Genomic DNA, 57,671 nt, shown 5'->3' on the forward strand with positions numbered 1-57,671 from the left:
TGCAGGAATAAAATACTTAGGTTTAACAAGCACATGCATTAGTTTTAATTCTTCTTGGCAAGCGTGTCCAGATACATGAACATCCGCAAGTGCATCATATATAATATTAGCTCCAAGCTCAGTTAATTTATTAATTATTTGAGACACAGTTTTTTCGTTTCCAGGTATAGGACTTGCTGAAATAATAATAGTATCCGTAGGCGTAAGTTTTACCATTCTATGTTCACCATAAGCCATTCTGGTTAACGCACTCATAGGTTCTCCTTGTGAACCCGTTGTTAATAATACAACTTTATCTCCATCATATTTATTAATATCTTTCAGTTCAATCAATGTATTATCTCTTACATCAAGATAATTTAATTCTTTAGCTACAGAGATAATATTTATCATGGATCTACCAGAAAGCGCAACTTTCTTGTTGTAGTATTCTGCTGCATATATAACTTGTTGTATTCTGTGTAGATTAGATGCAAAAGTTGCAACTATAATACGGGATTTTGCCTTACCGAACAAGTCGATAAAAGTCTGACCTACAGATCTTTCACTAAGAGTATAACCACTTCTCACAACATTTGTACTGTCTGCAACAAGTGCTAAAACCCCACTTCTTCCAATTTCGGCAATCCTTGTAAGATCCATTCTGTCTCCATCTATTGGAGTATAATCAATCTTAAAGTCACCTGTAAAGAAAACAACTCCTAATGGTGTACTTATAGAGAGGCAGACAGCATCAGGAATACTGTGACTTGCTTGAACAAATTCTATTTCAAAGCATCCTAATTTTATTGTTTGTCCCTTCTCAACTACATTAAGGTTATTTATACTAAGATTGTGTTCTATAATTTTATTTTTTATTAATCCTATGGTTAAATTTGTAGCATATATATTGACATCTAATTTTTTTAGAACAAAGGGTATTGCTCCAATATGATCTTCATGTCCATGTGTTACTACTATCCCTCTAACTTTATGGGCATTTCTCTCTAAATAATCAATATCTGGAATGACAATATCAATACCTGGCATACTCTCATCTGGAAAAGTTAACCCAGCATCTACAACTATAATATCATTTCCATACTCAACTACAGTCATATTTTTTCCTATTTCAGATATGCCCCCAAGGGGAATAATTTTTAGTTTCTCATCTTTTCCCCTTTTATTGTTTTTATTATTATATCTCTTATATGTTTTTTCTTTTTTGTTTGGCATCTAAATCTCCTTACGTCTATTTTTCTCCTGACATTGAGAGCAGATACCAAAGAATTTTAAAACATAATTTGTTACTTCAAATCCATAATTATTCTTTATACTTTCTTCTATATTACTTGTTAAGTCATAGCTTACTTCTTCAACTTTATTACATTGCGTACAAATTAAATGATGATGTTGATGTTCTTCATCTCTGGTCAATTCATATCTATATCTATTATCATCAAAATTTAACTTATATACTAAATTAAGCTCTTCAAATAATTGTAAAGCTCGATAAACCGTTGCTATACCAATATCTTTGTCTTTTTTATTTACAATTAAATGAAGTTCTTCTGGACTTAAATGTTCAGAAGCATTTTCAAGTAATGTTTCAAAAATAACTTCTCGTTGTTTAGTTATTTTATATCCATTTTTCTGAAGTATAGATTTGAATTTTTCTAAATCCATTACTATCTACCTCCTCTTTTGTCATTTTCACTTTTTAATTCTAAATATATATCCACTACTTCATCAAGTTTATTTTCATCTTTAATACCTTCAAACAAAACTTGATTATCTTCGTCTTTGTAAGTTTTAAATATATATAATAATTCATCTTCTTCATCTGTAGATTTCAAAACTACATAATCGTCATCTTCAATTCCAAAAGTATCTACAAGATAATATTTTTCTATTTCATTGCTTTCATTGTATATTTCAATTATATCCATAAGATCTCCTTATCGTATCATATCCAAATATGATTGAAGTATATATGTTGAAGCGACTTTATCAATCACTTTTTTTCTATTTTTTCTACTAACATTTCCTTCAATTAATATACGCTCTGCCGAAACTGTAGTTAATCTTTCATCTTGCAAAATTATTTCATTATCCAACTCTTTTTTCAAACGATTAACAAAATCTAAAACTTTTTCACCTTGTGGACCAATGGAATTATTCATGTTTTTAGGTAATCCGACTATTATTTTTGTAATTTCATTTTCTTCAATTATATCTTTCAATTTTTGAATATCTTTCTTTATACCAGTTCGTATTATAGTACTATGACCTTGAGCGGTTATAAAAAATGGATCACTAATTGCTACACCAATAGTCTTATCTCCTACATCTAAACCCATGAATCTTTCCATTATAACTCCTTATATTACTTTAATATAAAAATCTTCACATACTGTTGCGCAATATCCACAAAGAACACATTTATTAGGATTTACTTTTGCTTTGTGATTTTCCAGATATAATGCATTTTGGTCACATCTTTTAACACATTTCCCACATCCGACGCAATAGTCTTCAATTATAAGCTTTCTTTTTCGTGATGAAAGCTGTTCAAGCTTTTCATTGTACTTATTATTAATAATTAAATCTACATTACAATCTATTTCGTCTTTGGATTGACAACCTATGGCTATACTATCTGCTAAGTTCAAGTCCTTAACAAATTTAATTGATTGATAAACTTCAGGTATTAGATGACCTCCACCAAGGGGCTTCATGCTATATATACCTTTATTGTAGGACTTTGCTTTTTTTAGAACACTTATCATATCCTCTGCATTTCCATCTGGAATTCCAAGTCCATTTTTATTTAAGATGGGATGTATAAGTTCTATTTCATTAAACTTGTTAGCTCCTTCAACTCCAGAAATTCTATGAGTTGATAGCCCCACAGCTCTTATATACCCTTTTTCTTTGGCTCTAATAAGAAATTCGAGAGCTTCGAAATGTCCTTTAATTGTAAACTCAGATTCTTGCTCATGTAATAAAAAAATATCAATATAATCTGTATTAAGTCTTGTGAGTGCATCTTCTAAAGCTTCCTGAGCAAGTTTTTTATTCCATGCATATGTCTTTGTCGCTACTACATAATTGTTTCTTGAAATACCTTTATACCCTTTTGCTATATACTCATAATTATTATAAAGCTGTGCTGTATCAATGAAATTAACACCTTTTTCAAAGGCATATCTAATTAGATATGCCCCTTTATCTACAGGTAGATTACTTTGAAAAGGTGTAATAGTTAAACTGCCAAAACACATTGGAGAAACCATAATTCCTGTGTTTCCTAATTCTACTAATTCCATTTTACTTGTCTTCGTTTAAATAGTATTTAAGAATCTCTTCTAGTAAATCATCTCTGTCTACTTGTCTGATAATATTTCTTGCATTTCCATGAGAGGTAATATAGGTTGGATCATCAGATAGCAAATATCCTATGATTTGATTAATAGGATTATATCCCTTTTCCTTCAAGAGTTCATAAACTGTTGTTACAATATTTCTAATTGATTTTCCCGAATCTTTTTGTGGTTCAAACATCATAGTTTCATTCAAATGATCTTTATTCATAAAACCCTCCTTGTTTTACTGATACTATTTCTTTAAATTGTTTATTATTGATTCAACAGAGGAAAGAGCTTCATCAACCTTATCAATATGCCTGCCTCCTGCCATAGCAAAATCAGGTCTTCCTCCGCCATTTCCACCAGTTATTTTTGCAACTTCTTTTACTATATTTCCTGCAGATATAGTCTTTCCAGCTAAATCTTTTGATACTGTAGCCAAGAAGTTTATCTTATCCCCTGCTACATTCGCAAGTACAACAACTCCTGATTGTAATCTATCCTTTAGATTGTCTCCTAATGCTCTTAAATTATCTACAGACATATCACTAACTCTATGAGTAATGAATTTTATTCCTGAGACTTCCTTAACAGTTTTAAGAATATCATCACTGCCTTTTAAACTATCTTTTTCTTTCAACTTAGATAGTTCTTTTTCTAAAGTCTTAACTTCTATATGCATATATCTAATTTTAAATGCCAAATCTTTCTTTTCTGATTTTAAATTATCAGATAATTCATTTAAAACAGATTCGTCATCTTTTAGAACTTCATAAACTTTTCTACCAGTTATTGCTTCAATTCTTCTAACTCCTGCAGCAACCGATGATTCTGAAACTATTTTAAGCATTTGAATCTCGGATATATTATTTACGTGACATCCTCCACAAAGTTCTACAGAAAATTTATCTCCTACTGTTACAACTCTGACTATATCTTTATATTTATCTTCAAATAAACCTGTAGCTCCATATTCCTCAGATTCTTTTAAAGTCATACTTTGTTTAAATACTGGTAGTGCTCTTGAAATAGAATCATTCACTATGTCTTGTACCTTTAGTAAATCTTCTTTTGAGATAGTTTCAAAATGAGTAATATCAAAACGAAGTCTATCTGGTCCAACATAAGATCCTGCTTGGTGAACATGATCCCCCAATACCTCTCTTAATGCTCTGTGTAATAAGTGAGTTGCTGTGTGATTTTTAGTAATGTCATGGCGTCTATCTACATCAACATAAAGATTAACTTTATCTCCTAAATTAATTTTCCCCTCTTTAACAGTAACAAAATGATAAATTCCATTATTCTTATTCTTTTTCGTATCAAAAACTTCAAGAAAACCTGTTTCAGATTTAATTAAACCAGTATCTCCTACCTGTCCTCCACCTTCTCCATAAAAAGGTGTGGTCTCTGTAATAACAATACCTTCTTCGCCAGCTGAAAGGCTATTTACTAAATCACCTTCCTTTAATATCATTATAACTTCCGATTCAGCAGTCATGTTGTCATATCCAATAAAATTTGACTCTTGCAAATTAATTAGATATTCATTTTTTTCGTTTGCCCAACCGACATTGCCACTCTGTCTTGATGATCTCGATCTCTCTCTTTGTTCTTCAAGCAAGTTATTAAATTCATCAAGGTTTACATTTAAAGAATTTTCTTTTAAAATTTCAACCGTTAAATCTATTGGGAAACCATAAGTGTCATATAATTTAAAAGCATCTTCGCTATTAATATAGTCAAGGTTAGATTTTTTTGCATCCTCTATTAAATTTTCAAGTATTGAAAGACCTTGATCTATAGTTTCTTGGAACTTTCCTTCTTCAGAAGCAATTATTTTTGTTATTCTCTCTTTATCTCTTAACAATTCAGGATATTCCATATTGTAAATTTCCATAACCTTATTTACAACTTCTGTTAGAAATTTACCTTTTATACCTAATAACTTACCATGTCTTGAGGCTCTTCTGATTATTCTTCTAAGAACATATCCTCTACCTTCATTACTTGGAATTATCCCATCATATACTAAGAAAGTCATAGCTCTAACATGGTCTGCTATTATTCTTATAGAAATATCTTTTTTGTCATCTGTCTTGTATTTCACACCGGAAATATCTTCAATAGTATGAATTATATCTTTAACAAGATTGATTTCAAAAATATTATCTGCATTTTCCATAACCATAGTGATTCTTTCAAGACCCATTCCTGTATCAATGTTTGGATGCTTTAAAGGAGTATAGTTACCTTTTGAATCCTTGTTAAATTGTGTAAACACTAAGTTCCAAACCTCTAAGAATCTATCACAATCACATCCAGGTTTACAATCTGGATCTCCACAGCCATACTTTATTCCTCTATCTACATGAATTTCAGAGCATGGTCCACATGGTCCTTCTTCAATTTCCCAAAAATTATCTTCTTTTCCAAGTCTTACTATTCTTTCTTCTGGTACACCTATCTTGTCTTTCCAAATAGAAAATGCTTCGTCATCTTCTTCATATACAGAAATCCATAGAATCTCTTTAGGAATTTCCATTCTTTCAGTTAAAAATTCCCATGCCCATGAAATTGCCTCTTCTTTAAAATAGTTACCAAAAGAAAAATTTCCTAACATTTCAAAAAAAGTTCCATGTCTTTGAGTTATACCAACGGATTCGATATCTGCTGTTCTAATACATCTTTGTGAAGATGCAGCTCTATTTCCAGGCATTTTTAATTCACCTGTAAAATATTTTTTTAAAGGTGCCATACCTGCGTTAATCAACAATAAACTGTCATCATCCATAGGTATTAGCGGGAAACTCTTTATTATATTATGTTCTTTTTCACGAAAAAATTCTAAAAATTCTTTTCTTATCTCATTTAAACCTAAGTCTTTCATTAAATTCTCCTATATATTTCTATGATTGTTATCAAAGAAAAAGTTTTTTATATCATTTTTAAAGTGACCTGTGACTACTTTAAGTGTTGCCACAACTGGAACCGCAAATATCATTCCAGGAACTCCAAACATTCCAGCTCCTATAATTAAACTGACTAATATTAAAAGTGGATTTAATCCAATTGTAGTTCCAAGTATTTTTGGTGCAAGTATATTATTTTCAACCCATTGAATCAATACAAACGCAATCGCAACTATCACAGCTTTTATTGGGCTATCTACAAGTGCTAAAACTACTGCGGGTATAAATCCAAGGGCTGGTCCTATATATGGAATAATATCTGCTACACAAGTTATAATTCCTATTATAAGTGCATAATCTATTCTCATAATAAGTAAGAAAATTGTAGTCATTATTCCTACAGCTATAGCCATTATAAGTCTTCCTCTTACAAATTGAGAATTGACCCTATCTACCTCTCTAAAGAGAGATACAGTACCTTTATATTTATTTGCAGGAACTTGCTTTTTAATCCAAATAAAATACTTTTCTTTGAACATAATAAAATAAAATGTAAATACTGGTATTAAAACAATTCTCAAAATACCACTTGCGAGTCCTGAGACTTTTTCTCCAATATTACCCAATTCAAATATTAAATTATCCTGTACCTTATTTAAACTCTTTAATATACTTTTAGTTCCATCTAATATAAAATCATTTACTGCCGGATAATCTTTAAATTTACCACCTATTTTATCACTTAATCGATTAACATATCTCACTATCTGAGGTATTGATTGGACTAAATTTTTAAGTTGTTCTACGAGCATCGGCCATAAGAATACCACTATTATTGCAAAAAACAGTATTACAATCAAATATACAATTAATATAGCATAGGATCTTTTTAACCCTAAATTTTCAAGTTTAATAACCAAAGGGTTTATTAAATACGCTACAATAATAGAAATAATAGCTGTAGATAGTGTTCTACTTACAATTGGATACTTGTTGAATATAAAGAGAGTTATAAGTATCAATATTATAATAATTGCCGTTCTCTTTATAAATATCTGATCAAATTTTAATCTATTTCTTAAACTTACTTTCGTATTCCCAATGTTGATTAAATAGTAGATGCTAAATGATAATAAAAACACCACTAAAACCAATATGGTATTTAAAAGTAAATGTTGAACATCAAAAGGCATTTATACACACCCCTAAAAGTAAATTATCTCTTATATAGTATATCATAGATTTTTGAAATTGAATTTCAATTACGAAAGAAATTAAGAAAACAAGATAAAATTATCTTGTTTTCTTAACATTTCTATCTACCATATCCTGTAAAGTTATAGAATCAATTGTATTATTAATTTCTTCTGCAATAACTTGCCATACTTGTCTTGCAACACAGTAATCTTCTTTACAACAAACTCCGTCTGAATTTGAACACTCTGTAACTCCAAAGAAATCTTCAGCCGATCTTAACACATCACCAACTGTTATTTCATTAGGATCTCTGGTTAAGAAATATCCCCCTTTAGGGCCTCTTATACTATCGACTAAATTATCCTTTTTTAATTTTCTAACCAATTGTTCTAAGTAACCCATTGGCAAATCAGTAGCTTTTGAAATTTCACTTAGAGGAATTGGGTCTTCTCCATAGTGTCTTGCTAACTCAAACATTGTATGCAACCCATACCTGCCTTTAGTTGAAAGTCTCATTATTTATCCTCCAAAATATCAATTTTGACTTTTGACATCCATTATCTCAAATTAAATCAAAATTGAAAAACTCCTATTTTATTACTAAATTCACAATTTTTCCAGGAACATATATCTTTTTAACTATATTCTTATCTGCTAAAATAGATTGAAATTCATCAGAAGATGTTACTTTATCAAAAACAGTTTCTTTTTCATCATCAACATTAATTTTTATAGTTCCCTTAACTTTTCCATTAAATTGAACAGGAATTTCTATTATATCTTCAACTAATTTTTCATCATCATATTCAGGCCAGATTTGCTCATGTATTTTTCCATTCTTAATATTTAATTCCCATAACTCTTCAGTTATATGAGGAGCAACTGGATTTAATAGAATTAGAAATGTTTCAAAATCTTTTAATGTGATTTTTGTATTTGAATAAAATCCATTTAATAATGTCATGAGCTGAGCTATAGCAGTATTGAATTTTAAATTTTCATAATCTTCAGTAACTTTTTTAATTGTTCTGTGAATTTCCCCTTCTAATTCTTTAGAGTATTCTTTTCCTTCTATTAGTATTTCTTGAAGTTTCCAAACTCTCTCTAAAAATTTTCTACATCCCTTTACTCCATTATCTGACCATGGCGCTGATTTTTCAAAATCACCTATAAACATTTCGTAGGTTCTTAATGTATCTGCTCCGTAGTCTCTTATTATATCATCAGGATTTACTACATTTCCTCTTGACTTTGACATTTTTTCGCCATTATCTCCAAGAATCATTCCATGACTTGTTCTCTTTTTATAAGGTTCTTTTGTATTTACTACTCCTATATCATATAAAAACTTATGCCAAAATCTTGAATATAGTAAATGTAGAGTTGTGTGTTCCATTCCTCCATTATACCAATCTACAGGAAGATAATAGTTTATATTATCTTTTGAAGAGATTTCCTTATTATTCTTTGGATCTACATATCTTATATAATACCATGAGGAACCTGCCCATTGTGGCATTGTATCAGTTTCCCTTTTAGCATCTCCACCACAGCAAGGGCATTTAGTATTAACAAAGCTATCTATATTTGCAAGTGGTGACTCGCCATCTCCAGTAGGTTCATAATTATCTACATCAGGAAGTTTAATTGGTAGTTCTTCTTCAGGTACTGCTACCCAACCACATTTTTCACAATAAACAAGAGGTATAGGCTCTCCCCAGTATCTTTGTCTTGAAAATACCCAGTCTCTTAATTTATAATTAGTTTTTCTATTACCAATTTTTAGCTCTTCAGCTTTTGAAATTATTTTTTCCGAAGCTTTTTTTACGTTAAGACCATTTATAAAATCAGAATTTATTAATTTACCATTTGCTATTTCTGTTAATGGAAGCTTATCTCCTTCTCCTTGAGAAATTACTTGTATAATTTCAAGTCCAAATTTCTTCGCAAAGTCACAGTCTCTTTGATCATGAGCTGGAACTGCCATAATGGCTCCTGTTCCATAGGTTGTAAGTACATAATCTGAAACATAAACTGGAATTTCTTTACCAGTGAATGGATGAACAGCTGTAATTCCGTCAATTAAAACTCCAGTTTTATCTTTAACTAATTGTGTTCTTTCAAATTCCGACTTCTTCTCTGCCTCTTGTCTGTACTTTAATATTTCATCTGTATTTTTAATAGTATCCTTATACTTTTCTAATAGTGGATGGTCAACTGCTATAACCATATAAGTAACTCCAAAAATAGTATCGGGTCTTGTTGTATATACTTTTATATGGTCATCTAAATTAGATAATTTAAAATCTAATTCACAACCATGAGTTCTACCAATCCAATTAATCTGTTGCATTTTAACTCTTTCTGGATAATCAACTTCAGATAAATCGTCAATAAGTCTATCAGCATATTCAGTAATCTTTAACATCCACTGACTTTTAACTTTATGCTCAACTTCGCTTCCGCATCTTTCACAATGTCCACTTATTACTTCTTCATTTGCAAGTCCTGTTTTACATGATGGACACCAGTTGATTGGCATTTCTTTTTTATATGCGAGACCCTTTTCAAATAGTTTTAAAAATATCCATTGAGTCCATTTGTAATATTCAGGATCAGTTGTATTAATCTCTCTATCCCAGTCAAAAGAAAGCCCTATAGATTTCATTTGCTCTCTGAATCTATTAATATTAGTTTGAGTAATTAAAGCAGGATGAACTTTGTTCTTAATGGCATAATTTTCAGCTGGAAGACCAAAAGCATCCCATCCCATTGGATAAAGGACATTATACCCTTGAAGTCTTCTCTTTCTTGAAACAATATCCATTGCAGTGTACGGTCTTGGATGACCTACATGAAGTCCCTGTCCTGATGGATAAGGAAATTCTATGAGTGCATAAAATTTATCCTTATCATTATCAATTTCAGTTTTAAAAGTCTTATTTTCTTCCCAGTATTTTTGCCATTTTTTCTCAATGGCATTAGGATTATACAATTCCATATTCTCCCCCCAAATATAACTATAATAAGAAAAAACTTTCGTTCCAAAATGACACGAAAGTTAATTTTAATTAATGAGATTTTATTATACTAAAATATTTTCTTTTATTATCTTCTTGTCATTACAAGACTTAACTTATCACTATTATTGAAATCGAATTTTACAATCAAATTATAGCATTTTAGTCTAATTAAATCAATCTTCAAACTCTTCTTTAAGAAGTTCTAATAGAATTTTAAATTCATCTTCTGTAAAAGTGACTCCTTTGCTCATTCGAGTATGATCAGGATTCCACTCTCGAATATCATATTTAGCTGGTCTTTCAGACCAACTTACAAGATTCAATTCTTTTCTCCATCCCTTTGCGTTTTCAGATAATATACCCAAATTTTCAACAATTTCAAATTTAAATTCAGCCATGTTTTCCTCCTACATAATAAAATTATTTTTATTAGGGATAACTGATAACAACATCCCGTTTATTTGCTTTATTATATCATTTAAGCGATTAATATCATCACATAGATCTTCTTCGTACTTAAACACATGTTTTAATATAAGTTTATCCTCTTCATTAAAATTTTTAATTAACTCATTTAAGGCACTATCAAACTCTTCTCCATTCTCTATGGCATAAGATAATATATTGAGAGCTTTGTTTTCACAAATATTTATTTTGTCTAAATCTTCATGTCTAAATGCAATTAACGAATTCGAAAGTATTTCATCTATTTCATTTTTCATTTTATCTATGTTAAATCTTTCAATAAGCTTTTTAATATTATAATACTTTTTTTCCATGATTTTTGATTTTTCAACATTTTTATCATCTATATGTATGCTCTTCATGAATTCAACATCGACAATTGAGTCAATTGAATAAAGCATATCGTCAGTCATTTCAGAATTTAATTCCAAAGCTTTCAAAACTTCTACCTCTTGCAATTTATAAAAAAGTTCTTTCTGTTTCATATTTCTTAAACTTTGTAAATTATCAATCTTTTCAAGATTAAAGTCAAATTCTTTGATTTTGTCAATTCTGTCTGATATTAATTCAAGTAAATTATCCCCATTCAGTTACGATCCCCCCTTTTTATCTTAGTTTATCATTAATAAAAAAAGTTTCAAAATTGATTTTGAATTTACTGTTATGATATCATTAAATCATAGAAATTTAAAACTTTTAAGAAGGAGAATCTTATGAAAAAAAATAATTTTATTGTAAAATTAGTTGCCGGACTTCTTGTTTTAGCTATGATATTTCCTATTATTTTTTCATTTTTAGCAACATGGAAATAAAAGATATTACTTTCGATGATAAAAAAGAGCTTTTTGTAATTAAATTTGATAAGAGTACTTTAAATGCAAGTTATAACTTATATAACCAACTTAACCTTTCAAAGGGGAAAATCTTAAATGATGAAGAATTTTCTAAACTTAAAGATTTTAATGATTATAATGTAAATTTCTCTAAAGCTCTTAATTTTATAAGCTATAGAATACGATCAAAAAAAGAAGTCTATACTAAATTAAAAAAAGAAGATGTACCAGAAGAACATATTGATAAAATAATTTCAAAACTTGAAGAAGATGAATATATAAATGACTATAGATTTGCAAAAGCTTTCTTTGAATCAAAAACCAGAATTAATAAGTGGTCAAACAAGAGAATCGAATATGAACTTATTCAAAAAGGTATAAGTAAAGATATAATAAACGAATTTTCTTTAAATTTTAAAGAAATTGAATTTGAAAACGCTAAGGATTTAGCAGAAAAAAAGCTTCCACAATGGGAAAGAAAATTTGATGGATTCAAATTAAAGAATAAAATTTATACTTTTCTTTCTTCTAAAGGATTTGATTACAATACTATAGAAAGGGTTCTTGGTGAACTACTTTGAATTATGTATATATTTTAAAATGTAGCGATGAAACTCTATATACTGGATGGACTACAGACCTGAAAAAGAGAATCAAAACCCATAACTCTGGTAAGGGTGCAAAGTATACAAGAGGAAGAACTCCTGTGAAATTGATGTACTATGAAGAGTATGAAGATAAGCTTATAGCTCAAAGACGTGAAAGGGAAATAAAAAAATTAACAAGAGATGAAAAAATCCAATTAATTAAAGAAAAAAACCAAAATTAACTCTTTTTTAATTATGAAAATAAAAAATGTAATTAGAGGTAATCCCCTAATTACATTTTTATATTCATATATCCTTCTTCAATATTTTTCTTTAGTAGAGAGAACATCAAGGTTCCAGGCCCTGAATGAGAACTTATAACAGGTCCAATTTCGTCTATATATATGTTTGTAAATCCCATTTCACTTTCAAGTATTTCTTTAAAATCTAAAGCTGATTGTAAAGAATCTGAATGCCCTATAATGACGAGCTGATCTTTGCTGATGTCTTCATCTGTTTCTTTTTCGACCATTTCTACAAACTTTTTATAAACTTTTTTTAATCCCCTTGCCTTGTCAATTGGAACTAATCTTCCTTCTTTATCTACTATTAGAATGGGTTTTATATTAAGCATTCCTCCTACAACTTTTTCTGCTGCGGATACTCTCCCTCCCCTATAAAGGTATTTTAAATCATCAACTGTAAAGAATGTTATAGTAGAATCTATAAGTTCTTTTATTTTTAAAACAACATCTTTAAAACACATTCCACTATTTATATATTCTACCGTTCTCCTTGCTAATAATCCAAATCCATATGAAGCAAGTTTAGAGTCAATTATTTCTATAACCGCATTAGGCTTTTCTTCAAGTAACATATTTTTAGCTAATCTTGCAGAATTTATTGAACTTGTTATACCACTTGATAATACTATGGAAATAACTTCATTTCCCTTTTCCACTTCTTCTAAAAAAGCTTTATAATATCCATCAATTGATATCTGTGCTGTAGTAAAGACATCTCCTTTTCTCATTCTTTCATTTAATTCTTTGGAAGTTATGTCTATTCCATCTTTATACTCTACTTCATTACAAATTGCTGTAAAAGGTAATATACCTATATCATATTTTTTTGCCAACTCTTGAGATAAATCACACCCAGAGTCAACTAAAAGTTTTATACTCATTTTATCACCACACTTTAATTTATTATAACATGAACATTGACCTAAAATCTATCTTTAAGTATAATATCCATATTAATTGATATTTTGAAAATAGGAATGTGATGAAATGAATAATTTAATAATACCAGAAAATTATAAATCAAGTCTCGATTTAATAAAAACTCAAAAAGCTATAAAATTAATTAAAGATTACTTTCAAATAAATCTATCTGATAAATTGAATTTAATAAGAGTATCCGCCCCACTTTTTGTTGATAAACAATCAGGTTTCAATGATAATTTAAGTGGCTCTGAAATACCTGTATCCTTTAATGTTTTACAAGACGGAAAAAATGTAGAACTTGAAATTATACATTCTCTTGCAAAATGGAAAAGAAATGCTCTCGCTTCATACAATATAGAAATTGGAGAAGGCATTTATACCGATATGAATGCCATAAGATCATGTGAAATATGTGACAACACTCATTCTTATTATGTAGACCAATGGGACTGGGAAAAAGCAATTTCTCCTGATGAAAGAAGCGAAGAGTATTTAAAAAAAGTGGTTAAAGATATTTATGATGTTCTATTAGACACTGAAGAAATGCTATTTCAAAAATTTGATGACTATAAGAAAATTTTACCTAAAGATATAACTTTTGTTTCAACCTTTGAACTTGAAGAAATGTATCCGGATAGTTCATTTGAAGAAAGAGAAAAATTATTCGCAAAAGAAAAAGGTGCAATTTTCATTTCAAAAATTGGAAGAAATTTAAAATGTGGTAAACCTCATAGTCTTAGGGCACCAGACTATGATGATTGGGATTTAAACGGTGATATTATTGTATGGAATCCAATACTAAATGACGCCCTTGAGCTATCTTCAATGGGAATACGCGTTGATTCAAAAACTTTAAAAAGACAGTTAGAGGAATCTAAAACTACAAACAGACTTAATTATGAATTTCATCAGAATTTAATAAACGGAAAATACCCTGAATGTATTGGTGGAGGTATTGGACAATCAAGACTGTGCATGTTTTTTTTACAAAAAGCACATATAGGAGAAGTTCAATCAAGCACATGGCCTAAATCCATGATTGAAGAATGTAAAATTCATGGTATAAATCTTCTATAAATTTACACCCGAATTAAAGATTAAATTTTAGTTCGGGTGTTTTTATTGTATTTTATTTAGTAAAACGGTATCACACCCCTTAAATTAAATACTAAATTAATGTATAATAATATTAGAAAATGTTTTGAGGGAGAAATATGCTGAAATTTATTGTAATATCAGACTCCACTGGAGAAACTTGCGAGCAGATCGTAAGAGCTGCTTATGCACAATTCGATATAGAAGAAAAAGAAATTGAACGACATTCAAATGTTAGAAATATCGATATCATCAACAAAATATTTAGTAAAATTGATAATGCTGAAAACACAATCATATTTTATTCTCTTGTTGATGAACATATTATTGAACATTTGAAGAAAATTAGTGAGCTTAAAAACTTGTACTCTGTTGATATTTTAACTCCTGCTATCATAGCAATTGAAAGGGTTTCTAATTTAGAACCTATAACTAAGCCTGGAGCTCTTCGAAATCTTGATGATCAATATTTTAAAAGAGTTGATGCTATAGATTTTGCTGTACGCTATGATGATGGAAAAGATCCCAGAGGTGTGCTATCTGCAGATGTCACAATTTTAGGAGTGTCTCGAACTTCTAAAACACCTCTATCAATGTATTTAGCAAATAAAAACTTCAGAGTTGCAAATATCCCGTTAGTTCCCGAAACACCGGTACCTAAAGAGATTTTTGAGGTTCCAAGCAAAAAAATAATTGGTCTTACTAATTCACCAGTTAAACTTAATTCTATTCGAAAATCAAGACTTCAATCCCTTGGCCTACCATCAAACTCTTCATATACAAATCTTGATAGGATTTTGTTAGAGTTAGAGTATGCTAATTCTATTATGAAAAAAATCGGATGCCCTATAATAGATGTGTCCGATAGGGCTATTGAAGAAACAGCAGAAATAATTATTAGACATCTTAGAAAAATCAATAATAGGTTGTAGGAGGAATCAAATGACAAAAAAGTATGTTTATGATTTTTTAGAAGGTAATAAGGACATGAGGTCCCTTCTTGGAGGAAAAGGAGCTAATTTAGCTGAAATGACAAATTTAGGTCTTTCAGTACCTCCAGGATTTACTATTACTACTGAAGCATGTAATAGATATTATGATGAAAATGAAACTCTTTGGAAAGAGCTTTTGGAAGAAGTAAAAGAACATATAAAAACCACTGAAGAAAAGCTAAATAAAAAATTCTCTGATAAAGAAAATCCTTTACTTTTCTCAGTTAGAAGTGGTGCTGTTTTCTCAATGCCAGGCATGATGGATACAATTCTTAATCTTGGTCTAAATGATGAATCTGTTAAAGGCTTAGCTAATTCTACAGGGAACGAAAGATTTGCATATGATTCATACAGAAGATTTATTCAAATGTTCTCTGATGTTGCTATGGAAATCCCTAAGGTTCATTTTGATACAGCTTTAGAAAATATGAAAGAAAATAGAAAGGCAAAACTTGACACAGACCTTACAGCGGATGATCTAAAACAATTGGTTTCTGAGTACAAAGAAATATATAAAGAAGAAACTGGTGAAGACTTCCCTCAAGATCCTGTTGTTCAATTAGAACATTCAATAGAAGCAGTTTTTAAATCATGGAATAACCCAAGAGCAAAAGTATATAGGAAATTAAATGGTATTGATGATTCACTTGGTACAGCTGTAAATGTTCAATCTATGGTTTTTGGTAATATGGGCGAAAATTCAGGTACTGGTGTTGCCTTTTCAAGAAACCCTGCTACTGGTGAAAATAAATTATTTGGGGAATATTTAATAAATGCTCAAGGTGAAGACGTTGTTGCAGGAATTAGAACTCCTCAAGAAATTTTGACTTTGCATGAAGAAATGCCTTCAGTTTATGATGAATTTGTCGAAACTGCTGAAAAGCTTGAAAAACATTATAAAGATATGCAAGACCTTGAGTTTACAATAGAAAAAGGTAAACTTTATATCTTACAAACCAGAAATGGAAAAAGAACAACTCAAGCTGCATTAAATATCGCAGTGGATTTGGTTGAAGAAGGTCTAATTACAAAAGAAGAAGCAATTCTTAGAATTGAACCTCTAACATTAAATCAACTTTTACATCATACTTTCGATGAAAAACAACTTAAAAATGCAGAACTTATAACTAAAGGTCTCGCTGCCTCCCCAGGTGCTGCAAGTGGTAAAATATACTTCAATGCACACGAAGCTGTAGAAGCTGCTAAAAATGGCGAAAAAGTTGTACTTGTAAGACAAGAAACTTCTCCTGAAGATATAGAAGGAATGGTAACAGCTGAAGGTATACTTACAGCAAGAGGCGGAATGACTTCACACGCTGCTGTAGTTGCAAGAGGAATGGGTAAATGCTGTGTTGCAGGTGCTTCTGATGTCGTTGTAGATGAAATTTTAAAAGTTATGCGAACACCAAAATACGTTCTTCATGAAGGAGACTACATTTCTTTAAACGGCAGTGACGGTTCCATATATTTGGGTGAAATTGAAAAAGTTGAGCCTACCCTATCAGGAAATTTTGAAAAATTTATGTCATGGGCTGATGAGATCAGAGATATGGGAGTTAGAGCAAATGCAGACACTCCAAGGGATGCTAAACAAGCTTTATCTTTTGGAGCTGAAGGTATCGGTTTAACAAGAACTGAACACATGTTTTTTGATGAAAAAAGAATTCCAATTGTTAGAGAAATGATTTTATCAAAGAATTTAGAACAAAGACAAAAAGCTTTAGAAGAACTTAGACCTATGCAAGAAAATGACTTTTATGAAATATATAAAGTAATGGGAGAAAAATCTGTAACTACAAGACTTTTAGACCCACCACTACATGAATTCTTACCAACTAAAAAGGAAGATATTGAAGCTCTTGCACAAAAAATGAATCTTTCTTACAATGAAGTTAACGATACTGTAAATGACTTAAAAGAAGTAAACCCTATGCTTGGTCACAGAGGCTGTAGACTTGCAATAACATATCCTGAAATCTATCGTATGCAAGCAAGAGCTATCGTTACAGCTGCATTAAAATTAAAAAAAGAAGGAATTAGTGTAACTCCTGAAATAATGATTCCTCTAATTGGTGATCTTAAAGAATTAAAGTACGTTAAATCTGAAATAGTCGATGAAATAAATAATGTTTTTGAAGAATTTAATTCAAAAGTTGAATACAAAATCGGTACTATGATAGAAGTTCCAAGAGCTGCACTACTTGCTGATGAAATTGCAAAAGAAGCTGACTTCTTCAGTTTTGGTACAAATGACATGACTCAAATGACATTTGGCTTTTCAAGAGACGATGCTGGAAAATTCCTATCAGATTATGAAGATAAAAAGATTTATCCAAGAAGTCCTTTTGAAGAACTTGACAGAAAAGGCGTTGGTAAATTACTTGATATCGCCGCCAAAGGTGGACGTGAATCAAATCCAGATATCCATTTAGGAATTTGTGGTGAACATGGTGGAGATCCAAAATCAATTGAATTCTGCTATAGCATTGGACTTGATTATGTATCTTGTTCCCCTTATAGAGTACCAATAGCAAGACTTACCGCTGCTCAAGCAAAAGTAAAAAAAGAAAAAAATATAAAATAATGTAATACAATGTAGAGAGCTTTCACTTGATAGCTCTCTTTTGTAATTTAAAAAGAGTTGTCAAATGACAACTCTAATTTTATATTAAATTAAAACTTTTTTCTGCTACCAGGTTTTACAAGTTCTAACCCCTCTTTACAGAATGGACAATCTTCTTTGTCATAGATGTTTATTTCAAGACTTATTGCAGGATATAATTTTGTGCCTATATCTCTACCTGATGTTCTATCAGCTAAGCATGCAATTCCTAAACAATTTGCTCCGTGATCTTCTATAACTTTAATTGTTTCAAATGAACTCTTTCCAGTTGTTACAACATCTTCTACTACAAGTACATTTGCTCCTTTAGGAATTTCAAAACCTCTTCTTAGAGTCATTACATCATCTTGTCTTTCAGTGAAAATGGCAGGAACTCCCAATGCTCTTCCAAGTTCATATGCAATTATTATACCACCCATTGCAGGACCAACTACTAAGTCAACTTTTATTCCATCAGCATCAATTTTTTCTTTTATAATTTTACAAACTTCTTCTGCCTTTTCTGGATATTGTAATAGCTTTGCACATTGAATGTATTTGTCACTGTGTTTTCCTGAAGATAGTAAAAAGTGTCCAGTTAATAAGGCTTCGCTTTCTTTAAGTAATTCTAAAACTCTATTTTCCATTTTATCCCCCTAAATAATTCCTCTTATTTCATCCAAGCTCTTTATTCCTTGATCCAACATAAATTTTTCCATGCCTTCAACTATTTCAACCATTGCATTTGGATTAACAAAGTTTGCAGTACCAACTTGTATTGCTGTTGCTCCTACCATGATATACTCTAATGCGTCTTGCCAATTCATAATCCCACCAATTCCAATTACAGGAATATTTACAACAGAACATACATCATGAACCATTCTAAGTGCAATTGGTTTTATTGCAGGTCCTGAAAGTCCTGCTGTGATATTAGAAAATATAGGTTTTTTGTTATATATATCAACAGCTAATGCATTAAATGTATTCACTAATGAAAGTCCATCAGCTCCCGCTTCTTCGCATTTAACTGCCATGTCCTTAATATTTTCTGCATTCGGTGAAAGCTTTACAACCAAAGTTTTTTCAGTTGATTTTCTTACTTCTCTTACAACTTCCTCTGCAATATCACATTTGATTCCAAAAGCCATACCACCTTCTTTTACATTTGGGCAAGAAATGTTAAGTTCAATTAATTCGATATCAGTTTTGTTAAGTAACTCAATTGATTTAATATATTCATCTATTGTAGCTCCTCCAACATTAACTAATATCTTTGTGTCATAATTTCTTAAAAATTCTAAATCATTTTTTATAAATTCCTCAGTTGATGGATTTTGAAGACCTATGCTATTCATTATCCCAGATGGAGTTTCATGAATTCTAATACCTTTATTACCTGGTTTCGCTTTAAAAGTTACACCTGAAGTTGCGATTCCACCAATCTTATTAAAATCTACATAGGGTTCATATTCTCTTCCAAAACCAAATGTACCTGAAGCTGCAATAACTGGATTTTTTAAAACTGAGTTGCATAATTTTGTACTAAGCATCAAAAATCACCTCTTCTCCCTTAAATATAGGTCCTTCATGGCAAACTCTTTTTACTCCCTTCGTAGTTTCAATTGCACAGCCATAACAAGCCCCTATACCACATGCCATATGAGATTCTAAAGAGTAGAAGGATTTTCCTGAAAGCTCTCTTTTTTGAAGTGATTGCATCATAGGATTTGGACCACATGCAAATATATAGTCATATTTATCCTCTATTATATCTGTGACTAAACCTTTGTGACCTTCTTCTCCAGTTATAGTTGTTATATTTACATTATCTACATGCTTAGCAAATTCTTCCATTAGATAGCTTTTGTCATAAAATCCAGCATATATATCGATTTTTCCTTTTAAATTCTTTGCAAGGTACATAAACGGCGCTATACCTATTCCACCTGCAACAATTGCACAATTTTCCACACCTTCTGTTGGAAAACTGTTTCCAAGAGGACCTAATGTCTTAATATATGCCCCTTCCTTTAATTCAGAAAGTATTCCTGTTCCTTTCCCAACAACTTTATAGAGAAAGGAAATTTTATTTTCTTCTAAATCGTATATACTTAGAGGTCTTGGAAGTAATGGACTATCATCCCAAGCTCTTAGCATATAGAACTGTCCTGGTTTTCCTTCATATTTTCCTTCAAGTTCCATCAAATAAATGTCATCTTGAATGTGTTTGTTAAGAATGATTTTACTATCCTTGTAATTTTTCTTCTCCATATATATCCTTTCTCATTTTTAGTACAGCATTTCTTGTACATTCTTGGAATTTATTTTCTCCGCCTTCAATTTTTTTGTAAGCAGTGATTATACCTCTTGAGGAGTTAACAACACCACCATTAAAATTGTTTAAGTAAAGTCTAATATCTTCAGCTTTGCCGCCTTGTGCTCCGTAACCTGGAATTAAGAAGAATGATTTTTCATATCTTTCTCTTATTTCTTTTGCTTCTTCGCTATATGTTCCTCCAACTACAAAGCCTAAGGAACTATATCCACACTCTCCTAATATTTCCTGTGCCATTTTGTATATGTTATCACCAATTGTATAGTACATTGGTTCATTATTATACTCTAAGTATTCTATGTCTTTTGCTCCAGGATTAGATGTTCTTAAAAGAACAAATGCTCCTTTATCTCCACTCTTTAAGTATTCCATATAAGGTGTAATGCTATCGTAACCCATATATGGATTTAATGTAATGAAATCTACTTCAAAATCACCTGTAAAATGAGCTCTTGCATATTCTTTTGCAGTGTTTGCTATGTCTCCTCGTTTTACATCACCTATTGAAATACAGTTTTTATCTCTAAGGTATTTTAAAGTTCTTTTATAAGCCTTAAGTCCTTCAATTCCCATCGCTTCGTAATAGGCTATTTGGACTTTGTAAACACCTGTAATATCATAGGTTGCATCTATGATTTGTTTATTGTACTCAAATACAACATCTTCTACCTTTGAACTTTTATTTTTGATATTTTCAGGTATATAATCCATTGAGGTATCAAGTCCTACACACACAAAACCCTTTTCTTCAACTGAATTATAAAGCTTATCGATTATCATTTATTCCTCCTTGTCATAAATTTGATCACAGTATGCACATTTATATAATTTTTGTTCTCGATCTATAAGTTCAAATCTATGAACTATATTTCTTTCACTTGTAGAAATACAACGAGGATTTTTACAGTGAATTACATCTTCAACTACCTCTGGTAGTTCTACATTTATCTTTTTTACTATTTTTTGATCTTCAATAATATTAACAGTTATTGTTTCGTCAATTAAACCAAGAACCCTTAAATCTAAATCTATTACATTTTCTATTTTAATTATGTCTTTTCTTCCCATAGCTTTTGAGTTTGCATTCATTATTAAAGCAACAGAGTAGTCTGCCTTATCTAAATCAAGCATTTCATATAGCATATGGCCATGTCCTGCCTTAATATGGTCTATTACAATCCCCTTATTGATACTATTAATTGTTAACATTATTTCACCCCTAATAATTTTAATATAAGTGCCATTCTAACAATTACGCCGTATTTAACTTGTTTAAAGTAAACCGCTCTTGGATCACTATCGACTTCTACGGCTATTTCATTTACTCTTGGAAGTGGATGAAGTATTGCCAAATCTTTTTTTGCATCTTCTAACTTTTCAAGAGTTAATATATAAGAATCCTTAAGTCTTATATAATCTTCTTCATTAAAAAATCTTTCTCTTTGTACTCTTGTCATATATAAGATGTCAAGTTCTCCCATTACTGAACTCAACTTTTCAGTTTCAACAAATTCAATGTTTTTACTTCTTAAATTTATTTTTATATACTCTGGAATTTTTAATTCTTCAGGAGAAATAAATACAAACTTATTGTTAGGATACATACTCATTGCTTTTACAAGTGAATGAACTGTACGTCCAAACTTTAAATCTCCGCATAGTCCAATAGTTAAATTTTCAAAAGTACCCTTTGTTTGCATTATAGTTAGTAGGTCAGTTAATGTTTGAGTTGGATGTTGATGACCGCCATCCCCTGCATTTATTAATGGAACTGTTGTAAAGTCCTTTGATAAAGTTGCAGATCCTTCCTTTGGATGTCTCATTGCTATTATGTCAACATAGTTACTTATGGTTTTAACTGTATCTGCTAAACTTTCTCCTTTTGCAGTAGATGATGAAGCACTTTCTGAAAATCCTATACAGTCTCCACCAAGTCTATGGATTGCTGACTCAAAACTAAGTCTTGTTCTTGTTGATGGTTCAAAAAAAAGAGTCCCCAGAATTTTACCAGTACAGCAACTGGAAAAACTCTCAGGACTCTTAATAATGTCTTGAGCTAAATCCATTATTTCACTAATATCTTCTTTAGAAAAATCATTAATCTCTATTAAATCTCTTCCAGATAACATTTATTATGCCTCCTCTATATTTTTTTCTTAAAATAAGATACCATTTTAAAATCATATTGTCAAATTATTTTTCAAAATTTTTTCAAATATAATTTTATGATATGAAAAGATAACTTTTTTTCATAAAAAATAAGAGGATTTAAATCCCCTTATATTCTTCTCTTAATTCTTTTATGGATTTGGAACTGATATTTTCTTTTGAAATATCAAATTCATTAAGAAAACTATTTAATTCTTCTTCTGAGTTAGCTTCTATTTCAGCATAATCAAAAGGAAATGAATTTCTGTCCCAATAATCAAAATCTATTCTAATGTTATTATATGAATAGCTAAATCTTTCTTTAAAAGTAGACTTAAAGCTATCAAGTTTAATAAATTCTAATATCTTCTTGAGATTTGTAAGGCTATCAAACTCAATAGTATATTCTTCAGCTTTTTTAAACTCTGCATCCTCTACCATCTTTTTATAAGTTAAATAATTATATGATTCATTATTGAGCATATCTTTCACAAGTCTTATTCTCATATAATCTTTATCGGATATTAACTTAATGGTTTTAGACGAAATCAATATATTTTCTTGCTCTTCATGATGGGACATGACTGCTCCCTTTTTTAAAAGCCTATTTTTAAAATCATCTAAATCAATATTAATTACTTTTACTTCTAATTCTCTTTCCACTATCTTATTTTAACGCTGCTTTCATCTATAAATACAGTTACATCATGATGCAATTTTAATAGAGAAACTGGAACTTTTGTTGAAATTTTATCCTTATTAATTAAATAGTTAGTTGCTTCTTCTTTATTTTTTCCACTTATTAAAAGAATAATTTTTTCTGCATTGAAAATTGTTCCCATACCCATGGAAATAGCCTTAGTTGGAACTTCATCTTCACTTTCAAAAAATCTTGCATTTGCTTTGATGGTGCTTTCTTCCAAATCAACAACAGATGTTGAATAATTTAACTCTTCATCAGGTTCATTAAATGCAATATGTCCATCTGGTCCAATACCAAGTATTTGTATATCTACTCTTTCTGAACTTCTTACATCATTTTCATAATCTACTACTTCTTTTTCAGGATCTTTATTTCCTTGTGGAATTCTTATATTTTCTTTTTTTACATTTATGTGGTTTAACAAATTATCATACATAAAATAATTATAGGATTGAGGATTGTCAGGAGTCAAACCTATATACTCATCAAGATTAAAAGTTTTAACTTCTGAAAAGTCTAAACCGTTAACATGAGCATCAATTAAACATTTGTATAGTCCAACAGGTGTTGATCCTGTTGCAAGGCCCAGTATAGAATCTTTTTTATTCTTAATTTGGTCTATTATCATTTGTGCAGATTCTTTGCTCATTTCATCATAGTTTTTTGTGTAAATTACTTTCATTTCTTCCTCCTATTTTTTATTTGCAGACAAGCCTAATCAGATATTTTTATAGGTTTGAACTGCAGATAGTCGCTTGATGTACAAAAGTACTCAATTCCATCAACGACTCCTTCAACCACATTAACAAGTCCTGGTCCATGTAGATGACCATAGACGCATTTAGTAACCCCATGTTCTTTTAGGATATAATGAAAATCATTTGGAAGTTTTTCATTAGTAAAAGGTGGATAGTGAAGCATTCCTATTTTATCTTTGCCTTTTGGCGCTGATTTCAAAGAAAGATCAAGTCTTAATAGCTCTCTTCTGTAAATATTATACTCCTCACTTTCTTCTGTCAGATAATCCCAACCTCTTGTTCCAACTATAAAATAATCATTAAATTCAAAATAATTATTTTGTAAAAAGAAAATGCTTTTTAAATTTAAAGAATTATTTTTATTTAGAGAACTCCACCAATAATCGTGATTTCCCTTTAAAAAAACCTTTTTACCTGGTAATTCTTCTATCCTAATTAAGTCGTGATATGCTTCTTCCAAATTGATAGCCCACGAAATATCTCCAGATACAAGTACTAAATCACTATCTTTAACTATTTGTTTCCAATTATGAAAAATTCTTTCTTCATAATCTTCCCATCTATCTCCAAATAGAGTCATGGTCTTTTCTTTCGTATAATCCAAATGTAAATCAGAAATACTATAAATCATTTTCTCACCTATAAATTTATAATTTTAACATCTTGATATGACTTTAAAACTTCTAACTCTCTATCCTGACAGCTTAATATAATAATTTGATTGTTACTTAGCTTTTTATTCAAGATATAAATTATATCTTTAAGTCTTTTGTCATCCAAGTAATTAAATGCATCATCTAAAATGAGAAAATCCGATTTATCATATAGTTCAGTACATATGGCTATCTTAAGAACGAGAAAAATTATATCTTGCGAACCTTTACTCAAACTTAAAGATGATTTAATATCACTACTTCCATTTCCTTTATAAGAAACGTTTAAAAATTCATCAATATAAAATTTTATATTGTTACCATAAATCGGTTCCAAAAGTGAATTTACACTTTTTATAAGTTTTGGAACAAAATTTGCTTTTAATTCCTCAAAAGATTCTTCAACAAGCTTTAAAGTCATCTCAATTATTTTTGACTTATTTTCAAGCTCATCTATTCTATTAGATGTGCTTTTTTCTTTATCTAATAGACTTGGAAGTTTTATTATTTCACTATCCAATATCTTTATTCGTTCTTTTAATCTTACTATCTCATTATAAATTTCATCTTTTTCTTTTCTTAAATCTTCAAGTTCAGTGTTTTCGACCAAATAAAATTCTTTTGAAAATTCTATCTTTTTAAAATTCGAATTTCCTGTTAAAGTTTTTGTCCTTGTAATAAATTCAAGTCTGGAGTTACAGTCTTTTAAATTGTTTTCACAATTAGAAAGATCTTCATCAAGTTCTTTTATCTCTCTTATTCCAATATTAAACTTATCATTAATAGTCTTATCGATATCTAACAGAGAATTATTTTTGTCTTCCTCGTCATTTAATAAATACTCTATTTCCTTATCTAAATCTTCTATTTTTTTGTAATAAAAATCTCTATCTTTTTTTGCTTTTTCAAAGTTATCTTTATCAAATTTATTTATATTTTGTTTTTGTATAACAAAACATATAAGATTAACTACTACAAACCCAATAAATATAGTTAAATTTGTTAGATTTGTATAATTTTTTAGGAGAAAACAAACAATTATTGTAAATAAAAATACTGTAAAAAATTTAAATTTACTTAATTTAGAACTTTTGGTACTTGCTTGTACTTTTTCATCAAGATTTTTTGAGATATCTAAATACTTTTTATATACTTGTCTTTTTTCTTGAGAAAGCTCATCAAAAGCTTTTTCCAAATACTTCTCTTCTTCTTTTATTTTTAAATACTTTTGAAGGTATGGATCATATAACTTTTTAGAATTTTCAATTTCTAACTTCTTTTTCTTTAAGTTGCAAATTTCATTTAATAATTCTTCTTTTTCTTTAAGTATTTTGGAGTCCATTTCTTGTTTTTCATAAGATAATTGATTTTGTTTTAACTCAAAAAGTTTGTTTTTTTCAATAAACTTCTTTTCCAAACCAGAAAGTCTATCTAATGAGTTATCATACTCTTTTTTTAATTCTGTAATTCTTTTTACTTCAGAACTTACAATTCTATATTCTTCATATGCTTTTCCAAGCGGTTTATTAACGTTAGTTTTAGTCCCAATATCTCTTTTAAGTCCTATTAAATATTCGACACTTTTTTTACTTGAAGTTAAATCTTCATAGTTTTCCTTATTCTTAAGCATAGTGTCTGTAATATATCTTGTAGATTCATCTTTAATTCCGACATTGTTCTGTCCAATTATTTTACTGTTATTAAAAACCTCACTACTTACATTAAAAAAGTATTCTCCAGGAAAACTTTTATTAGACTGTTTATATCCATTTAATGTTTCGGTAATATCTTTACCAGTTTTTTCGTTGTATATATTATATTCACCATTTTGAAAATTTCTATAAACTCGTAATATTTCTCCATCATTTTCAATTATAATAGAACCCTCATAATTAGAAGAATCCCATGGTCGATACTTTTCTAAATCTTCATTGTATCTGGTAGTTTTTAAATATGGTTTCACAAAACCATAAAATACACCTTCAATAAATTTAACACATGTGCTTTTCCCTGCTTCATTATCTCCTTTAATTAAAATAAAGTCGTCTTTTAAGTCGATTGTTTTATTTGTAAATTTTCCAAAGGCAGTTATTTCCAGTTTTAAAAGCTTCATGAATCCTCCCTCATTAAAGCATTTAATCCATATTTTAATATTTGTTTTTTTATATCATCACTTTCATTTAATGCATTTACCTTGTTTATAAAAATACCAATATGATTATCTCTATTTAACTCGGATATTTTTTCTATATCATAGTTTTCTTCAGTATTGTCAATAACTTCAATATAATATACATATTTTTTAAGAGCTTCTTCAAGACCATTTACATCTAAGTCAAAACCTATCGGAAGTTTTCCCGTAAGAGTCAATCTTATATAATTATTTTTATCACTTACAATAACATTGTTTTTTAAATACTCTACCAAATAGTAGAAATCAAAATTTTCTCTTAAATCATAGATAACTAAGGTAAAGATTGAACTGGAAATAGGTATTAACTTTGAATATACTCTATGATTTTCAATTTCTCCAAAAATCGCACCATGAAAACCAGTTTCTTTAAAAGAAAGAGGTTCTATAGATCCAGGATATATTATATTTTCTTTAAGCTTTTGTGGTTTATGAATATGACCAAGAGCAATATAGTCAAACCCAAGATCTTTGATAGATTCTAACGTTATATTCATATAGTTGATATTAGGATTTAATACATCAGCATGTAACATTAAAATATTAATCTTGTTTTGATCTAATTTTACATGTTCAAAATATGATAATTTATTTAAAATCCTATCTGTATAACTTATTCCGTAGACATTATAATCTTCAAATTCAAAACATTCTAAACTATTATTTTGAAATACAAATACATTTGAAGGCAAGTTCAAATATCTAAACTTTGAAGTTTTCGAATAAGGATCATGATTTCCAAATATTACAAAAATATTAACTTCGGGTACTGCTCTAAACAAAGAATTAAGTCTTTCTAAAATTGATATAGTTACATAATTTTCGTTAAATATATCTCCGCATAAAAAAATACAATTTACTCTCTTTTCCTTAGCATAAGAAAATAAACTTTCAATTGAATCCCATATATTCTCTCTACGGTTTTCTACTAATTCAACTGGCAAGTCTGAAGAGTAAAAATTAGATCCCAAGTGAAAGTCTCCACTGTGTAAAAATGTTATCCTATCTTTTTTCATAATATCTATACTCTTCTTTCCTATCTTGTCTAATAAATATCTCCAAGATATCGAAACTTAATTTATATGCATTAAAAATTTTAATGAGTAAATCCCTTATTTTATTTGCTGGAAATTTTGTTTCAATATATACGCTATTTCCTATTGACTTTGCATTTCTTATCTTGTTTTTCTCCAAACTAAAATAGGTCTTCTTCCGTCCATTAAAATCAGTCTTTTCTGTAAAAGATCTAAATATAACTGGATCGAGTTTATAAAAATATTCACAAAGATTTATATATAGTTCATAGTATGAGTTAATCTTTATAATCTCTCCTCTATAGAGTCTATATCCTTCTGGCTTAGTATAAGTAAAATCGTGATTAAGAGTTACTTTGTTTGTAGTTATTTTACTAAGTTCAAACTCTTTTAATCTTAATTGGATATTTATTGGCTCAATAGACTCTAAAATTGAATTTGAAATATTCAAAAAATTTTCAATTTTTTCCCTGTCTTTTATTGTTAACTCATATTCTAAAGCTTTATTAAAATATTCTATTTGATCTTCCAGTGATGTTTTTATATTAAATACAAGCTCTGGATTTTTTTCTGTTAATTGGTCAAAAAATTTTTTCATATAATCCCTCTTTAGAGATATTCTTTTTTCAAATATTCTACAAACTTTCTCACATCATTTAATTCAAAAGTATCCACTTCAAAATCATTATTACTTAGGTCCGTTATTACCGCCTTTAATGGATATGAAGATATAGTCTTTTTGGAATTACTTTCTCTTACTATTTCATATTTATTAAAATTAGAATCTTTAAGCCCTTCAATCAAAACTAAATCATAATCATTAGAATCTTTCAAAAAATAATTTATGTCTTTTGAAGATTTTTCTATAATTTGATATTTATAATCCGAGTATACTACCGAGGAATATGCTCCATTTAAAAAGGCAATATTAGAGTCCCTATCATCTTCTAATATAAAGTCATGACCATCATGTTTAATATATTTTACTTTATATCCTTCTGAACTCAACAAATTTATAACTTTTGATATAAAAGTAGTTTTTCCAGAATTTTTTGCGCCACAAATACAAACTATATTGTCATTTATAAGTTTTTTATATTGAGATGGATAATTTATATTTGACAGGATATTAGATTTAAATTTGCTGAAATTTAGCGGAACTCTTTTAGCATTTTCATCATATAGAAGTTCCATAAGCTTATATTTTTTTTCTTCAATTCTATTTTCTATAACAGGTACTATACTTTTTGGATATATTGAAGCAAGTGGGTTTAATTTCCCCTCATGTTCAAATGTAATTATCCTATTTTCATTTGAAATATAAGTTGATAAAAATTCTGCCACTTCACATCTTATAAATTGCATATCAACTCCTACTATAAAAACATTTTCTGTTTTTGCTTCTTTTAATATTTCAAGAATACCTGAAATAGGCCCTATATCTTTATATTTATCTCTTACAATTTTATAACCTGCTATTAAATTATCAGAATTGTTGTTAGAAATTATTATGGGATAATCTTTAAATTCATCTACCAGGTTTTCTAAAAAAGTTTTGTTTTTATATTGCAATTTTGCTTTATCATATCCCATTCTGCTACTTTTACCACCTGCAAGAATTCCTATAGTTAAATTCATTTAAAATAAGTAAATAATCTTTACTTTATCTCCTTCCTTAATTTCTTCGTTTGGATTTTGTAAAACCAAACAATTACATTTAGATAAGTTAGAAATTACAGATGAGTTATGTAAACTTTCCAACTCTACAAACTCCCCATCAGTTTTAGCTCTTACAAATCTATTTATTTTGCTTGGTTTTAAATAACTATTTTTCACTATTCTTTCATATACCTTATTACTATAATAGGTACTTTCATAATACTTTTCTACTACAGACCAAAATAAGACTTGGAAGTTTACCATGGCTGCAAATGGATTTCCTGATACACTAAGTATGATTTTGTCCTTATATTTACCTGAAGTAACTGGAGTTCCTGGTTTCATCTTAACTTTTTTAAATAGAGTTTTTATATTTAAAAGTTCATATATTTTTTCGATATAATCATATTTACCAACAGAAACACCACCTGTAGTGATAATAGCATCTACATCTTTAGCCTCTTCTATTGATTTTTTTATATTTTCAATATCATCATCTACAATCTTAGTTTCAACAACATCTATTTTATATTTTTCTAATATCGCTTTAATCATATAGGTTGATATGGCATAAATTTTACCTTTTTCAAGCTTTTCACCCGGTTTAATTAACTCTGACCCTGTAGAAATTAAAGATACTTTTAAAGGTCTATATACTTTTACTAAATCCAGTCCAATTCCTGCAAAAATTCCTATATGACCAGAATTAATAATAGTTCCTTTTTTTATTAAAGTTTCTCCCTTTTTTATATCTTCTCCAACAACACAATAATTAAAATGTTTTCCAACGGGATTTAAAACGTTAATCATATCATTTTCTATTATGACATCTTCCTGTTTAACTACACAGTCATAACCATCTGGTACATATGCACCAGTCATTACTCTTACACAAGTGTTTTTTTCATAAGGATAATCATTAAAATCACCTGCTGCATTTTCACCAATGACTTTAAATTTATTATTATCTTCTAAGTCTTTATGATTAAAAGCATATCCATCCATTGCTGACTTTGGAAAATCTGGTACATTTATATCTGAAATAATATCTTGTGCTAAAACATAGCCAGTTGATTCAAAAGAATCAATCTCAATAGTTTCATTACATTTATTTGTATTTTCTTTAATTTTTTCTATAGCTTCTTTTACAGTTAACATGTCACACCTTCTCAATAAATATTATATCAAAACCTTTAAAATTACTCTAATTGAAAAAGCCGATAGTAAAACTATCGGCTAATATCTATTTTTTTGATTGTATTTCATTTAATAGGTCTTTAGCAAACTCGTCCACTGAAACTGAACCCTTGTCTCCCTCGTCTCTCTTTCTTACAGAAACAGTTTTTTCTTCAACTTCTTTTTCACCAACTATCAAACTATATGGTATTTTTTGAATTTGGGCTTCTCTAATTTTGAATCCAACTTTTTCAGCTCTATCATCAACTTCAGATCTTATTCCTAACTCTTTTAGCTTTTCATTTATTTCATAAGCATAGTCGTTGAACTTATCTGAAATTGGTAAAATTCTTGCTTGAACTGGTGCAAGCCATGCAGGGAACTTACCAGCGTAGTGTTCAATCAATATTCCTAAAAATCTTTCAATTGATCCAAGAATTGCTCTATGAACCATTACAGGTCTCTTTTTTTCACCATCACTGTCAACATAAGTTAATTCAAATCTTTCTGGCATTTGAAAATCTAATTGGATTGTACCACATTGCCAAGTTCTTCCAATTGCATCTTCTAAGTGGAAGTCTATTTTTGGTCCGTAGAAGGCTCCATCTCCCTCATTTATTGAGTAATCAAAATCTTTTGAATCCAAAGCTTCCTTCAAACTATTAATAGCCATATCCCAATCTTCATCAGAACCCATTGAGTTCTCAGGTCTTGTTGAAAGTTCAACATTATATTTAAAACCAAATACAGAATAAATGTAATCACAAAGGTCAATTACTTTTGATACTTCCTCTTTAATTTGATCTTTTAACATATAAATATGGGCATCATCTTGTGTGAATGCTCTGACTCTAAATAGTCCATGAAGAGCTCCTGATAGCTCATGTCTATGAACAAGTCCCATTTCTGCAAGCTTTAAAGGAAAATCTCTATAGCTGTGCATTCCAGATTTATATACTAATATAGATCCTGGACAGTTCATAGGCTTAACAGCATAATCTTGGTCGTCTATTTTTGTAAAGTACATATTTTCTTTATAGTGATCCCAGTGACCTGATTGATGCCATAGAGATTCACTTAATATAATAGGTGTTTGAATTTCTCCATAGCCCTCTTTTTTATGAACTTCTCTCCAGAAATTCATAAGCTCATTCTTCACTATCATTCCATTTGGATGGAAGAATGGAAAACCTGGCCCTTCTTCTTGGAAACTAAATAAATCTAATTCTTTTCCTAATTTTCTATGGTCTCTCTTTTTTGCTTCTTCTATGAAATCTAAATATTCTGTAAGTTGTTTTTGCTTTTCAAAACTAATTGCATAGATTCTTTGAAGCATGTTATTCTTCTCGTCGCCTCTCCAATATGCTCCTGCAACTGAAAGAAGTTTTACAGCTTTAATTTTTTTAATATCATATAGATGAGGTCCTTTACAAAGGTCTATAAACTCACCTAACTTATAGAAAGATATAATCTCATCTTCTGGAAGATGTTCAATAAGATCTACTTTATAATTTTCTCCTTTTTCTTTGAAGAATTTTACAGCTTCATCTCTTGGCATTTCATATCTTTCAACCTTGTGCCCCTCTTTTATAATCTTTTTCATTTCTTCTTCAATCTTTGGAAGATCTTCGTCAGTAAATCTGTGCTCAAGGTCAAAGTCATAATAAAATCCATTTGCAATTGCAGGTCCTATACCAAATTTAACATCTTTATATAATCTTTGTACAGCCAATGCCATAATATGAGCAGAAGTATGCCAAAATATTTTCTTTCCTTCTTCATCTTCAAACTTAACAAATCTTACATTACTGTCTTCTCTAATAGGTTCTTGTAATCCCATTATTCTATCATTAACTACCGCACCTAAGACAACCCTTGCAAGTCCTTCTGAAATATCTCTTGCAACTTCTCCAAGTAAAACTCCTGATTCATATTTTCTAACAGAATCATCAGGTAAAATAATTTTTATCATCTCTGCCTCCTATTATAAATAAAAAAGACTTCTCCATCCCTACATATCGTAGGGACGAAAAAGCCGTGGTTCCACCCTAATTTCTTCTCAATTAATTATTCACTCCAGATTAGTATTCACATATTCATTTACTTATGGAAACTCTCAGCTATGTTACCAATCTCTTAAAGTTTAAATATGTTACTTGGATCCTTCTTCGTTTATAAATATTTAATTAAATCGTCATATGAGCAAGAAACTTGTTCTCCTGTGATCATATTTCTTAAAGAGTATGTTTTTGACTTAACTTCTTCTTCTCCAATGATAATCGTATATGGAACATTTAACTTATCAGCATATCCAAATTGCTTTTTAAGTTTACCACCTTCCAAATAGATTTGTACCATCTTATCATCTTTTCTAAGTTCTGTCAATAACTCTATACCGTTATTTTCATACCCTTTCATAGGAATTATTAAACAATCAGTTATGTGTGCACTTGACTCCTTCAAAAGATTAGATTCGTTTAGTTGATAAAAAAGTCTTGTTAAACCAATACTCATTCCAACTCCTGGAAGTTTTTGTTTTGTATAGTTCTCAGCTAAATTTTCATATCGTCCACCAGAGCAAACTGAACCGATAGATTCATATCCTGTTAAAATAGTTTCATACACTGAACCAGTATAATAATCAAGTCCTCTTGTAATACTTAATTGAATTTGTATATTTTCTTCCTTTACTCCAAGTGCCTTCATATTCTCATAAACAAACTTTAATTCTTTAAGACCTTCTTGAAATAATTCATTGGAGATGTTAAGTCCTTCCAAGTATTCAATAATTTCATCATTAGTTCCTTTTGTAGCAATAAAATCCAATAATTTATCAATAACTTTAGAATCTAAACCATAGTCAATAAACTCATTTTTTACGTTATCTTCGCCAATTTTATCAAGTTTATCAATTGTCCTTAAAGTAAAAATAAAATCATCAAGACCTATTGACTCAAAAAATCCATTTAGAAGTTTTCTATTGTTAAAAAGAAATTTAAAATTACTAAATCCAAGTTTTGTAAATACTTCACTCATTGCTGCTGGTATTTCTGCATCATTATAGAGAGAAAGTTTTTCATGTCCTACTATATCAATATCACATTGGTAAAACTCTCTATATCTTCCTCTTTGATTCCTCTCTCCCCTATATACTTTAGCTATGTGATATCTTCTAAAAGGAAAATTAATATCACTAAAATATTGTGAAACATATCTTGCAAGTGGAACAGTTAGGTCATATCTAAGACCTATCTTGGAAGATCCTTTTTCAAATGCATATACCTGTTTAGAAGTCTCTCCTCCACCTTTAGCAAAAAGTATCTCCTGCTTTTCCATAACAGGGGTGTCAAGTGGTAAAAAACCATACTTTTTAAACGTTTCTTCAATCGTATCTTTAATTTCATTAAATAATATCTGGTCTTGTGGCAACAATTCCATCATACCTGATAAAATACTCGGTTTAATCATTTATTCCTCCTCTAATACCTATAATAGAACCTAAATCTATAAATTCACAGTCCTTAGGATAATAATGTTTTATATTTTCATTTTGAAGTATTTCAACTAACTTGTCACTATATTTGTATCTTTCTAAATTTCCATAAAATAATAATTCATCTTCTGAAATCATTCCACCACATCCACCAATAAACCCAGTGTCATATCCAGGTAAATAAATATCTCCAAATGGTATTAAATAACAGTTTATTCCATTAATCGAATAGGCTTTATAAAGTCCTTTATCGGAAGTTATAACTGTGTCTTTACCAATTATTAAAGATGAACACTTACTGTAACCTTGTTTAACTAATATTGGTTTCGAATTTCCCAACAAATTTTTTTCTATATTTAAATCAATACAGTTTTCCTTGTAAAAATAATAATCTTTGGTCCTTGAAACATTTAGTGCTACGTCATTTGGATATAATTTATTTAACTCATTTGATGATGGAATAACTTCGACGCCATATTTTTTTAATTTTTCTCTATAATAAGTTTCATGTTTATTATAGACTACAATTTTTTTATAATCTATAGGATGAACTGCCATGTCAGGATGATCCTTTACTGGATCATCTATTTCTTCTATGGGTAATGTTTTTATAATATCTATTTTTAAATCACTGAGTAACTGTTTAAATCCTTCGCTTATTTTATAGCTTACAATTACGGCTTTAACTCTATCTTTAAATACAAATGGATTTATTTTTTTCACCCCTATTTAATGTGTTCTAACATGAGTTTAATAAAGTTGTAAAAATATAAAATCTTCACTAAAAATACTTTAAGAAATTGGAAATAAAGTCTAAAATCTGATATAATTTTTATAAAAGTATCCAAACTTTATCATCATAGACCTATGACATAATGATTTTCAAATTCTTATATAATTTAATTTGACTTTTGTACAAAATTATTGTATCATAAAGCTTGTAGTTAGTTAAATATTTAAAATAAAATATGATTTTTCAACATATACCCAATAACGTAGGCTTTGCTAAGCAAAAAAAAATTAGCGAGTGGGGAATAAAAAAATATTTTAAAAAACTTCTTAACATAAAAATTTAATAGATATGCCCAGATAGCTCAGTCGGTATAAGTAAGTGTCCCATTTCCCACAGGAAATGGCGGCAATGACTTAGGCTTTGCGAAGCAAAAAAAGAATGAGCGGATGGGATATAATAAAATAATCTTTTAATGACAAGTATTAACAAATACATCTATATTATGCGCCCAGATAGCTCAGTCGGTAGAGCAGAGGACTGAAAATCCTCGTGTCGCTGGTTCGATTCCGGCTCTGGGCACCAAGAAATATTTGCGGAAGTGGCTCAGTGGTAGAGCATCGCCTTGCCAAGGCGAGGGTCGCGGGTTCGAGTCCCGTCTTCCGCTCCAATATGGCGACATAGCCAAGTGGTAAGGCAAAGGTCTGCAACACCTCTACCCCCGGTTCAAATCCGGGTGTCGCCTCCAAGGTAGTATATCAAATGATATACTACTTTTTTTATTTCATAGTAAAATCCTCTTTTCATTTATTTTAATAATATTTTTTTGCACAAAAAAACTACCTTTAAAGGTAGTTTTTAGGACCAGAAAATAAGCCGTGTTCTGTTTTTGATAATCATCTATCTACCCTTATTGTTACCAATAAGGTCAAGCGATCTACCTATGGTGTAGCGAGCAACTACATTGTTCCATCTTGATCTTGCACCAAATGGGGTTTACATAGCAACTTAGTCGCCTAAGTCCTGGTGAGCTCTTACCTCGCCTTTCCACCCTTACCATAAATGGCGGTATCTCTCTGTTGCACTATCCTTAGGGTCGCCCCCACTGGACGTTATCCAGCATCCTGCTCTGTGGTGCACGGACTTTCCTCGTTATTTCACGCGATTATCTTTTCTACTCCATAATATTATAACATACTAAATGATTTTTCTTTTTGAAATGTCAAATTTAAAAATATAAATCTCTTCCTCCACAAGTTTACAAAAGTATTTAAATAAAAAATCTATAGAGTCTATTTCAGAATTATAATGGCCTATATCTAAAATAGATAGATTATTTTCTAAAGCTTTCTGCCCGTCGTGGTATTTTATATCTCCTGTAATAAGTAAATCTATTTTTTCATCAATGCACTTATCTATTGCAAAAGCACCGCTACCACCCATTACAGCAACTTTCTCAACTTCTTCGTTTAAATCTCCATAAGAAACTAAACTACTTAAATTTAACTTGTCTTTAACAAATTCTGCCATATTAAATAAGCTAATTTTTTCTATTTCAGATTTTTTTCCAAGACCATTTTCGGAATCTTCTTCTTTAAAAAGAACTTCATTATTCTTTAATCCCAGTTTTTCTGCAAGAATATTCGAAACACCAAAACTAACTTTGTCAAAGTTTGTGTGTGCAGAGTAAACTGTAATTCTATTTTTAACTAATAGCTCTAAAATTCTTCCTCTATTTGAATAAAAATCTAAAGACTTAATTTCTTCAAAAAAGAATGGATGGTGAAGAAATATAAAGTTTATATTTTTTTCTATTGCAAAGTCTACCAACTCTTTTGAAAGGTCTAAACCTATTACAATACCTTTTAAGACTTCTTTGCTAAAGTCTACTTGAACTCCAGAGTTATCCCAGTCTTCTTGCAGACTTAACGGACAATCCTCTTCAAATTTATTAATTACTTCGATTACTTTCAATTTCTTTTGTCACCTGTCTTAAATATTCTTTTCTTTCATTGAAGTTATTGATTTTTTCAGTCATGTCTTCCTTACTCAAGGCCTCTATATTATATATTATATTATCAATTTTTTTAATCTCTAAATTGATAAATTCATTTAAATTGCAGGAACCTTTTTCAATCAAAATTTTTCCAAATTCATAATAATAATCTTTTTTATATTGTTCTAAACCAGACTCGACCTTTAATATCTGATAGTATTTGTTATTTTCAAAAACATCAGATTCATCAGCAATAATATATCCATTTTCATGAAGAAATCTTCGTAGCGCTTCGATATTATTATTTCCTTGGAGTATTAATGTATTTACTGACTTTGCAACTTCTGGACTATCACTAAGAATTTTCGAAATCAAAATCCCTCCCATTCCAGATATAATTATGGTATCCACTTCAAATGGTTTTAGTGCTTTTAGGCCATCAGAAACTATTGGATAAATATTTTGATACTTCATATTATTTTCTATTTTTAATTTCAATTTTAAAAGTGATTTCTCGCTTACATCAATCCCAATTATCCTCTTAGCTATTCTATTTTTAGATAAATATATTGGAACCAATCCATGATCAGTTCCAATATCAGCAACTATAGAATTATTCTCTACAAATTCAACTATTTTTTCTAATCTACTTGTCATATCTACTCCAAAAAGTCCCTTAATTTTTGACTCCTACTTGGATGTTTTAACTTTCTCAAGGCTTTAGCTTCGATCTGTCTGATTCTTTCTCTCGTTACGTTAAATTCTTTACCTACTTCTTCTAATGTTCTTGGAGTACCATCAGTTAAACCAAATCTAAGTTCAAGAACTTTCCTTTCTCTATGATTAAGAGTTGACAATATTTCATCTAATTGTTCTCTAAGCATAGTGTAGTTTGCCGCTTCATCTGGAGCAACTGCTGTTTCATCTTCAATAAAGTCTCCAAGGTGACTATCTTCTTCTTCTCCTATAGGAGTTTCTAATGATACGGGTTCTTGAGCAATTTTTCTTACTTCTCGTACTTTTTCTACATCTATTCCCATTTCTTTTGCAATTTCTTCATTTGTAGGATCTCTTCCTAAAGATTGAATTAACTGTCTCTCAATTCTAACAAGTTTATTTATAGTCTCAACCATGTGAACAGGAATTCTTATCGTTCTCGCTTGATCTGCAATCGCTCTTGTTATGGCTTGTCTTATCCACCAAGTTGCATATGTTGAAAATTTAAATCCACGTGTATAATCAAACTTTTCTACAGCCTTCATAAGACCCAAATTTCCTTCTTGAATCAAATCTAAGAACTGCATCCCTCTACCAACATACCTTTTAGCTATACTTACAACTAACCTGAGATTTGCTTCTGCAAGTCTCCTCTTTGCATAAACATCTCCTTTTTCCATTCTTTGAGCAAGTTCCACTTCCTCTTCTGCTGTAAGTAGAGATATTTTCCCGATCTCTTTTAAATACATTTTAACTGGATCATCTACACTAATGCCTTTTATATCAACGGCTAAATTCTTGACTTTATTTAATTCAGATGATTCATCATAGTCTTCTTCTTCATCTATGTCTTCATCATCTTTTTCATTATCTAAATCTTCATCTTCGCCATCAGACGAATTATTTTCTCTCTCAATTTCATCTTCTTTTAAAAGTTCTATATTTTCTTTTTCTAAATATTCCTTTAATTCTTCTATTTCATCATCTGTTAATTCAGAAAAGCCCTCTATTCCTGTAAATTTATCGTACTCAATCATATCGTCATTATCTGATGCAATTGATAGAAGTTCCTCAAAAATATCTTTTTTTAATCCTTCTAATTCTTCACTATACTCTTCATAAGTTTTAGTGTATTTACTGTTCTTCACATTACCCTCCCCTTTTAAATACTTTTCAAAAGCGAATCTATTTTAAATATTTTATTTGCCAGTTCAGTATAAGATTTTTCTAAACCTTCAGATAATCCTTCACTCTCTTGAAGAAGAATTAATTGTTCTTTAAGATTATCTCTTTCTATAATTAAAACATGCCTTTTAAGGGAGTTTAAAAATCTTATAATATTTTCTTCCTCAGTATAATAATCTCTATTTCGTATAAATAAAACAGTTCTGAGAATTTTCTTGATGTTGCTATCTCCTTTAAGTTCTTCCAGTTCTTTTAAAGTTGTATCAATTGACAATTCATTTTCTTCTATAAAAACAATTGTAGGTATAAAAAATTTGGTTTCATCTTCCAAAAAACTCGTAGAGTCCAAAATTTTACTTCTCAATTCAAAATCGCTATTAAAAAGATAATATTTTATACTTTCCAAAAAAATAAATTTAGAATTGCTATTCACCTTGTTTACTTTAGGTACATCATTTACAGAGGGTGGTTGAAATTTTTTCTGTTTAGTTAACTCTGTTTTTATACTATCTACATTAATATTTAAATCTTTTGAAAATCTTGTTAAATATTCATCTTGGACAAGTTTGTTATCTATCTCATTTAAAAGTTTAACAAGTTCATCTAAGAACTGACTCTTACTATTGATATCTTCTAAATCATAGTTCTTCAGTAATTTAGTATAATTATATAAAATAGAATTCAAAGAATTTGTTATTAATGTTTCAAAAGAATCCTTTCCATATTTTTTTATATAATCATCAGGATCAAGCTGTTCAGGTAGTTCTATAACATTTGCTTGTATATCAATTTCTTTAAAAATTTGTATTGCTCTTTCTGTCGCTTTTTGACCAGCTGAATCTCCATCATAGCATAAATATATATTTTTTGTATATCTACTGATTAATTTAGCTTGTTCTTTTGTAAGAGCCGTCCCTAATGAAGCTACACAATAATCAATTCCATAATTGTATAAAGATATTACATCGACATAACCTTCAACTATAACAACCTTGTCTTTTTTAGAAATTGAATTAAAATTTGTAACTCCATATAGATTTTTTGACTTGTGATATACTATGGACTCTGGGGAATTTATATATTTAGCTCTATCATCAACCAGAGTTCTACCACCAAATCCTATTACTTCTTTCCTGTTATTAGTAATCGGAAAAATAAGTCTGTTTCTATATGCATCATATAAATGACCGCTTGCTGACTTTTTAATTAGTCCAAGCTCTAACAAGTCGTCTGTACTTACATTTTTATCTTTAAAGTAATTAAGTAAATTATCAAATCCATCTGGCGCATACCCTAACATAAATTTATTGACTACAGATTTATTTAACCCTCTATTGGATAAATACTGTTTGGGCAATTCATAAGTTAAAAGCTGTTGAAAAAAATAATACTTGGCTTCTTCATTTATTCTAAGTAGAGCTTTCCTATGCTCATAAAGCTCTTTATCTACATTGCCTGTATCAAGAAAAATTCCCAATTTATCAGCTAAAAAATGTATCGCTTCAATATAATTTAAATTTTCTTTTTTCATAATAAAAGTTATAGAGTCTCCACCGGCTCCACATCCAAAACAATGAAATATTCCCTTGTTTCTTGATACAGTAAAAGAAGGAGTTTTTTCGTTATGAAAAGGACATAGTCCTATGTAGTTCTGACCTGAAGGTTTTAATTCCACATAATCTGAAATAATATTTACAATATCCAGTTGATCTTTTATATCTTGAATTTTTTCTTCAGGTATATAAGCCATTTTTCCTCCATTATATATGCCATTGTTTAGGAATAAATATATTTTTGTATTCCTGTATGGCAAAAGTATCTGTCATTCCAGCAATATAATCTGTCACTATATCCTCTTTAGTTGAACTTTTTAACTCATCACTTGTCTTATAAAGTTCTAAATGTTCTTTAGGTAATTTATCAAAATGTTTCATAAAATACAGATATAGTCTTTCGATTAAATCCTTTGCTTTTTCCTCGTCTTGTTTGACTATTGGATTAAAATAAACTTCTTCAAACATAAATTTACGAAGTTGCATCATTAGTTTGTATTCTTCATCACTCATAATGATATCATTTTTCCCAAAACTTTCCTTAATTACATTGACAACCATATTATTAATTCTTTCAGATGGAGAATTCCCAAACATTTCACGTATGTTTTCAGGTAAATCTTCTTCAGTCAAAATACCTGCTCTTATAGAATCATCAATATCGTGATTAATATACGCAATTCTATCGGCAAATTTAATAACACGACCTTCTAAAGTAATTGCCTTTTTATCACCTGCGTGATTTTCAATTCCGTCTATAACTTCATCTGTTAAATTTAGACCCTTTTTATTGTTTCTGATCTCTAAATATTTTACGATTCTACTTGATTGCATATAGTGCTTAAACCCTTTAGGATGTAATGAATTAAGTGCATCCTCTCCCATATGACCAAATGGAGTATGCCCAAGATCATGAGAAAGTGCAATCGCCTCTGTTAAATCTTCATTAAGTTCTAAAGCTCTTGAAATAGTTCTTGCAATTTGAGCAACTTCAAGAGTATGGGTTAACCTTGTTCTGTAATGATCTTTTTCAGGAGAAATATAAACTTGAGTCTTGTGTTTCAATCTTCTGAAGGATTTTGAATGGATTATTCTATCTCTGTCTCTCTGAAAAGAAGTTCTAAAGAAATCCTCCTCTTCAGTATATTTTCTTTTTGAAAATCTACTCTTAGCTGCATATTCAGATAGGTAGTTAATTTCAAATTCTTCTTGTTTAACTCTGGTATTCATATAAGCTCTCCTTATTATCTACTTAATAAAATGATACCCAATAAGATTAAACATCAACAAACAATGAATAAAAAAAGATAGAGCTAACTCTACCTTTTTTAATTATTCTTCGCTATCTTCGCTTTCGTCAAGCTTAGCCGCAATTAAATCTCCCAGATTATGTTCTAACTCCTGATTTTCATATTCAGGAACTTTTTCTTGTTTAGGTTTTTGAACTCTCTTTGGTTGAGGTCTTGGTTTTACTTCAGGTTTTTCTTTGGTTTCTTTTATGCTTAGAGCTATTCTTTTGCTTTCAGGATTTATTTCCAATATTTTAGCTTCTATTTCGTCGCCGATATTAAGCTCATCTGATGGTTTTTCTACATGTTCATATGAAATTTGAGAAACGTGAACTAAACCTTCAACCCCTTCTTGAAGTCTTACGAAAGCACCAAAGTCTAATAGATTAACAACTTCTCCCTTAACGATGTCTCCCTCTTTGTTGTTTTCCATAAATTCTTCAAAAGGTTTCTTTGTTAACTGTTTTAAGCCAAGAGAAATTCTATTTCTTTCTTTATTTGCCCTTAATATTTTAACTTCTATTTCGTCGCCTACTTTTAGAACATCTGATGGGTGATTTATTCTCTTCCATGAAATATCAGAGATGTGAATTAAACCATCTACTCCTCCTATGTCGACAAAAGCTCCAAAATCAGTTAATCTTTCAACTTTTCCTTCTATTACCTTACCAACTTCAATATTTTCCCAAGCTTCGTCAAGTTTCTTTTGAAGTTTTTCTTCTTCAATAACTCTACTTGATAAAACAAGTCTTCTCTTCTTTTCATCTAAGTTGATAATTTTACATTCTAAAGTCTCACCAACATAAGGAGATAAATCCTTGACAAAAGTAGTAGCAACTTGGGATCCAGGAATAAAAGCGTTGATGTCAAATACAGTTGCTAAAAGTCCTCCTTTAACAACTTTAGTAACCTTAGCTTCAACTGTTTCATCATTTTCAGAAATTTCTACTAACTTTCTCCAATTCTTTAATCCTTCTACTCTTCTTGTTGAAAGCACTACATTACCTTCACCATCATCAAGCTTGATAACATAAACTTCAACTTCTTGACCTTCTTTAAAAAGATCTTTAGGTTTAGCATTAGGATCAGATGAAAGCTCATCTTGCTTAATTATTCCATCTGAAGTATATCCTATATTCACCATAACTTCAGAATCAGTAACGTAAATAACGCTACCTTTAACCACGTCTTTAGGGTATATCTTTGTTATACTACCCTCAACTTGCTCCATAAATTCGTCTTTGCTGTAATTATCCATTACTTGAACAACCTCCTCAATTATCCAAGCAGGTGTGGATGCACCTGCCGTAATTCCTATTTTATTATATTTACATACTTCTTGTAAAGATAAATCATCTATGGTTTCAATCATAAATGTATTTTTACAATGCTTTTTGGACAATTCAAAGAGCTTGTTAGTGTTTGAACTTGTTCTTCCTCCTATAACGACCATTGCGTCCACCACCTTGGCAAGTTCAACAGTCGCCTGTTGTCTATTCTTAGTTGCATTGCATATTGTATTTTTTATCACTACATTAGTATTGCTATCCTTTATTATATCAGATATTTCAAAAAATTTCTCGTAAATGTTTGTAGTTTGTGAAATTATATATAATTTGTCAAGTCCAACTACTTTTTTTGCTTCATCTTCTGAGTAAATTATGATAGGCTCTTTCTTTAAATGTCCAGCCATAGCTTTAATTTCTGGATGTTCTCTCTTACCTATTATAACTATCTTATATCCTTCTTCCTCAGCCTTTTGAATCCTTTTATAAATTGATAAAAGCACAGGACATGTACAATCTATAACATTGTATCCTAATTCTTTATACTTTTCTATATTTGATAAAGTTTCTCCATGACTTCTAATAATTATATTTGAATTTTTATCTGTTTTAGGTGGATTATCTTCAATTTTAAAACCTAATCCCTTTAGTCTATTAACTTCTTGAGGATTATGAATCAAATCTCCCGTTGCAATTGTATCTTTATTAGAATTTAGTGTCTCTTCAGTTTTTTCTACGGCATTTTTCACGCCAAAACAAAATCCTGAATGTTCTGCAATTAGAATTTCCATACTACTCCTCAATATTATATATTTTTTTATAAACTTCCATTGTAAGCTCTTTATTAATATCCCTTCCAAATTCTTTAAAATCTTCTGGATAAACTAAATCTCTAAAAGTTACCTTTATAGGTCTGAACAACTTGTAATCAGTATCTATATAGACTGGTAGTATAGGTGATCCCGTTCTATTTGAAATCATTCCAACACCCTCTTTAATGTTTTCAACAGATACAGTTTTAACTCTGGTTCCTTCTGGGAATATGCCAAGCACATCCCCTCTTTTTAATATAGACATAGCTGTTCTTACGCTTTTTAAATCAGTTTTTGATCTATTAACTGGAAATGCTCCAAGTTTTTTTAAAATATGACTTAGTATAGGCTTATGAAATAGTTCTTCTTTAGCCATAAAATAAATCTTTCTATCACAAACCTGTGCAAGAACAACCGGATCAAGCAAACTTGTGTGATTTGCACAAATTATTAAAGGACCATCTTTTGGAATTTTATCTTTATCGTACACTTCAAATTTAAAAAATAATTGAAGCATACCTCCACAAAAAACTTTTAAAAATTTATACATCTATACCTCTTATTATATTTATAATCTTTTCTACAACCTCTTTTAAAGTCATTTCCGTACTATCAATGAAATGTGCATCCTCCGCTTGTTTAAGAGGTGAGATTTTCCTGTTTGAGTCTATGATATCCCTTGCTTTTAAATCTTCTAATATCTCTTCATAGCTTTTGTCTAAAGAAGATTTTTCATCTTTATAGCGTCTCATGGCTCTTTCCTCGGCTGTTGCAGTTATAAAAAATTTATACTTTGCATCAGGAAAAACTACAGTTCCTATATCCCTTCCGTCCAAAACTATAGATTTACCTTTAGAAATATTTCTTTGTAAATCAACCAGTACTTCTCTAACAATAGGGACTGCAGAAACCCTTGAAACATTTTTTGTAACTTCGTCCCCTCTTATTTCTTTAGAAATATCTTCTCCGTTTAAAATAACACTGTCTTTTTCAAAGTCAATATTTATATTTCCAATAACTTTTTTTATTTCTTCTTCAGTTAAACTAATATTTTCCTTTAGAAGATAATAGGTGAATGCACGATACATAGCTCCTGTATCTAAATAATTTATACCAAGTATTTTAGAAATTTCCTTAGCTACTGTGCTTTTTCCTGAAGCTGATGGTCCATCAATTGCAACAACAAAGTTTTCTTTTTCTACTATGTCTATGGAAATATCATTATTGTCTTCATCTTCTAAAGTTGATGTCTTTACAAATCCTTCAAAGTCATACTTGTCCAGGTAGTTTGAAACTTCTTGGTACATTTCAGGAATTGTAATAAGCACATCATTTTTAGTAGTGTCTATATTTTTTAATTCTTCATAAATAAGATTTGCGATATCTTTGCTACTTTTGCCTTCTAATTTTAAATTGTTAATTATCATTACAATCGTCCTTTATGTTACTTCCTGCAAGAAATCCTGTAGAGTAGGCTATTTGTAAGTTATATCCTCCAGTAAAGGCATCTACATCTATAACTTCACCAACAAAATACAAATTTTTTATCTTTTTAGACTCCATTGTTGATGAGTCTATTTCCTTAACTTCCACTCCACCTCTGGTTATTATGGCCTCATTAAAATCTCTTATATCATTTATATTAAATTCAAGGCCTTTAATGTTTTTTATAAGCCTATGTCTTTCTTCTTTAGTAATTTGATTTATCTTTTTATCCCTTGGAATATTAGACAATTCTAAAATAGGTTTGATTAATGATTTGATTAATAGATCCTTTAAACCATTTTCAATATCCTTATTGATATACTTATTGAAATCTCGATTTATTCTATCATCTAACTGATTATAATTCAAACCAGGTTTCAAATCTATTGATAATGAACACTTCTCCTTTGGATAGATTAATGAAGATAGGCTTAATATGGTTGGCCCAGATATTCCAAAGTGAGTGAATAATGCTTCTCCAAATTCTTTTTTATAAGGCTTCCCATTTTTATTTAATGTAACTTCTACATTCTTTAGGTTAACTCCAGAAAGTTCTTTATGAATTGAGCTATTTAAATTAAGTCCCACAAGACCTGGGTAGATGTCAGTTACTTCAATTCCAAAATTTTTTGCAAACTTATAGCCATCACCAGTTGAACCTGTTGACTTATAAGAGTTTCCACCAGTTGCAATTACAAGATAATCACAAGAAAAGCTATTATTCTTTGAATAAAGCTTAAATATATCATCAGCCTTTTCTATATACCTTATGTCTTCATCGAAAATAAGATTAATTTGTTTGTCATTTAATATTTTTTTAAATGTTTTTATAACATCCGAGGATTTGTCTGATGATGGAAAAACCCTATCTCCCCTTTCAACTTTATATTCCAAACCGTATTCATTCAACAAGTTTAAAATATCCATGTTGCTAAATGAATAAAATGCAGAGTACATGAATTTTTCATTTCTATTAATTTGTGGGAAGAATTCAGATATGTCTTTATAATTTGTTATATTACATCTTCCCTTGCCAGTGATATATAGCTTTTTACCAAGCTTTTCGTTTTTTTCGATTATTGTTACATTATTATTTTCATTTTTTGCTGCAATAGCAGCCATCATTCCAGCAGGACCGCCGCCAATAACTATAACTTCCTTCATTTTATTTTCTCCAATGTAATAAGAAAAGGAGGATTGTTTTTTTGATTTATAAAATCAAATTTAATAATTTCAAACTCCTTTTGATTTAATTCTTTTAAATACTTTTCAATATGTATTGCTTCTTCCAATCCAGATGGATGTCCAGGATAGAATGTAATAAACACCCTACCATTTGGATTTAGCTTTTCAAGTAATACTTCAAGGCTATTAATCACCTTTTTATAGTTTGTAACAATTTTTTTATCACCTTTTGGTAGGTAACCTAAGTTGTAAACTGAAATATCTATATTTTCCTTTACGTATTTATCTATGTACTCATGGCTATCTAAAATAAGATTGATATTACTTAACTCTTTTTCATTAAATTTTTCTATTGTATTTTGAATACTAATATCCTGAATGTCAAATCCATAAAATTTACTTTCATTTCCTAAAATATTAACAAGTTTTCTTAAGTCATTTCCATTTCCAAGGGTCATATCAACAGCTACTAAATTTTTCCCTTTATAATCTTGTAAAAATAAATCCAATATTCCCTTGCAGTTTTTAATCATTACAACAACTTCCTTTTAAGAAATCTAAAATATGAATTGGTGATTCAGGAAGTAACTCTTCCAAATTTTTATTTTCGTAATTAAGATATTCAAATCCTAAATCATAAACTTTAGAAGCAGTTGCTCTAAGATAAAAATTTTTATCTAAAAAATCAAAGTCACCTACTATTTTAAACTCTCTTAAATAACAATTTTTGCCATTTATTTCTATTTTGCTATATCCTACTATTTTTTCATCTTCAAAAAGCGTAAAAAATATTTCTGGTACTTTATAATTTAAACTCAATTCAATATCATATTTTTCTTTAAAATAATCCAAATCCTTTGGATTTGAATCTTTAACTACTAACATTATAAACTCCTTAAATAATCTACTTCTTCCTTTGTAAGTTTTCTAAATTTTCCTTCAGGTAGATAATTATCTTTTATTTTTCCAATAGAAATTCTCTTTAAGTCAACAACTTTGCATCCAATGTAATTAAACATTCTTCTAACTTGTCTATTTTTTCCTTCAGATATTGATATTTGATAATTATAATTAGAAATCTTTTTTATTTTGCATCTCTTTGTCAAATATCCATCCATTGGTATTCCTCTAATCAAGGTTTTTAAATCCACTTCTTTAGGTTTTTTATCTAATATTACCTCATAGGTTTTAAATATATCCTTCTTTGGATGAGTCAATTTATAAGTCAAATCCCCATCATTTGTAATAATAATTATTCCCCTACTATCTTTATCAAGTCTTCCAACAGGATATAATCTTTCCTCTGATTTTACCAAATCAAGTACAGTTTTTTCTGCATGTGGATCTTTTACAGTTGATACATATCCAATAGGTTTGTTTAAAAGAAAATACTCGAATTTTTTAGATAATTTTACTTCTTTACCGTCTAACTTTATTATATCTTCCGGAGAAACTTTCACCCCAAGTTCTTTAACTACATCCTCATTTATACTGACTCTTCCCTGTGAAATTAATTCGTCAGCTTGCCTTCTTGAACAAACTCCACTGTGTGCAAGATACTTATTAATCCTCACTTTTATTTACCTCTAAAAATAATTGCTCTACCTCATTTTTTTGAGGAAGATGTTTTAAATCAACCAAATCAAATACTCTTAAAAATTCATCTGTTGTACCATATAGTATTGGTCTACCAATTTGTTCAAGTCTTCCAACTTCCATTATCAAATCTCTTGAAAGTAAAGTGTCGATAGGTCCTTGAGATCTAACTCCTCTTATCTCTTCAATTTCAACTCTAGTGATTGGTTGTTTATAAGCTATAATTGAAAGCACTTCCATTGATGAATTTGTAATGTTTTTATTATCATTCTTATTGACCAATTTCTTAACAAATTCTAAGTTACATTCTTTTGTAACATATTGAAAATTGTCACCATATTGTTTTAACTCAACTCCCCTGTCTGAAGAATTACAATCAGATACCATCTCCTTAAGTATCTTTTTAGTTTCTCCTGGAGTTTTTTCTATTATCTTTGCAATTTCTTTATATGAAAGGGGTTCTCCCCATATATATAATAATGACTCAATTATAGACTTATAATTCATCTTCACACCTTAATTCTATGAATATTTCATCAAAGTTTTCATCTTGATATAATTTCACTTCATTTATTTTTAACAATTCCAATATAGAAAGAAATAGAGTTACAAGTTCGCTTACGTGCATATTATTATGGAAAAAATCAGAGAAATTCATTTTCTTTCCTGGAATTAACTTGTTTTTTATGATACTCATATATTCATCAACAGAAAATTCTTCTCTTTTCAAGATATCAAACTTTTCTAAATTCTTTTGCCTCTTATCAATTCTACTTATCACTTTAAATAATTCGTTGTAGAGTATTAATCCATCTCCAATTATTTTGTTCTCTGTTTTGTTTTCAAAAAAATCGGACAAATCTTCCTGCAACTTAGGATATGAACTGTCCGCTTTATCTTTATGCTTTTGTAACTCTTGTGAAAGTTCCTTAATCTTTTTATATTCTCTAAGCCTTGTTAATATCATTTCTTCTGTAACAGTTTCTTCTTCATCTAAAAACTCATTTTTTGGAAGTAATTTTTTTGACTTTATCTCAAGTAATGTACTTGCTAAAAAAATAAAATCTGCTATATTTTCAGGATTTATAGTCTTTAATTCTTCAACTTCCCTTAAGAAATCTTCAGTTATGTCACTTAATTTTACAGTATAAATATCTATCTTATTTTTTTCAATTAAACTTAACAAGAGGTCAAATGGACCTTGAAAATAATCAGTTTCTATCTTATACATACTTTACCCCAACAAACCATACATAAATTTTAAAACAAAATCTGACATAGAGAGTACAACTTTTGAAATTGCACCTGTAAAAATAAGTGCAATCAATATCATATTTGTATATCTTTCCACACTAAGCAATTTATAATTTACTTTATCTGGTAAAAATGTCATTACAATCTTTGAACCATCAAGTGGAGGTAATGGTATTAAATTAAATACTCCCAATAGCACATTGTATTGTACCATAGACTTAACAAATAAAATTAAATAGGGATTCGCATCAACTCTTGATATCACAAAATTAAATATTACAAGAGATATAAAAGCGAGCAAAAAATTGGTTATAACTCCTGAAATCGAAACTAAGAAATTACCCAATTTCTTTTTTCTAAAATTATAGGGGTTTATTGGTACAGGTTTCGCCCATCCAAAATGAAATATTAAGAGTGATAACGTCCCAAGTGGAGACAAGTGTTTTAATGGATTTAAAGATAATCTTCCACTATCCTTTGCCGTGGTATCTCCCATGTAAAGTGCCGCTACTCCATGTGCGTTTTCATGTAATATTAAAGATACTAATAGTGCTGAGTAAATTACTATATAAGTTAATATAGTTTGTAAATTAAACATTTTTATCCCTTTTACTCTTTAAATATAGCAATCCTATAATCGTCTTTGAATCTTCAATTTTACCTTCTTCAATCATATTCAACGCCTCTTCTAATGAGTACTCTTCTATCTTTAAGTCTTCTCCTTCATCACCTTCTAATGGACTTGGAAATAATTCAGTTGCTAAAAAATATGACATCTTTTCATCTGTAAATCCGGGAGATGAATATGAGTCAAATAGATATTCATAATCCTTTGCATCAAATTTTATTTCTTCTTGTAACTCTCTTTTAGCGGCTTCTTTAGGAAGCTCATTCGACTCAATAAGTCCAGCTGGAAGTTCAATTAACTCTTTGTCAACAGCTTTCCTATATTGACGAACAAATATGACTTTTTCATCCTTTAATGCAATTATTGTAACTGCATTCGCATGTTCAACTATTTCTCTTTTTGAATATTTTCTATTCTTAAGTTCGACAGTATCAACTCTTAAGTTTAAGATTCTACCTTCATATATCATTTCAGATTTTATCGTCTGTTCTTTACTCATCTTATTTCTCTCCTTCGTTAAATTGGAACTTGCCCTGTTCAATCATATCAACTGCCTGTTTGATTGTATTTTCAGTTATGTCAATTCCTCCTATTAACCTGGAAATTTCCATTACTCTCTCTTTTTCATCTATAGCTCTGATATTTGAAATTGTATCTAAATCACGCTCACTTTTTTCTATTAGCATATGCGATGATGCAAGTGATGCTATTTGTGCAAGGTGTGATATTGTTATTATCTGTCTGGACTTTGAAATCATTTGTAACTTCTCTCCAACAAGAATAGCTGTTCGTCCACTAATACCAGTATCAACTTCATCAAATATCAAAGTATCCACATTGTCCACTGAAGCTAAGGATGTTTTTAATGCCAACATTATTCTTGAAAGCTCTCCTCCAGAAGCAACTTTATTCAAAGGCATCAACGGCTGACCCACATTTGTAGAGATATTAAACTCCACTATGTCCTTTCCCATTGACGTGATTTTTTCATCTTCAAAAAAAACAATAGAAAACTTTGCATTTGGCATATTTAAGCCTTTTACATTTTTAAGAATATCCTTTTCAAGATTTTTGCTTACTTTCTTTCGTATATCTGTCAGCCTACTACATAGATTTTTACAATCCAAATGCTTTTTATTAATCTCTTTATTCAGTATTTCAATATTTTCTTCTATCTTTTCTAATATATCAAGTCTTTCCTTAGATTTTTCTCTAAAGTCTATTAATTCTGAAATATCTGATCCATATTTTCTCTTCAGATTTGTAATATTCAATATGGTTTCATCAAGTAAATGTAATTTTTCTTCATCATAGTACAAGCCGTTTTGATAGTTTTCTATATCTCTATAAACATCTTCAAGTTCATAGTATGAAGACTCTATTCTATCAGATATTTCAGTTAAATCCAAATCCAGCTCTTTTAACTCCAAAAGCTCAGATACAATCTCAGATAGAGAGCCTAAAACATCAAAGTTTCCAAATTCACTACCCTTTAAGTTTTCAGATATGCCTGATATAGACATTTTTATCCTATCGATATTACTAAGAACCTTAAATTCATTTTCAATTTCTCTTTCATCAAAATTTTCCAAGTCAATGCTCTCTAACTCTTCAATCTGAAACCTTAAAATATCCTTTTCTCTATCTATTTCTTCAGAACTTAAGCTAAGACTTGAAAGTTCTTTTTTTAAATTTTGTAATTCCTTAAGTTTTTTATCTAAGTCATTCAAAATATTTTTGTTTCCTTCTGGACTGAAATCATCTAATATTTTTATATAGTTAGATTTGTTCAAAAGGGTTTGATTTTCATTTTGACTATGAATATCTATAAGATCTTTCATCATTTCTTTTAAAAAGCTTAAAGTAACATTTCTACCATTAATTCTGTTGTTACTTATTCCTGACTTCTGTGATTCCCTTGTTACAATGAGAACACCATCTTCTAATTCATACCCCATCTCTTTAAATCTATTTAATTTTTCTTCTGATGATATAATAAATTTTCCTTCTACAATTGAAGAATTTCCATATTTACCAATATAAGACTTTTGAAATCTGTCCCCTATCAGAAGCTTAAGTGCATTTACAAGTATTGTCTTACCTGCTCCAGTTTCACCAGTGATTACATTGAAATTTGAATCGAATTCAACTTGCAACTTTTCAATAATAACAAAATTTTGAATATAAAGTTCAGCTAACATTGTTCCTCTCTTTATTTCATCAATGCTTTAATCTCATCTACAACTTCATCAAGTTTGTTTTTATCATCTACTGCTATAAAAATTATATCATTTCCTGATAGAATACCACTAATATGCTTTATCTTCGCATTTGTAATTGGTACAGCTGAAACAGTTGCAGTATGAGAAATAGTCTTTACGATAACCATTTCACCATTGTGTTCAATACTTAGAACTGCTGATTTAAAAATCTTATCAAGTCTTTCATTTAAAGAATCATGAACAGTATCTATCACAGAATAGTGATATTCCCCGTCTTTTGTCTGTACTTTTGTAATTCTTAATTCCTTTATATCTCTTGATATGGTTGCTTGAGTAGCAAAAACTTCATTTTCTTCAAGTAATTCTGATAATTCTTCTTGTGTTCTTATTTCATACTTATCAACCAAGTCAAGAATCAATCTTTGTCTTGCATATTTTTTCATATAATACTCCTTACATAAGTATATCTTTTAATATATGTAATCTCTTTGATTTTGCCAAAGTAACTTATATGAATATGATAATAAGAGCTTAAAAAGCTCCTATATATCTCGATTAATAAATTCCTTCGTCAAATTCTCTAAAAAATCTGTGTTTTTATTTAAAGATTTTAGACATTTCATAGCTTTTTTTGAATGCTTATGAATAAGGTCTATAATCTCTTCCTTATCTTTAATTAAAGTTGCATAAGTAAGTTTCGAAGATTCTAAATCTTCCTCATAATCAAGCATATCGTCCCTAAGTTGAAATGCTATTCCAAAATTATACCCAAACTCTTCTGATAGAGATATTTCTTCTTTAGTCGCTCCTGCCGTTATTGCAGCGCATTTGCAAGAAGCTTTGATGAGTCCACAAGTCTTTTTATCATACATATCAAAAAAATCTGACTTATTCTCAAGCTTATTTTGAATATCTAAAACCTGTCCATAAATCATTCCATCATAGCCTGATTGGGAATAAAAATATTTTGAAGCTTCAATAAAATTATCTTTATTGTCTGATTTTGATATTGCCATAAGAATTTTTTCCATACTCTTGTTGAGAAGACCATCTCCAATTAATATAGCCATATCTTCACCAAATTTTTTATGAACAGTTGGTTTGCCTCTTCTCATATCGTCGTTATCCATAGCTGGAAGATCATCATGAACAAGTGAGTAGTTATGAATTAATTCTATTGCATACGCAAAATCTTTACAAGGTTCATCAACTTCTTTAAATAGACTATAGAACTCAACGAATAAAATCGGTCTAAGTCTCTTGCCGTTATTCATCAAAGAATAAAATGAACCATCTTCTAAAATATTTTTATCGTTAAAAATACTTTTAAGTCCTTTGTTTATAAATCTCTTTCTTAATTCAAATTCTTCAATAAAATTATTCATCACTATTTAATATATTTGGGTCAAAATCAGACTCTCCATCCTCTGTCATCATTCTAATTTTACCCTCTTCCCTATCTAATATTTCCATTAATTTTTTATGATGCATTAGTGCCTCTTCATAAAGTTTAACATTTTCTTCTAAAGTAATATTGTCATCTTCAAGCTTTTCCAATATTTCTTCCAATCTATTTAAACTATCTTCATAGTTTGAAAAATTATTTTCCATTTTCAATACTCCTTACTTCTGTAGTAGCTATACCATCTTCAAAATGAAGTTCTAATAACTCTCCAACTTTTAAGCTCTTTGCTGAGTTGATATATGCGCCTTTTGATGTAGCTCTAATATACCCAAGTTTTTTTATCCTTAAATCATTATGCAATTCAACCCTTGTTTGCAATTCTTTTAATTTCAATCTTTCCTGATTTAGTTTTGCAAATGTTTTTATCTTTATGATTTTTTTAATATTGTTTAATTCGTCCTTTGTCAACTCAATTCTTTGAATTGGATTATGTTCCATTAGGTATATACTAAATTTTTCTAACCTGTCTCTTTCTTTAATTATATTTAGCTTAACTTGCCTATCTATTCTAAGATTTAACTTTTGATTTTCTTCTTTCAATTTGCATATCTTATCTAATGGGTTGTAGACTTTAATCAAACTAAAATAATAATCCAACTTTTTTCTCTCTTCTATAAAGTAATTAGAGTAAGCCTTCTCAATTAAATTTAATTTCTTATTCAAGTTTTCTTTTAAATCCACAAGATTTGGCGTACAAAGTTCTGCGGCTGCTGTTGGAGTAGCTGCTCTTAAATCTGAAACAAAATCGGATAGCATATTATCTACTTCATGACCTACTGCAGAAATTATTGGTTTTTTTGAGTTAAATATCTTTAAAAGTAATTCTTCATCATTAAAGCAATTTAAATCTTCAAAGGAACCTCCCCCTCGACCTATTACAATAAAATCTATAAATTCATAGGAATTTAAAACTTCTATCCCGTTTATCAAACTCTTCGGTGCATTCTGTCCTTGTACTATTGCTGGATAAATATATATATTTACAATTGGAAATCTTCTTCTTATAGTTGTGATAATATCTCTAATAGCAGCCCCGTTAGGTGATGTTACTACTCCAATATTCTTAGGCATTTTAGTTATCTGACGTTTATGACTTTCATCAAAGTAACCTAACTCTTTAAATTTTTCTTTCAGTAATTCATATTGTCTATAGATATCTCCAATACCTGTGTTTATAACTTCTTTAACGAGGAGCTGATAATAACCGCCCTTCTCATATGTTATTACACTTGCTCTCAACGAAATCTTATCTCCATCTGAAAGTTGTAAAGTTTTAGAAATCTCCATATTTCTGAAAATAATACATTTAATCGAAGCTTCTTCATCCTTTAGGCTAAAATAGATATTTCCAGAAGATTTTTTAAAATTAGAGACTTCTCCCTCAACAAATACATTTATCAGCATAGGATCTCTTTTTAATAGAGTTGAAATATATTTACTTATTTCTGATACAGTAAAGGCTTTACTATTCATTAACCTCACCTTTTGAAATACTTCCTAATACGCCATTTATAAATCTATAGGAGTCTTCCGATGAATATTTTTTTGCTATCTCAACAGCTTCGTTAATAGCAACTCTATCTGGAATATTATCATCATAAATAATTTCATTTGTAGCAACTCTTAATATGGACTTATCTATACAATATAGCCTATTAAAGTCCCATCCTATCAAATTATCTTTTATTTTTTCATCAATTTCATCAAGATTATCTATTATCGAAAAAATTGAACTCTCTATAAAATCTCTATGTTTTTCATCTATCTCAAAGTGATTAATAAACACTTCGACATCTTCTTTGTCAAATACTTCATTAATAGTAATTTGGAAAATAAATTTTACAATCCATTCTCTGGCTTCTTTTCTATTCAAAATTCCTCCATAAAAAATCCCTCTTATCACAAGAGGGATAAAATCTAATATATACCAACAACACTTGTGTTTACTTGTGACACATTCAAACCTGTAAAGTTTTCTACATTTTCTTTTATTTTTTCTTGAATATTTCTTGAAACCTCAGGAATTCTAACTCCCATTTTTAAAATTACATTTACATTAATATTCACAAAATCTCTACCAACATTCACTTGTACAGCTCTTGAAGCACCTCTTATGCCGTCGGTGATTCTTTCTCCTAATCCACCTGCAAGCCCTGCTACTCCTTCAATTTCTAATGTAGATGTGCTTGCAATTTTGTTTATAATCTCGTTTGATATCTTTACAGTTCCATTTTCAAATTTATTTTTATTCAACATATTATCCCCCATTTCATTTTAACAAATGTTATAATTCATTGCAATAAAGTAGCTAACTGAATATTGCAGAAATAAAATCTTTTGGATTAAATTCCATAAGTTGATCTATTTGCTCTCCTACTCCAATATATTTTATTGGAATGTTAAATTCTGATTCTATTGGAAATACCATTCCTCCCTTAGCAGTACCATCAAGTTTAGTTATAACAACTCCTGTTATATCAGCAACCTCTTTAAACTGTTTTACTTGTAAAATTGCATTTTGTCCAGTCGTTCCATCAACCACCAATAAAACTTCTTTTCTTGCATCAGGGTATTCCCTATCTACAATTCTATGAATTTTTTCTAATTCATTCATAAGATTCTTTTTATTGTGAAGCCTTCCTGCGGTGTCACAAATAAGGATGTCAGTATTTTTAGATTTTGCTGATGCTATTCCATCAAATACAACAGATGCTGGATCTGCTCCCTCTTGGTGAGATATTATATCTACACCTGCTCTATTAGACCATTCATTTAATTGCTCTATGGCAGCGGCTCTAAATGTATCTGCAGCAACAAGAGTTACAGATTTTCCTTCCGTCTTATATTTTGATGCAAGTTTTCCTATAGTAGTTGTCTTTCCAACTCCATTCACACCTATAACAAGCATAATTAAAGGAGTATCTTTTATATTCATGCTATTATCAAGATTTGCTTCTTCAAGTTTTTCAATCATAATATTCATCAACATATTTTTTACTTCTTTAGGATCTTTAATTCTTTTAAGCTTAACTTGGCTTTCAAGTTCATCCATAATATGCATTGTTGACTCTACACCTATATCTGCAGATATTAAAATTTCTTCAAGTTCTTCAAAAAGTTCTTCGTCAACTTTTTGATACCTTGCCAATGCACTGTCGATTTTATTTGAGATGTTGTCTCTTGTTTTTTGAAGGCCACTGAAAAGATTGTTAAAGAAACCCTTTTTTTCTACTTTCTCTTTGGTCTCTTCTACTTTTACTTCTTCTGACTTTTCAATAACTTTTTCTTTTTCAATTTCAGAATCTTCTTCTAATTCTATTTTCCCCTGTTCTTCAACGATAATAGATTCATTTTCAGAAGCATTTTCTTTTAAATCTTCTTTTGAATCCACTTCAGAATCTAAATCTTCTTTGATAGAATCCTTTATATTTTCGATATTTTCTTGAATATTTTTAGACTCTTCTGTTATATCTTTTAAACTTTTTTCTACTTCTTCTTTAGTATCTTCAATTTTTTCTTTGTTTTTCTTAAACTTATTAAAAAAACTTTCTAACATAGTTCCTCCTACTTTAATTTTAAGGAAATAACTTTACTAACTCCTTCTTCCTCCATACTTACCCCATATAGCACATCTGCAATCTCCATTGTAGTTTTTCTATGGGATATCATGATAAATTGAGTTGAATCTGTTAATGATTTTAAATAATTTGTGTATCTGAAAATATTTGCTTCATCAAGTGCCGCATCTATCTCGTCCAAAATACAAAAAGGCGATGGTCTTGTCTCAAAAATAGCAAATAGAAGAGCAACTGCTGTAAGTGCTTTTTCTCCCC

60 protein-coding genes, 3 tRNA genes and 1 other RNA gene (2 of these 64 only partly in view) are annotated in these 57,671 nt (G+C 29.5%); 8 read left to right on the forward strand and 56 right to left on the reverse strand.

The window, feature by feature from the left end:
* The 12 genes from BN2746_RS07745 to BN2746_RS07800 all read right to left on the reverse strand — a co-directional run.
* A protein-coding gene (locus BN2746_RS07745; protein ID WP_082420236.1) for a ribonuclease J crosses the window boundary here: on the reverse strand, positions 1-1,215 show its 5' portion. Its footprint begins 501 nt before the window's first position; the window shows 1,215 of its 1,716 coding nt (coding positions 1-1,215); the start codon lies at positions 1,213-1,215; its stop codon lies beyond the left edge, outside the window.
* Positions 1,216-1,665 carry a Fur family transcriptional regulator gene (locus BN2746_RS07750; protein ID WP_055079213.1) on the reverse strand — a complete coding sequence of 150 codons (450 nt, stop codon included), beginning with the start codon at positions 1,663-1,665 and terminating at the stop codon, positions 1,216-1,218.
* Positions 1,666-1,667: 2 nt separating this feature from the next.
* Entirely contained in the window at positions 1,668-1,928 is a 261-nt protein-coding gene (locus BN2746_RS07755; protein ID WP_055079214.1) for a DUF1292 domain-containing protein, read from the reverse strand.
* A gap of 9 nt (positions 1,929-1,937) precedes the next feature.
* Positions 1,938-2,351: a Holliday junction resolvase RuvX gene (ruvX, locus tag BN2746_RS07760; protein ID WP_055079215.1), complete on the reverse strand. Its 414-nt coding sequence runs from the start codon at positions 2,349-2,351 to the stop codon at positions 1,938-1,940.
* A gap of 9 nt (positions 2,352-2,360) precedes the next feature.
* Positions 2,361-3,308, reverse strand: coding sequence for an aldo/keto reductase (locus tag BN2746_RS07765; RefSeq protein ID WP_055079216.1), 948 nt, complete (start codon positions 3,306-3,308; stop codon positions 2,361-2,363).
* Between the two features lies 1 nt (position 3,309).
* A complete protein-coding gene (locus BN2746_RS07770; protein WP_055079217.1) occupies positions 3,310-3,573 on the reverse strand; it encodes an IreB family regulatory phosphoprotein in 264 nt (87 codons plus the stop codon).
* A 24-nt stretch (positions 3,574-3,597) separates the two neighbouring features.
* A complete protein-coding gene (gene alaS, locus BN2746_RS07775; protein ID WP_055079218.1) occupies positions 3,598-6,237 on the reverse strand; it encodes an alanine--tRNA ligase in 2,640 nt (879 codons plus the stop codon).
* A gap of 9 nt (positions 6,238-6,246) precedes the next feature.
* Positions 6,247-7,452: an AI-2E family transporter gene (locus BN2746_RS07780; RefSeq protein WP_055079219.1), complete on the reverse strand. Its 1,206-nt coding sequence runs from the start codon at positions 7,450-7,452 to the stop codon at positions 6,247-6,249.
* A gap of 100 nt (positions 7,453-7,552) precedes the next feature.
* A complete protein-coding gene (locus BN2746_RS07785) occupies positions 7,553-7,972 on the reverse strand; it encodes an RrF2 family transcriptional regulator (protein WP_055079220.1) in 420 nt (139 codons plus the stop codon).
* A 73-nt stretch (positions 7,973-8,045) separates the two neighbouring features.
* The gene (gene leuS / locus BN2746_RS07790) at positions 8,046-10,457 is read right to left on the reverse strand and encodes a leucine--tRNA ligase (RefSeq protein ID WP_055079221.1); all 2,412 of its coding nucleotides are present in this window, start codon (positions 10,455-10,457) and stop codon (positions 8,046-8,048) included.
* A 195-nt stretch (positions 10,458-10,652) separates the two neighbouring features.
* Entirely contained in the window at positions 10,653-10,877 is a 225-nt protein-coding gene (locus BN2746_RS07795; RefSeq protein WP_055079222.1) for a YdbC family protein, read from the reverse strand.
* 9 nt (positions 10,878-10,886) lie between these two features.
* Positions 10,887-11,429 (reverse strand): hypothetical protein, encoded by a 543-nt coding sequence (locus BN2746_RS07800; protein ID WP_148445406.1) that lies wholly within the window; start codon positions 11,427-11,429, stop codon positions 10,887-10,889.
* A 317-nt stretch (positions 11,430-11,746) separates the two neighbouring features.
* Between BN2746_RS07800 and BN2746_RS07805 the strand changes: the two genes are divergently transcribed.
* Complete coding sequence (locus BN2746_RS07805; RefSeq protein ID WP_055079224.1) at positions 11,747-12,358, forward strand: regulatory protein RecX; 612 nt, start codon at positions 11,747-11,749, stop codon at positions 12,356-12,358.
* Positions 12,355-12,606: a GIY-YIG nuclease family protein gene (locus tag BN2746_RS07810; RefSeq protein WP_055079225.1), complete on the forward strand. Its 252-nt coding sequence runs from the start codon at positions 12,355-12,357 to the stop codon at positions 12,604-12,606. The genes BN2746_RS07805 and BN2746_RS07810 overlap by 4 nt, the downstream gene beginning before the upstream one ends.
* A 50-nt stretch (positions 12,607-12,656) precedes the next feature.
* On the opposite strand, the gene BN2746_RS07815 is transcribed toward BN2746_RS07810, so the two are convergent.
* On the reverse strand, positions 12,657-13,550 hold the full coding sequence (locus tag BN2746_RS07815) for a DegV family protein (RefSeq protein WP_055079226.1): 894 nt from the start codon (positions 13,548-13,550) through the stop codon (positions 12,657-12,659).
* Positions 13,551-13,656: 106 nt separating this feature from the next.
* On the opposite strand from BN2746_RS07815, the gene asnA reads away from it, so the two are divergent.
* The 3 genes from asnA (at position 13,657) to ppdK (ending at position 18,264) form a co-directional block, all read left to right on the forward strand.
* Positions 13,657-14,670, forward strand: a complete 1,014-nt coding sequence (gene asnA, locus BN2746_RS07820; RefSeq protein ID WP_055079227.1) for an aspartate--ammonia ligase — start codon at positions 13,657-13,659, stop codon at positions 14,668-14,670.
* A gap of 137 nt (positions 14,671-14,807) precedes the next feature.
* Positions 14,808-15,620: a pyruvate, water dikinase regulatory protein gene (locus BN2746_RS07825; RefSeq protein ID WP_055079228.1), complete on the forward strand. Its 813-nt coding sequence runs from the start codon at positions 14,808-14,810 to the stop codon at positions 15,618-15,620.
* Positions 15,621-15,630: 10 nt separating this feature from the next.
* Complete coding sequence (ppdK, locus tag BN2746_RS07830) at positions 15,631-18,264, forward strand: pyruvate, phosphate dikinase (protein WP_055079229.1); 2,634 nt, start codon at positions 15,631-15,633, stop codon at positions 18,262-18,264.
* A gap of 89 nt (positions 18,265-18,353) precedes the next feature.
* Here ppdK and pyrE read toward each other — a convergent pair whose 3' ends face one another.
* From pyrE to BN2746_RS07915, 17 genes are all read right to left on the reverse strand, one after another.
* On the reverse strand, positions 18,354-18,929 hold the full coding sequence (gene pyrE, locus BN2746_RS07835; protein ID WP_055079230.1) for an orotate phosphoribosyltransferase: 576 nt from the start codon (positions 18,927-18,929) through the stop codon (positions 18,354-18,356).
* 9 nt (positions 18,930-18,938) lie between these two features.
* Positions 18,939-19,835, reverse strand: coding sequence for a dihydroorotate dehydrogenase (locus tag BN2746_RS07840; protein ID WP_055079231.1), 897 nt, complete (start codon positions 19,833-19,835; stop codon positions 18,939-18,941).
* The gene (locus BN2746_RS07845; RefSeq protein WP_055079232.1) at positions 19,828-20,556 is read right to left on the reverse strand and encodes a dihydroorotate dehydrogenase electron transfer subunit; all 729 of its coding nucleotides are present in this window, start codon (positions 20,554-20,556) and stop codon (positions 19,828-19,830) included. Before BN2746_RS07845 ends, BN2746_RS07840 begins: the two co-directional genes overlap by 8 nt.
* A complete protein-coding gene (gene pyrF / locus BN2746_RS07850) occupies positions 20,531-21,400 on the reverse strand; it encodes an orotidine-5'-phosphate decarboxylase (protein ID WP_055079233.1) in 870 nt (289 codons plus the stop codon). The genes BN2746_RS07845 and pyrF overlap by 26 nt, the downstream gene beginning before the upstream one ends.
* Positions 21,401-21,829, reverse strand: a complete 429-nt coding sequence (locus BN2746_RS07855; RefSeq protein ID WP_055079234.1) for an aspartate carbamoyltransferase regulatory subunit — start codon at positions 21,827-21,829, stop codon at positions 21,401-21,403. It lies immediately after the preceding gene.
* On the reverse strand, positions 21,829-22,749 hold the full coding sequence (gene pyrB, locus BN2746_RS07860; RefSeq protein WP_055079235.1) for an aspartate carbamoyltransferase: 921 nt from the start codon (positions 22,747-22,749) through the stop codon (positions 21,829-21,831). Before pyrB ends, BN2746_RS07855 begins: the two co-directional genes overlap by 1 nt.
* A 139-nt stretch (positions 22,750-22,888) precedes the next feature.
* Positions 22,889-23,431, reverse strand: coding sequence for a class IV adenylate cyclase (locus BN2746_RS07865; protein WP_055079236.1), 543 nt, complete (start codon positions 23,429-23,431; stop codon positions 22,889-22,891).
* On the reverse strand, positions 23,431-24,153 hold the full coding sequence (gene nagB, locus BN2746_RS07870; protein WP_055079237.1) for a glucosamine-6-phosphate deaminase: 723 nt from the start codon (positions 24,151-24,153) through the stop codon (positions 23,431-23,433). Before nagB ends, BN2746_RS07865 begins: the two co-directional genes overlap by 1 nt.
* 32 nt (positions 24,154-24,185) lie before the next feature.
* A complete protein-coding gene (locus BN2746_RS07875) occupies positions 24,186-24,860 on the reverse strand; it encodes a metallophosphoesterase (RefSeq protein WP_055079238.1) in 675 nt (224 codons plus the stop codon).
* A gap of 8 nt (positions 24,861-24,868) precedes the next feature.
* Positions 24,869-26,995 (reverse strand): ATP-binding protein, encoded by a 2,127-nt coding sequence (locus BN2746_RS07880; RefSeq protein ID WP_055079239.1) that lies wholly within the window; start codon positions 26,993-26,995, stop codon positions 24,869-24,871.
* The gene (locus BN2746_RS07885) at positions 26,992-28,089 is read right to left on the reverse strand and encodes a metallophosphoesterase family protein (RefSeq protein ID WP_055079240.1); all 1,098 of its coding nucleotides are present in this window, start codon (positions 28,087-28,089) and stop codon (positions 26,992-26,994) included. The genes BN2746_RS07880 and BN2746_RS07885 overlap by 4 nt, the downstream gene beginning before the upstream one ends.
* Complete coding sequence (locus tag BN2746_RS07890; RefSeq protein WP_055079241.1) at positions 28,076-28,705, reverse strand: hypothetical protein; 630 nt, start codon at positions 28,703-28,705, stop codon at positions 28,076-28,078. The genes BN2746_RS07885 and BN2746_RS07890 overlap by 14 nt, the downstream gene beginning before the upstream one ends.
* 11 nt (positions 28,706-28,716) lie before the next feature.
* Positions 28,717-29,745, reverse strand: a complete 1,029-nt coding sequence (gene mobB, locus BN2746_RS07895; protein ID WP_055079242.1) for a molybdopterin-guanine dinucleotide biosynthesis protein B — start codon at positions 29,743-29,745, stop codon at positions 28,717-28,719.
* On the reverse strand, positions 29,746-30,924 hold the full coding sequence (locus BN2746_RS07900) for a molybdopterin molybdotransferase MoeA (RefSeq protein WP_055079243.1): 1,179 nt from the start codon (positions 30,922-30,924) through the stop codon (positions 29,746-29,748).
* A gap of 85 nt (positions 30,925-31,009) precedes the next feature.
* Positions 31,010-32,914 (reverse strand): threonine--tRNA ligase, encoded by a 1,905-nt coding sequence (thrS, locus tag BN2746_RS07905; RefSeq protein WP_055079244.1) that lies wholly within the window; start codon positions 32,912-32,914, stop codon positions 31,010-31,012.
* A 200-nt stretch (positions 32,915-33,114) separates the two neighbouring features.
* Entirely contained in the window at positions 33,115-34,410 is a 1,296-nt protein-coding gene (gene hisS, locus BN2746_RS07910; protein WP_055079245.1) for a histidine--tRNA ligase, read from the reverse strand.
* Positions 34,403-35,158, reverse strand: a complete 756-nt coding sequence (locus BN2746_RS07915; RefSeq protein ID WP_055079246.1) for a DUF6873 family GME fold protein — start codon at positions 35,156-35,158, stop codon at positions 34,403-34,405. Before BN2746_RS07915 ends, hisS begins: the two co-directional genes overlap by 8 nt.
* A gap of 516 nt (positions 35,159-35,674) precedes the next feature.
* Between BN2746_RS07915 and BN2746_RS07920 the strand changes: the two genes are divergently transcribed.
* The 3 genes from BN2746_RS07920 (at position 35,675) to BN2746_RS07930 (ending at position 35,913) form a co-directional block, all read left to right on the forward strand.
* Positions 35,675-35,750: transfer RNA gene (locus BN2746_RS07920), tRNA-Phe, on the forward strand.
* A 10-nt stretch (positions 35,751-35,760) separates the two neighbouring features.
* Positions 35,761-35,835, forward strand: a tRNA-Gly gene (locus BN2746_RS07925).
* A gap of 4 nt (positions 35,836-35,839) precedes the next feature.
* Positions 35,840-35,913, forward strand: a tRNA-Cys gene (locus BN2746_RS07930).
* A 109-nt stretch (positions 35,914-36,022) separates the two neighbouring features.
* On the opposite strand, the gene rnpB is transcribed toward BN2746_RS07930, so the two are convergent.
* The 26 genes from rnpB to smc all read right to left on the reverse strand — a co-directional run.
* Positions 36,023-36,346, reverse strand: an RNA gene (gene rnpB, locus BN2746_RS08745) — RNase P RNA component class A.
* A 16-nt stretch (positions 36,347-36,362) separates the two neighbouring features.
* Entirely contained in the window at positions 36,363-37,139 is a 777-nt protein-coding gene (locus BN2746_RS07935) for a Nif3-like dinuclear metal center hexameric protein (protein ID WP_055079247.1), read from the reverse strand.
* Entirely contained in the window at positions 37,117-37,818 is a 702-nt protein-coding gene (locus tag BN2746_RS07940; protein WP_055079248.1) for a tRNA (adenine(22)-N(1))-methyltransferase, read from the reverse strand. The genes BN2746_RS07935 and BN2746_RS07940 overlap by 23 nt, the downstream gene beginning before the upstream one ends.
* 2 nt (positions 37,819-37,820) lie before the next feature.
* Positions 37,821-38,915, reverse strand: a complete 1,095-nt coding sequence (gene rpoD / locus BN2746_RS07945) for an RNA polymerase sigma factor RpoD (RefSeq protein WP_082420251.1) — start codon at positions 38,913-38,915, stop codon at positions 37,821-37,823.
* Positions 38,916-39,040: 125 nt separating this feature from the next.
* On the reverse strand, positions 39,041-40,813 hold the full coding sequence (gene dnaG / locus BN2746_RS07950; RefSeq protein ID WP_055079250.1) for a DNA primase: 1,773 nt from the start codon (positions 40,811-40,813) through the stop codon (positions 39,041-39,043).
* 10 nt (positions 40,814-40,823) lie between these two features.
* Positions 40,824-41,846: a deoxyguanosinetriphosphate triphosphohydrolase gene (locus BN2746_RS07955; RefSeq protein ID WP_055079251.1), complete on the reverse strand. Its 1,023-nt coding sequence runs from the start codon at positions 41,844-41,846 to the stop codon at positions 40,824-40,826.
* A 102-nt stretch (positions 41,847-41,948) separates the two neighbouring features.
* A complete protein-coding gene (locus tag BN2746_RS07960) occupies positions 41,949-43,982 on the reverse strand; it encodes a bifunctional 4-hydroxy-3-methylbut-2-enyl diphosphate reductase/30S ribosomal protein S1 (protein ID WP_055079252.1) in 2,034 nt (677 codons plus the stop codon).
* Between the two features lies 1 nt (position 43,983).
* Positions 43,984-44,553, reverse strand: coding sequence for a lysophospholipid acyltransferase family protein (locus BN2746_RS07965; protein WP_055079253.1), 570 nt, complete (start codon positions 44,551-44,553; stop codon positions 43,984-43,986).
* On the reverse strand, positions 44,546-45,430 hold the full coding sequence (gene cmk / locus BN2746_RS07970; RefSeq protein ID WP_317133680.1) for a (d)CMP kinase: 885 nt from the start codon (positions 45,428-45,430) through the stop codon (positions 44,546-44,548). The genes BN2746_RS07965 and cmk overlap by 8 nt, the downstream gene beginning before the upstream one ends.
* Positions 45,420-46,652, reverse strand: coding sequence for a BaiN/RdsA family NAD(P)/FAD-dependent oxidoreductase (locus BN2746_RS07975; RefSeq protein ID WP_055079254.1), 1,233 nt, complete (start codon positions 46,650-46,652; stop codon positions 45,420-45,422). The genes cmk and BN2746_RS07975 overlap by 11 nt, the downstream gene beginning before the upstream one ends.
* Entirely contained in the window at positions 46,649-47,206 is a 558-nt protein-coding gene (locus BN2746_RS07980; protein ID WP_055079255.1) for a tRNA (mnm(5)s(2)U34)-methyltransferase, read from the reverse strand. Before BN2746_RS07980 ends, BN2746_RS07975 begins: the two co-directional genes overlap by 4 nt.
* Positions 47,199-47,558, reverse strand: a complete 360-nt coding sequence (locus tag BN2746_RS07985) for a hypothetical protein (RefSeq protein ID WP_055079256.1) — start codon at positions 47,556-47,558, stop codon at positions 47,199-47,201. Before BN2746_RS07985 ends, BN2746_RS07980 begins: the two co-directional genes overlap by 8 nt.
* Positions 47,558-48,247, reverse strand: a complete 690-nt coding sequence (locus BN2746_RS07990) for a pseudouridine synthase (protein WP_055079257.1) — start codon at positions 48,245-48,247, stop codon at positions 47,558-47,560. Before BN2746_RS07990 ends, BN2746_RS07985 begins: the two co-directional genes overlap by 1 nt.
* Positions 48,237-48,776: an SMC-Scp complex subunit ScpB gene (gene scpB / locus BN2746_RS07995; protein ID WP_055079258.1), complete on the reverse strand. Its 540-nt coding sequence runs from the start codon at positions 48,774-48,776 to the stop codon at positions 48,237-48,239. Before scpB ends, BN2746_RS07990 begins: the two co-directional genes overlap by 11 nt.
* Positions 48,766-49,500, reverse strand: a complete 735-nt coding sequence (locus tag BN2746_RS08000) for a segregation and condensation protein A (protein WP_055079259.1) — start codon at positions 49,498-49,500, stop codon at positions 48,766-48,768. The genes scpB and BN2746_RS08000 overlap by 11 nt, the downstream gene beginning before the upstream one ends.
* 3 nt (positions 49,501-49,503) lie before the next feature.
* Positions 49,504-50,121, reverse strand: a complete 618-nt coding sequence (locus BN2746_RS08005; protein ID WP_055079260.1) for a site-2 protease family protein — start codon at positions 50,119-50,121, stop codon at positions 49,504-49,506.
* Positions 50,114-50,650 (reverse strand): NUDIX hydrolase, encoded by a 537-nt coding sequence (locus BN2746_RS08010; protein ID WP_055079261.1) that lies wholly within the window; start codon positions 50,648-50,650, stop codon positions 50,114-50,116. The genes BN2746_RS08005 and BN2746_RS08010 overlap by 8 nt, the downstream gene beginning before the upstream one ends.
* 1 nt (position 50,651) lies before the next feature.
* On the reverse strand, positions 50,652-52,352 hold the full coding sequence (gene recN / locus BN2746_RS08015; RefSeq protein ID WP_055079262.1) for a DNA repair protein RecN: 1,701 nt from the start codon (positions 52,350-52,352) through the stop codon (positions 50,652-50,654).
* Between the two features lie 11 nt (positions 52,353-52,363).
* Positions 52,364-52,816 carry an arginine repressor gene (locus BN2746_RS08020; RefSeq protein ID WP_055079263.1) on the reverse strand — a complete coding sequence of 151 codons (453 nt, stop codon included), beginning with the start codon at positions 52,814-52,816 and terminating at the stop codon, positions 52,364-52,366.
* Positions 52,817-52,915: 99 nt separating this feature from the next.
* Positions 52,916-53,758 carry a polyprenyl synthetase family protein gene (locus tag BN2746_RS08025; RefSeq protein WP_055079264.1) on the reverse strand — a complete coding sequence of 281 codons (843 nt, stop codon included), beginning with the start codon at positions 53,756-53,758 and terminating at the stop codon, positions 52,916-52,918.
* Entirely contained in the window at positions 53,751-53,984 is a 234-nt protein-coding gene (gene xseB / locus BN2746_RS08030) for an exodeoxyribonuclease VII small subunit (RefSeq protein WP_055079265.1), read from the reverse strand. The genes BN2746_RS08025 and xseB overlap by 8 nt, the downstream gene beginning before the upstream one ends.
* Positions 53,974-55,311 carry an exodeoxyribonuclease VII large subunit gene (gene xseA, locus BN2746_RS08035; protein WP_055079266.1) on the reverse strand — a complete coding sequence of 446 codons (1,338 nt, stop codon included), beginning with the start codon at positions 55,309-55,311 and terminating at the stop codon, positions 53,974-53,976. The genes xseB and xseA overlap by 11 nt, the downstream gene beginning before the upstream one ends.
* On the reverse strand, positions 55,304-55,711 hold the full coding sequence (nusB, locus tag BN2746_RS08040; protein WP_055079267.1) for a transcription antitermination factor NusB: 408 nt from the start codon (positions 55,709-55,711) through the stop codon (positions 55,304-55,306). Before nusB ends, xseA begins: the two co-directional genes overlap by 8 nt.
* Before the next feature lie 44 nt (positions 55,712-55,755).
* Positions 55,756-56,094 carry an Asp23/Gls24 family envelope stress response protein gene (locus BN2746_RS08045; RefSeq protein ID WP_055079268.1) on the reverse strand — a complete coding sequence of 113 codons (339 nt, stop codon included), beginning with the start codon at positions 56,092-56,094 and terminating at the stop codon, positions 55,756-55,758.
* Positions 56,095-56,146: 52 nt separating this feature from the next.
* Positions 56,147-57,394, reverse strand: a complete 1,248-nt coding sequence (ftsY, locus tag BN2746_RS08050) for a signal recognition particle-docking protein FtsY (RefSeq protein WP_077064946.1) — start codon at positions 57,392-57,394, stop codon at positions 56,147-56,149.
* Between the two features lie 8 nt (positions 57,395-57,402).
* Positions 57,403-57,671 carry the 3' portion of a chromosome segregation protein SMC gene (gene smc / locus BN2746_RS08055; protein WP_055079269.1) on the reverse strand. Its footprint extends 3,247 nt past the window's final position, so only the last 269 of its 3,516 coding nucleotides appear in the window; its start codon lies off the right edge, out of view — the gene reads right to left on this strand; it ends in the stop codon at positions 57,403-57,405.

Origin of the sequence: Lagierella massiliensis (genome assembly GCF_001407835.1) — a bacterium.
Lineage (GTDB): Bacteria > Bacillota > Clostridia > Tissierellales > Peptoniphilaceae > Mediannikoviicoccus > Mediannikoviicoccus massiliensis.

Bases quoted from the DNA above. Each gene is read 5' to 3' on its own strand.
- alaS (WP_055079218.1), bottom strand. From the start codon at position 6,237: ATGAAAGACTTAGGTTTAAATGAGATAAGAAAAGAATTTTTAGAATTT.
- pyrE (WP_055079230.1), bottom strand. From the start codon at position 18,929: ATGGAAAATAGAGTTTTAGAATTACTTAAAGAAAGCGAAGCCTTATTA.
- thrS (WP_055079244.1), bottom strand. From the start codon at position 32,914: ATGATAAAAATTATTTTACCTGATGATTCTGTTAGAAAATATGAATCA.
- BN2746_RS07855 (WP_055079234.1), bottom strand. From the start codon at position 21,829: ATGTTAACAATTAATAGTATCAATAAGGGGATTGTAATAGACCATATT.
- BN2746_RS08025 (WP_055079264.1), bottom strand. From the start codon at position 53,758: ATGAATAATTTTATTGAAGAATTTGAATTAAGAAAGAGATTTATAAAC.
- BN2746_RS07900 (WP_055079243.1), bottom strand. From the start codon at position 30,924: ATGTTAACTGTAAAAGAAGCTATAGAAAAAATTAAAGAAAATACAAAT.
- pyrF (WP_055079233.1), bottom strand. From the start codon at position 21,400: ATGATAATCGATAAGCTTTATAATTCAGTTGAAGAAAAGGGTTTTGTG.
- leuS (WP_055079221.1), bottom strand. From the start codon at position 10,457: ATGGAATTGTATAATCCTAATGCCATTGAGAAAAAATGGCAAAAATAC.
- cmk (WP_317133680.1), bottom strand. From the start codon at position 45,430: ATGATAATTAACAATTTAAAATTAGAAGGCAAAAGTAGCAAAGATATC.
- BN2746_RS07795 (WP_055079222.1), bottom strand. From the start codon at position 10,877: ATGGCTGAATTTAAATTTGAAATTGTTGAAAATTTGGGTATATTATCT.
- nagB (WP_055079237.1), bottom strand. From the start codon at position 24,153: ATGAAAGTAATTTACACAAAAAACTATGATGAAATGAGCAAAGAATCT.
- xseA (WP_055079266.1), bottom strand. From the start codon at position 55,311: ATGAATAGTAAAGCCTTTACTGTATCAGAAATAAGTAAATATATTTCA.
- BN2746_RS07750 (WP_055079213.1), bottom strand. From the start codon at position 1,665: ATGGATTTAGAAAAATTCAAATCTATACTTCAGAAAAATGGATATAAA.
- BN2746_RS07975 (WP_055079254.1), bottom strand. From the start codon at position 46,652: ATGAAGGAAGTTATAGTTATTGGCGGCGGTCCTGCTGGAATGATGGCT.
- ftsY (WP_077064946.1), bottom strand. From the start codon at position 57,394: ATGTTAGAAAGTTTTTTTAATAAGTTTAAGAAAAACAAAGAAAAAATT.
- BN2746_RS08010 (WP_055079261.1), bottom strand. From the start codon at position 50,650: ATGAGTAAAGAACAGACGATAAAATCTGAAATGATATATGAAGGTAGA.
- rpoD (WP_082420251.1), bottom strand. From the start codon at position 38,915: ATGATTGAGTACGATAAATTTACAGGAATAGAGGGCTTTTCTGAATTA.
- BN2746_RS07880 (WP_055079239.1), bottom strand. From the start codon at position 26,995: ATGAAGCTTTTAAAACTGGAAATAACTGCCTTTGGAAAATTTACAAAT.
- ppdK (WP_055079229.1), top strand. From the start codon at position 15,631: ATGACAAAAAAGTATGTTTATGATTTTTTAGAAGGTAATAAGGACATG.
- BN2746_RS07770 (WP_055079217.1), bottom strand. From the start codon at position 3,573: ATGAATAAAGATCATTTGAATGAAACTATGATGTTTGAACCACAAAAA.
- BN2746_RS07840 (WP_055079231.1), bottom strand. From the start codon at position 19,835: ATGCTTAGTACAAAATTATGCAACTCAGTTTTAAAAAATCCAGTTATT.
- ruvX (WP_055079215.1), bottom strand. From the start codon at position 2,351: ATGGAAAGATTCATGGGTTTAGATGTAGGAGATAAGACTATTGGTGTA.
- BN2746_RS08045 (WP_055079268.1), bottom strand. From the start codon at position 56,094: ATGTTGAATAAAAATAAATTTGAAAATGGAACTGTAAAGATATCAAAC.
- BN2746_RS08020 (WP_055079263.1), bottom strand. From the start codon at position 52,816: ATGAAAAAATATGCAAGACAAAGATTGATTCTTGACTTGGTTGATAAG.
- BN2746_RS07780 (WP_055079219.1), bottom strand. From the start codon at position 7,452: ATGCCTTTTGATGTTCAACATTTACTTTTAAATACCATATTGGTTTTA.
- hisS (WP_055079245.1), bottom strand. From the start codon at position 34,410: ATGATTAAACCGAGTATTTTATCAGGTATGATGGAATTGTTGCCACAA.
- BN2746_RS07890 (WP_055079241.1), bottom strand. From the start codon at position 28,705: ATGAAAAAATTTTTTGACCAATTAACAGAAAAAAATCCAGAGCTTGTA.
- BN2746_RS07985 (WP_055079256.1), bottom strand. From the start codon at position 47,558: ATGTTAGTAGTTAAAGATTCAAATCCAAAGGATTTGGATTATTTTAAA.
- BN2746_RS07955 (WP_055079251.1), bottom strand. From the start codon at position 41,846: ATGAATACCAGAGTTAAACAAGAAGAATTTGAAATTAACTACCTATCT.
- BN2746_RS08005 (WP_055079260.1), bottom strand. From the start codon at position 50,121: ATGTTTAATTTACAAACTATATTAACTTATATAGTAATTTACTCAGCA.
- pyrB (WP_055079235.1), bottom strand. From the start codon at position 22,749: ATGTTATCTGGAAGAGATTTAATAGAGATTAATGATTTTTCTAAAGAA.
- BN2746_RS07765 (WP_055079216.1), bottom strand. From the start codon at position 3,308: ATGGAATTAGTAGAATTAGGAAACACAGGAATTATGGTTTCTCCAATG.
- BN2746_RS07825 (WP_055079228.1), top strand. From the start codon at position 14,808: ATGCTGAAATTTATTGTAATATCAGACTCCACTGGAGAAACTTGCGAG.
- BN2746_RS07845 (WP_055079232.1), bottom strand. From the start codon at position 20,556: ATGGAGAAGAAAAATTACAAGGATAGTAAAATCATTCTTAACAAACAC.
- asnA (WP_055079227.1), top strand. From the start codon at position 13,657: ATGAATAATTTAATAATACCAGAAAATTATAAATCAAGTCTCGATTTA.
- BN2746_RS07755 (WP_055079214.1), bottom strand. From the start codon at position 1,928: ATGGATATAATTGAAATATACAATGAAAGCAATGAAATAGAAAAATAT.
- BN2746_RS07940 (WP_055079248.1), bottom strand. From the start codon at position 37,818: ATGACAAGTAGATTAGAAAAAATAGTTGAATTTGTAGAGAATAATTCT.
- dnaG (WP_055079250.1), bottom strand. From the start codon at position 40,813: ATGGCTTATATACCTGAAGAAAAAATTCAAGATATAAAAGATCAACTG.
- mobB (WP_055079242.1), bottom strand. From the start codon at position 29,745: ATGAATTTAACTATAGGAATTCTTGCAGGTGGTAAAAGTAGCAGAATG.
- BN2746_RS07875 (WP_055079238.1), bottom strand. From the start codon at position 24,860: ATGATTTATAGTATTTCTGATTTACATTTGGATTATACGAAAGAAAAG.
- BN2746_RS07785 (WP_055079220.1), bottom strand. From the start codon at position 7,972: ATGAGACTTTCAACTAAAGGCAGGTATGGGTTGCATACAATGTTTGAG.
- BN2746_RS07815 (WP_055079226.1), bottom strand. From the start codon at position 13,550: ATGAGTATAAAACTTTTAGTTGACTCTGGGTGTGATTTATCTCAAGAG.
- BN2746_RS07965 (WP_055079253.1), bottom strand. From the start codon at position 44,553: ATGTATAAATTTTTAAAAGTTTTTTGTGGAGGTATGCTTCAATTATTT.
- BN2746_RS07980 (WP_055079255.1), bottom strand. From the start codon at position 47,206: ATGATTAAAAACTGCAAGGGAATATTGGATTTATTTTTACAAGATTAT.
- BN2746_RS08000 (WP_055079259.1), bottom strand. From the start codon at position 49,500: ATGTATAAGATAGAAACTGATTATTTTCAAGGTCCATTTGACCTCTTG.
- BN2746_RS07800 (WP_148445406.1), bottom strand. From the start codon at position 11,429: ATGAAACAGAAAGAACTTTTTTATAAATTGCAAGAGGTAGAAGTTTTG.
- scpB (WP_055079258.1), bottom strand. From the start codon at position 48,776: ATGAATTATAAGTCTATAATTGAGTCATTATTATATATATGGGGAGAA.
- xseB (WP_055079265.1), bottom strand. From the start codon at position 53,984: ATGGAAAATAATTTTTCAAACTATGAAGATAGTTTAAATAGATTGGAA.
- BN2746_RS07805 (WP_055079224.1), top strand. From the start codon at position 11,747: ATGGAAATAAAAGATATTACTTTCGATGATAAAAAAGAGCTTTTTGTA.
- BN2746_RS07885 (WP_055079240.1), bottom strand. From the start codon at position 28,089: ATGAAAAAAGATAGGATAACATTTTTACACAGTGGAGACTTTCACTTG.
- recN (WP_055079262.1), bottom strand. From the start codon at position 52,352: ATGTTAGCTGAACTTTATATTCAAAATTTTGTTATTATTGAAAAGTTG.
- BN2746_RS07960 (WP_055079252.1), bottom strand. From the start codon at position 43,982: ATGGAAATTCTAATTGCAGAACATTCAGGATTTTGTTTTGGCGTGAAA.